This is a genomic window from Cupriavidus sp. OTU4054 (genome assembly GCF_038440175.1).
Taxonomy (GTDB): Bacteria; Pseudomonadota; Gammaproteobacteria; order Burkholderiales; family Burkholderiaceae; genus Cupriavidus; species Cupriavidus pauculus_D.
Genome location: NZ_JASATF010000017.1, coordinates 113,093 through 153,596 on the forward strand (window position 1 = coordinate 113,093; position 40,504 = coordinate 153,596).

Consider the following 40,504-nt stretch of genomic DNA (forward strand, 5'->3'; position numbering starts at 1 on the left):
ATGTGCTGCCGTTCGACGCCGCGCAGTACATGGTGAATGCCACTTACGTGCACGACGAGAATGCCATCCTGCTCCACGCCGCCATGCTGCAACCGCCGATGTTCGATCCGAACGACGATGCCGCGTTCAACTATGGCGGGCTCGGCGCGATCATCGGCCATGAGATATCGCATGGTTTCGATACCCAGGGCGCCGGGCGGGACGGTACGGGCACGATGGTCGATTGGTGGCAGGCGGACGACAGGCAGCGCTTCATGGCGCGGGCGAGCGCGATGGTGAAGCAGTTCGACGCTTACGAAGGGGCCCCGGGCGTGTTCGTCGATGGACGGCGCACGGTCAACGAGAATATCGGCGACCTTGGCGGCCTCAACGCGGCCTACGATGCATTGCAGGCCCGGATGGCCAGCTTTCCGGCGGAGAATCGGCCGGTCGACGGCCTCTCGCAGGCCCAGCGCTTCTTCATCAGCTGGGCCCAGCGCTTCCGCGTCAAGCAGACACCGGCCGCCGTCGCCGAATCGCTGGCTTTCGGCGAACATGCGCCCGCGCGCTTCCGCATCATCGGCCCGCTGTCCAACATGACATCGTTCGCGGCCGCTTTCGGTTGCGCGCCCGGGCAGCCGATGGCCCGCGGACCGGACGAACGTGTCGTGATCTGGTAACCGTACCGGTAATGGTGTGCGGCACCGTTACACATCGCTTTTTTTCCCATGTGCCTCTATCATGGCGCCGGGCCGGCAAAAAATAACACGTCTGAGTTAAAGACGCCGATACCGTCGTGACCCAGAATGGACGTTGCGCCACGCGCCATACCGCGCGTGTTGGCGACGCTCCGCACTCCTTTATCCGAGGTATCGACGATTTGCTGGCTGCGCGGACGCCGGCAAGGGAAGTCTTTATGCAGCAGCATGGCGGATCCCCGCCGGCCGGCGGACGCGTGCTGCGCGTCGCCTGGCCGTTCGTCCCCGTGGTTATCGCGCTGGCGTTTTTCTGCGTCGCCAGTGTCGATTTGCTATCCGCGTCGCGCGCGTTCATTTCGGCGGAGAGCCTCTGGACCAAGGGCCAGAAGGCCGCCGTTCTCCATCTGCTGAGGTTTGCCGAAACGCGGCAGGACGTCGATTTCGAGGCGTACCGCATGGCCATCGCATTGCCGCTCGGCGATGCCGAGGCGCGCGTCGCGCTCGAGAACGAGGACGATTTCGATCGCGACAAGGCATTCCAGGGCCTGATCGCGGGCGGCAATCATCCCGACGATATCCCGGCGATGATCCGGCTGTATCGCTACTTCCGTAACGTTACCGAGATCGACCGCGCGATTGCGCTGTGGGCCGAGGCCGACCGCGATATCCACAAGCTCGATACGGTGGCGAGCACGCTGCGCGAACGCGCGGCGGACCCCGCCTGCGACGACATCTGCCTGAAGCCGCTGGTCTCGGAAATCACCGAGATCGACGCCCGCCTCACGCCGCTCGAAATCGCGTTCTCGTACAGCATCGGCACGGCCTCGCGGCGCGTGCGCGACACGCTGCTATGGGGCGCGGTCGGCCTGGCCGTGCTGCTGTTGCTGAGCGCCGTCTGGCTGTCCTATCGCATCCTCCGTCAGGAGCGGCAGCTGCGCGAGGCGCTGACCGGTAGCGAAGAGCGGCTCAAGCTCGCCGTGGCTGGCAGCAGCGACGGCCTGTGGGACTGGCATCCGCACCGCGGGGAGCTCTACTTCTCGCCGCGCTGCGCGGAGATGCTCGGCTACGAACCCGATGAACTGCCGCATGCGCGCGAGACCCTGCTTGCACTGATGCATCCGTCCGACGTGCCCGGATTCGAGCGGCAGCTGTCGCGGCATCTGCGCGAGGGTACGCAATACGACGTCGAGTTCCGCTTGCGCCGGAAGGGCGGCGGCTTCCAGTGGGTCCGTTCGCGTGGGCGCATGGTGCGCGGCACGACGGGCAAGCCCGCGCGCATGGCCGGATCGCTGACCGATATCTCCGATCGCAAGGAGTTCGAATCGCAGCTGTTCGCGGAAAAGGAGCGTGCGCAGGTCACGCTGCAGGCCATCGGCGAAGCGGTGGTGACGACGGACGTGTGGGGCCGCATCGAATCGCTGAACCCGGTGGCGGAGCTGCTCACGGGCTGGTCGAATCAGGAGGCGCTGGGCACGTTCCTGGCGCAGACATGTCCGCTGCAGGACGAGGGCACGGGTGCGCCGATCACCGACCTCATCTCGCGCGCGTTGCAGGAGCGCTGGCCCACGCAGGCCATCATGCTGCTGGCGCGGCGAGGCGGCGGTCTGGTCGCGGTCAAGCCGTCGGTCGCGCTGATCCGCGACCGCGCGGGACTTGCCATCGGCGTGGTGCTCGTGATGCATGACGTGAGCATGGAGCGCGCGCACGCCGCGCGGCTCGCGCACGAGGCCACCCACGATGCGCTGACGGGCCTCGTCAATCGCGCGGAGTTCGAGCGACGGCTCGCGGCGGCCACGGGCAGTACACGGCAGACCGACTGCACGCACACGCTGATGTACCTCGACCTCGACCAGTTCAAGGTGGTCAACGATACGTGCGGCCACGCGGCCGGCGACGAACTCATCCGGCAGGTAGCGGAAGTCATGCGGCAGGCGCTGCGCAAGGGCGACACGCTCGCGCGGCTCGGCGGCGACGAATTCGGCGTCCTGCTCGAACACTGTTCGGGCGAGGAAGGCGCGCGCGTGGCCGAGGCCCTGCGCCGCGCGATCTCGTCGTTCCGCTTCGCGCACCGGCAGCGCACGTTCGCGCTGGGCGTGAGCATCGGCGTGGTCAGCCTCGATGGCAGCATCGTCAAGGTGGAGGAAGCGCTCAGCGCGGCCGACGCCGCGTGCTACATGGCGAAGGAGGGCGGGCGCAACCGCGTGCAGATCTATCGCATGGACGACAACGCGATGCAGTCGCGCCGCGGCGAGATGGAGTGGGTCAGCCGCGTGCATGCGGCGCTGGCCGCCGGCCGGTTCTGCCTGTATGCGCAGGAGATCGTGGCGTTGCAGCCGGGCATCGATGGCCGGTCCGGCCGCCATATCGAACTGCTGCTGCGCCTGATCGACGAGCGCGGCGAACTCGTCCCGCCGATGGCATTCGTGCCCGCGTGCGAGCGGTTCAACCTGATGCCGATGATCGACCGATGGGTCGTCGAGACCGGCTTCGCCGCGCTGGCGCGCCTGCAGGCCGAGCAGCCCGGCTGCATCGCGATGTGTTCGATCAATCTATCCGGCGCGTCGCTCGCCGACGATCACTTCCCCGCGTTTGTCCAGCAGCAGGCCGAACTGCAGGGCCTGGCGCTCGATAGCGTCTGCTTCGAGATTACCGAGACCGCGGCCATCGCGAACCTGACGCAGGCGGCCGCGTTCATTCAGCAGCTGCAGGCGATGGGCTGCGCGTTCGCGCTCGACGATTTCGGCGCGGGCATGTCGTCGTTCGCATATCTCAAGCACCTGCCCACCGCGTATCTGAAGATCGACGGCAGCTTCGTGCGCGAGATGCTCGACGATCCCGTCAACCTCGTGATGATCGAGGCGATCCAGCGAATCGGGCAGGCCATGGGCAAGCGCACGATCGCCGAGTTCGTCGAGAGCGAAGCCATGCTGGAGCGTCTGCGCGGACTCGGCATCGACTACGCGCAGGGCCACTACATCGCACGGCCGATGCCGTTCGCGCGCGGCACCAGCGTGCATGTGGAGACCACCGAACGCTTCGCGGTGACGCTATAAGCCGCGGTCAGACCGGCGGCGGTACGATCGGCGACGTGGCGTCCGTGGTTCCCGCAGGCCCCGCGGGTGTCATGGGCGCGGGCGGCGAGTGGACGAGCGGATCGCGAAACCCGGTATCGCCGGGTTTGCGCACGGGCCGCTGCGCGGCCTGCCACGATCGGTAGGCAAAGTAGCCGGCCGCACCGAGCGCGCCGAATTTCGAAAGCTTCCACGCCACGCGTCCGACCGGCGTCTTGCGCAAGAGTGGCAGCGCCAGCGTGATGGCGGTACTCACCATCGGATACTCGCGCGTGATGCCCAGCAGCTTGAGCCAGCCGCCAGGGCGCGTGAGGCCGGCCACCTTGGGCAGCCACGCACTCACGTTGGTCATGCGGCGCGCACCGCCACGCACCTGCTGCAGCGCCTGCAGCGCATCGTAGCGTTCGAGCGCGGCCCGCGTGAGCAGCAGCTCCTTGCGTACCGCGAGCGGCAGCCGGACTTCATGCGAGAAGCGTGCGGGCCGCGGATGATCGCGGCGCGGACGGTCGCCCGCGCGTTGGTCGGCGTACGGGTCCTGATCGTCGTTTGGAGTAGTCATCGGCGCAGCATCTCCCGGTCCTTGTCGAGCTCAGCGAGCGTGGCTTCGAACAGCGGCGGCGCATGGCGCAGCTTGTTGCGCGCGACCAGCAAACAGGCTGCGGCCGCGACGAAGTAGAAGAGCATGATGGCAAGGATGGCCTGCCACCGGTAACTTTCCCAGAACAGGATGACGATCAGCAGCGTGAACGTCATCAGCGCCATGCTGAAAAATGCCAGCGCGAAAAAGGCAAGGAGCGCCACCTTCATCAGTCGGGCGCGCTCCTCGGCCAGTTCCACGCTCGCAAGTTCCAGTCGCGTCTGCAGCATCGATACGATCGAGCTGGCCAGGTTGCGAAGGGCGTCCAGGAACTTCGGGGAAGAGGGTTCGCTCATGCGGCGGTCTTGCGAATGTGCGAGGCGTGACGCGGAAAGACTCGCGACGCGGCCGGCGGGGTTGGAGCCTCCACCTGTGGCAGGGGAGGCCCTGGGCATGGAGACCCGAGCAGGTGGCCCCCGGCAACTACCCGGCGCGGGTCGCCCCGGCCGGGTCAGGTAAAACGTTATGCAGCAACGGGTGGCACGCTCGCACCGCCCGTGCTGGATCTGGATCTTACTTGCGGTTGAGCAGCAGGCCGATCAGCAGGCCCACGCCGGCCGCCACGCCCACGGCGCGCCACGGGTGGTCATGCACGTAATCGTCGGTCGCGCGTGCGGCGGCCTTGCTCTTCGTGACCACGGCGTCCTGCAGATCCTGGGCCTTCTCCTTGGCTTGCTTCAGCAGGCCCATGCCACGCTCGCGCAGTTCGGCAGCTTTCTCGCCGGTAGTCGAGGCCGCTTGCTTAAGCAGTTCTTCGGCGTCGGACAGAACGGTCTTGACATCGCTCATCAGTTTCTCCTGTTTGCGGGCGGTTGGTTGTGTTGGTGACATTTTGCCTTGCTCGCTCCCACTTGTGGCGTTTCGTGTCTCCACGCGGGACATGAAACTAGGATATGTGGCGGCGAGCCATCGTTTCAAGTCTTGACGCACGGTTTCGGGCATTCGATCCGATGTCGATGGCATATCGATATCGGCATCGAGTGCGTTCGGCTATAGTCCGATCCGCTGGAAACCGAAGCGTTACAAGACTCTCGACGGCGTAGGACAGCATTGGTCTTATGACTTCGAGTGATTTTATAGTGACTTTATATTCGTTTGAGTTGGATCGCAATCTCACTAAGCTGGTTCAATTCGATTCTTTCCCCCAGATCAACAGGAGATTAGGCATGTCATTGCGTCTCGGCGATATCGCTCCCGATTTCGAACAGGAGTCGAGCGAAGGCACCATCCGTTTTCACGAGTGGCTCGGCGATGGCTGGGGTGTCCTGTTTTCGCACCCAGCGGACTACACGCCCGTGTGCACGACGGAACTCGGTCTGACCGCGAAGCTCAAGGACGAGTTCGCCAGGCGCGGCGTGAAGGCCATCGCGCTGTCTGTGGATAACGTGGAATCGCACAAGGGCTGGATCGGCGATATCAATGAAACGCAGGGAACGTCGGTCAATTTCCCGATTCTTGCCGACAGCGACCGCAAGGTGTCCAACCTGTACGACATGATTCATCCGAACGCCAACGACACGCTGACGGTGCGTTCGCTGTTCATCATCGATCCGAAGAAAAAAGTGCGCCTGATCATTACGTATCCGGCCAGCACGGGTAGAAATTTCAACGAGATCCTGCGCGTCATCGATTCGCTGCAACTGACCGACAACCACAGCGTCGCCACGCCGGGCAACTGGCAGGACGGTGACGATGTGGTGATCGTGCCGTCGCTGAAGGACGAAGAGGTGATCCGCCAGAAATTCCCGAAGGGCTACAAGGCGGTGCGTCCGTACCTGCGTCTGACGCCGCAGCCGAACAAGTAATCCTGGTGGTGTGATTTTCGCCCGGCGCGACCGATGTCCCGCCGGGCGTTTTGTTTTTACCGGATCAGAAAAACGCTTGCAGGCCGGTCTGGGCGCGGCCCAGGATCAGCGCGTGGATGTCGTGCGTGCCTTCGTAGGTGTTGACCACCTCGAGGTTGACCACGTGACGGATCACGCCGAACTCGTCGGAAATGCCGTTGCCGCCGAGCATGTCACGGGCAACGCGGGCGATGTCCAGCGACTTGCCGCACGAATTGCGCTTCATGATCGAAGTGATTTCCACCGCCGCCGTGCCTTCGTCCTTCATGCGGCCCAGGCGCAGGCAGCCCTGCAGCGCGAGCGTGATCTCGGTCTGCATGTCGGCCAGCTTCTTCTGCACGAGCTGCGTGGCGGCCAGCGGGCGGCCGAACTGCTTGCGGTCCAGCGTGTACTGGCGCGCGGTATGCCAGCAGAATTCGGCGGCGCCGATCGCGCCCCAGGCGATGCCGTAGCGTGCCGAGTTCAGGCACGTGAACGGGCCCTTGAGGCCGCTGACGCCCGGCATGATGTTCTCTTCGGGCACGAACACCTGGTCCATCACGATCTCGCCCGTGATCGACGTGCGCAGGCCCACCTTGCCGTGGATCGCCGGGGCCGACAGGCCCTTCCAGCCCTTCTCGAGGATAAAGCCGCGGATCGCGTCCTTGCCGTCCTCGCCCTGGAGCTTGGCCCACACGACGAACACGTCGGCGATCGGGGAGTTGGTGATCCACATCTTGGCGCCGCTGAGCTCGTAGCCGCCATCCACCTTCTTCGCGCGGGTGACCATCGAGCCCGGGTCCGAACCGTGGTTCGGCTCGGTCAGGCCGAAGCAGCCGATCCATTCGCCGGTGGCGAGCTTCGGCAGATACTTTTCCTTCTGGGCATCGCTGCCGAATTCGTAGATCGGCACCATCACGAGCGACGACTGCACGCTCATCATCGAGCGATAGCCCGAGTCCACGCGCTCCACTTCGCGCGCGATCAGGCCGTAGCTCACGTAGTTGAGGCCCGGGCCGCCGTATTGCTCCGGAATGGTGGGGCCCAGCAGGCCCAGTTCGCCCATCTCGCGGAAGATCTCGACATCGGTCTTCTCGTTACGGAAGGACTGCAGCACGCGCGGCATGAGCTTGTCCTGGCAGTAGGACGCCGCCGCGTCACGCACCATGCGCTCTTCGTCGGTGAGTTGCTGGTCCAGCAGCAGAGGATCGGTCCAATGGAATTCGGCGTTCGCGGCCATCGAGGTCTCCTGAAGATTTAAAGTTCCGCATTGCGGAACCATGTTCCGATGCGGTAGTATAGCCGAACCTCGTGGCGGTGCAATACCGTTGCGCAATCAGGAGACCGCCGTGGCCGATGTGCCGATTCCCCAGACATCCGATGTCGTTGCCGACACCGTCCCGGATAGCGCCCCAGACAGCGCCCCAGATAGCGCGGCGGGCGAGCGGGCCAGCGACCCGAATTTCGTCACCGCGCTCGCGCGCGGCCTCGAACTGCTGCGCTGCTTCCGCACGGGCGAGGCGATGCTGGGCAACCAGGACTTCGTGCGCCGTACCGGTTTTCCGAAGGCGACCGTGAGCCGGCTGGCCGGCACGCTGGTCCAGCTGGGCTATCTTCGCTATGACGCCTCGCTCGGCAAGTACGCGCTCGACGCCGGCGTGCTCGCGCTAGGGTTCTCGTATCTGTCGGCGTCGAATGTCGTGGCGCTGGCGCGCCCGCATATGCTCGCGTTCGCGCAGTCGCATGGGGTGTCGGTGTCGCTGGGCAAGCGCGACCGGCTCGAGGTCATCTACCTCGAGTCGATTCGTAACGACGCGGGCGTGATGCTCGGTCTCGGGGTGGGGTCGCGGCTGTCGCTGGTTTCGAGCTCGATGGGGCGCGCGTACCTGGCGGCGTTGCCCTCGGCGCGGCGCGAGCGCGTGATCGCGGAATTCGCGCAGGCCTATCCCGAGCAATGGCGTCAGCAGGAGGCGCCGATGCGTGTGGCACTCGAAGCGGCCGAGCGCCTCGGGTACTCGGCGTCGTTCCGGGACTGGCATCCGGCGATCCACGCCTGTGCGGTCGCGTTCCGGCCGATTGGTGAACGCGAGATCCATATGCTCAGCTGCAGCGCATCGTATGGCGCGGTGCCTGAACAGGACTTCCATGACAAGCTCGCGCCGGCGCTGCGCGCGCTGGCGGCGCGGCTGTCGGAGGCCACGGGCTGAGCCGGGGGCTCAGAGATCGGTGCGCAGCTTCCACAGTTCCGGAAACAGGACCACGTCGAGCATCTTGCGCAGATAGCCGACGCCTTCGGTGCCGCCGGTGCCGCGCTTGAAGCCGATCACGCGTTCGACCGTCGTCACATGGCGGAAGCGCCATTGGCGGAACGCATCCTCGAGATCCACGAATTTTTCGCCGAGCTCGTAGAGATCCCAGTGCGCGGACGGGTCGCGATAGACCTGCAGCCACGCCGCCTCCACCGACGCGTTGTCGCCCGCCGGTTGCGACCAGTCGCGCTCGAGGCATGCCGCGTCGATCGCAAAGCCGCGCCGTGCCATCAGGCGAATGGCCTCGTCGTACAGCGAGGGCGTGCGCAGCGCGGTCTCGACCAGCGCGAGGTGCTCCGCCCGATGCGCATGCGGCCGCAGCATGGCCGCGTTCTTGTTGCCGAGGATGAATTCGATCTCGCGATACTGATACGACTGGAACCCGGACGATGCGCCGAGGTACGGCCGCATGGCCGAGTATTCAGGCGGCGTCATCGTGGCCAGCACGTTCCACGCCTGGACGAGCTGGTCCATGATGCGCGACACGCGCGTCAGCATCTTGAACGCGGGCGGCAGGCGGTCTTCGCGCACGCTCTCGCGTGCCGCGCGCAGTTCATGCAGCATCAGCTTCATCCACAGCTCGGTGGTCTGGTGCTGGACGATGAACAGCATCTCGTTGTGGTCGGGCGAGCGCGGATGCTGGGCATCGAGGATCTGATCGAGGCCGAGGTAGTCGCCGTAGCTCATGTCGCGCGCGAAGTCCATCTGCGCGCCGTGCCAGTCGCCCTCGCCGGTGGTGGTCTTGCCCGAGAACGGGCATCCCGAGGTGGTGCTCATAGGTTTCTGCCTTGAAAATCGGATCGAATCAGGTCACTTGCCCGCGCACCGCGAAGCGGTCTTCGCGATAGACGCCCGTATCGAGCACGTCGCGCAGCACCTCGACGGCATCCCATACCTCTGTAAAGCTCGTGTACAGCGGCGTAAAGCCGAACCGCGCGATCGACGGCTCGCGATAGTCGCCGATGACGCCGCGCTCGATCAGCGCCGCCACGACCGCATACCCGTCGGGATGCGCAAAGCTGACGTGGCTGCCGCGGCGGGCATGGTCGCGCGGCGTGACGAGCTTCAGCGGATGATCGCCGCAGCGATGCTCCGCGAGGCGGATAAACAGGTCCGTGAGCCGCAGCGACTTCTCGCGCAGCGCGGCCATGCTCGTCTGCGCGAACACGTCCAGGCCGCATTCGACGAGCGCGAGCGACGTCATCGGCTGCGTACCGCAGAGGAAGCGCCCGATCCCCTCGGTGGGCCGATAGCGCGGCGACATCGCGAACGGCGCGGCATGGCCCCACCATCCCGACAGCGGCTGCCAGAATGCATCGCGCAGCGCGGGCGCGACCCACACGAACGCGGGCGAGCCGGGGCCGCCGTTGAGGTATTTGTAGGTGCAGCCGATCGCGTAATCGGCATGCGCGCCATGCAGATCGACGGGCACCGCGCCGGCCGAGTGGGCGAGGTCCCATACCGTGAGCGCGCCGCGCGCATGAGCGAGTTCGGTCAGGCCCGTCATGTCGAGCATCTCGCCTGACTTGTAGTTGACGTGCGTGAGCATGAGCACCGCGCAATCGGCATCGATCGCGGCATCGAGTTCGGAGGGATCGTCGACGAGGCGCAGCGAATAGCCGCGCTGGAGCAGGTCCGCAAGGCCCTGCGCGATATAGAGGTCGGTCGGGAAGTTGCTCGACTCGGACACGATCACGCGGCGCGCGGGGTCGCGCTGCTGCTGCACGCGCAGCGCGGCGGCCAGCACCTTGAACAGGTTGATCGACGTGGTGTCGGTGACCACCACTTCATCGTCGCGTGCGCCGATCAGCGGCGCGAGCTTGTTGCCGAGCCGGCGGGGCAGATCGAACCAGCCCGCGTCGTTCCAGCTGCGGATGAGTCCGTTGCCCCATTCGGCGGCGACGACTTCGGCGGCGCGCGCGGTCGCGGCGTGCGGCCGCGCGCCGAGCGAGTTGCCGTCGAGGTAGATCACGCCCGAAGGCAGCGCGAATTGCTCCCGCAGCGGCGCAAGCGGATCTTCGCGGTCGAGCGCGAGGCAGTGTTCCCGGGTGAAGGCTGTCATGGGCAGAGGGCGGTGGAAATCAGGGAAGGGTTCGCAGTACCGCGCGCACGGGGCTGGCATCGAGGCCCGCCAGCCGGAGCGGCAGCGCAATCAGTTCGTAGTCGCCGGCAGGCACGTCGTCGAGCACGATGCCCTCGAGAATCGCGAGGCCGTGGGCATGCACGGCGCGATGGGCGTCCATGGTCCTGGAGTCCTGCGGGTCTAGCGAGGGCGTGTCGATGCCGATCAGCCGCACGCCATGCGCGGCCAGCAGCGCGATGGTCTCCGCGGCCACGGCGCAGAACTGGCTGTCCCACGCGTCGAGCGGCGCGCGCGCGTAGGTGCGCAGCAGCACACGCGGCGGCGTGCCATCGAGCGCATCGGCAATCTGGTCGGGCGTGACGGCGGGCCTGGCGCCGAGGCAGTGGATCACGCGGCATGGGCCCAGATACGCATCGAGCGCGACATCGCCGATCGCGGCGCCATCCGCCGCGTAATGGAGCGGGGCGTCGGTGTGGGCGCCCGTATGGGGCGACATCGTGATGCGGCCCACATTGACGGGGCAGTGGGCATCCATCTGCCACGACGGCTGATGCTGGAACGGCGTATCGCCGGGCCAGACGGGCGTGGCGGGGGACACCGGCGGCGTGATATCCCAGAGCGTGCGGGGCGCGTTTGTCATGGCAAACCTTTCTCGATGCATGCCCGCATGGTAGTCAAAACATCGCGAAAGAGGCTTGCCATTTCACCGCGAAAATCGATACGATTTCGCAGAATCTTGCGTAGAACAACTATTTCACGGTGGAATCTGCAATGACCCTCGACCCCATCGATCTCCGTATCCTGACCTGCCTGCAGGAGAACGGCCGCATCAGCAATCAGGATCTGGCGGACCGCGTGGCGCTGTCGCCATCGGCGTGCCTGCGGCGCGTGCGGCTACTCGAGGAAGGCGGGGTGATCGGGGGCTACCGCGCGTGGTTCGACGCGGAACAGCTGGGGCTGGAGATCGAGGCGATCGTGCAGGTATCGATGCGCCACGACGTGGAAGGGTGGCACGAGACGTTCAACGAGGCCGTGCAGGCGTGGCCCGAAGTGCTGTCTGCCTACGTGATCACCGGCGACAGCAGCTACATCCTGCGCGTGCAGGCGCGCAACCTCAAGCACTACTCGGATTTCATCGTCAACCGGCTCTACCGCACGCCGGGCGTGATGGATATCCGGTCGAACATCGTGCTGCAGCGGATCAAGACCGAAGGGTCGCCGCTGGCGATCCTCAAGGCAGGGGCTTGAGCGTCGAGAACCCGCCGCGCTGGAACACGAGTGGCTGGCCGGCGTCGTCGAGAATGCCGCAGCGTTCCACTTCGCCGACGAAGATCACATGATCGCCCTCGTCGTAGCGACTGCGGTTGTGGCATTCGAACCAGGCCAGCGCGTTGGCGAGAATCGGCAGCCCGGTCTCGGACAGGCGATAGTCCACGCCGGCGAACCGGTCTCCCTTGAGCGTGGCAAAGCGTTGGCAGAGATCCAGCTGCGAGGCGGCCAGCACGTTGATGATGTAGTGCGATCCCGCGCGGAACATCGGCAGGCTGCTGGCGCGCATGGCCAGGCTCCAGAGCACGAGCGGCGGGTCGAGCGAGACGGAGTTGAAGGAACTGGCGGTAATTCCGACAAACGGTGCGCCGCCGTGGTGATGATGGCCGGCCGAGCGCGTGGTCATGACGGTCACGCCCGTGGCGAACTGCGACAGCGCACGGCGGAAATGCTGGGTATCGAAGTCGGGCGCGGCCGCGCCGCTTGCGGCGGGGTCCGCATCCGGGCCCTCCAGGCGGCTTCCGGTTTCAGGCATGCCCATGTCTTGGGCTCCACACAATTCCATGACGGGTTCCACAGTGTAATCGCGCTCGCGGATGCGCGCGCGCAACCACAACCTAATCTCCAGGCGCGGGCCGCTCGGTTGGGCTCCGCACGAATCGCGCCACCCGGGCCCACCCGGGCATACCCGTGATTGTAGCGGACGGGGTGCGCCCGCCGCCCCTTCATATTTGCAAGCGCGTCTCCATTTGCTTGAATATCCTAGTGAATGGGGAAGACGACATGACGGCGAAGGGAGCCAAAGACATGGAACAGCAACAGTTGGAGATCGCCACGCTTGGCGGCGGATGCTTCTGGTGTCTGGAAGCGGTCTATCAGCACGTGGAGGGTGTGCGTGCCCTGGAGTCCGGTTATACGGGCGGCCATGTCAGTCATCCCACGTACCGGCAGGTCTGCGAGGGCGACACGGGACACGCCGAGGTGGTGCGCGTGACATTCGACCCGTCCGTGATCACCTACCGCGAGATCATCGAGATCTTCTTCGCGATCCATGACCCAACCACGCTGAACCGGCAGGGCAACGATGTGGGGACGCAGTACCGGTCCGTGATCTTCACGCATTCGGAGGCGCAGCGCGCGACCGCCGAGTACGTGATGCGCGAGATCGCGGCCAACAAGGTCTATGACGATCCGATCGTGACGCAGATCGAGCCGGAGCAGCCGTACTGGCGCGCCGAAGAAAGCCACCAGAACTACTACGTCGATCATCCGGGGCAGGGCTACTGCGCGTTCGTCATCACGCCGAAGGTGGCCAAGTTCCGCAGGCAGTTCGCGCACCGCCTGCGTCAGTAAGGGCTCGCCGTACGCAGGTCAGAGCCGCTCGGCAATGGCCTGCGCCAGCTTCAGGCAAGTCAGCGGGGCCGAGCCCTCGGCCTTGTTGCTGACGATCACGTAGGCGGGCTGGTCCGCCGCGAGCGTGCGCACGACGAGGTCGGCAATGGCCTCGCGCGTCGGCGCATCCTCGTCCACGAGCTTGTCGAACGGCGCGTACGCGGCCTCGGCGATCTCGTACGAGCGGCCCTGATACAGCATCCATCGCAGCACGAGCGGTCCCGGCGCTTCGGCGTCCATGAGCGCCTGCGCGCCCGCCTGGCGGCTGACCGGCGGCAGGCGATCGCGCGCGGACAGGCAGAAGCGCACGCCATGCGCGCGCAGCAGCTTGATATAGCGCGGCGTCAGCAGCGACGGGTCGCGCATCTCCACCGCATAGCATGCGAACGGCGTCAGCGACGGGTCCAGCGGCGGCAGCGCCTGCAGGAACGCGCCCAGCCGCGCGTGAAAGGCCTCGGCGTCGCTGGCCATGCTGCCGAGCGGCGAGAGCTGGAACAGCAGCGGGCCGCAACGGCGTCCGAGTCCGCCCGTCGCGGGCACGATAAAGTCGCGCACGGCGATATCGGGGTCGAGGAACGCCGCGTTGGGCAGGCGCCCCGCGCCGTCCGATCCGCGCACCCAGCCGTCGCAGACGCTGGCGGGCCCCTTGATCAGGAAACGGAAATCTTCGGGGACCTGGGAGGCGTAGGACAGGTAGTCGGCGAGCGGAATCGGACCGTAGAAGCCGCGGTCGATGCCGGCGGCGCGCAGCAGCGGATGCCGGCCGTATGCGGTCAGTCCCTTGCGCGCGAGCAGGCTCTCGCTGTACTGACCATCGTAGACGAGGCCGTGCCAGCCCGGATAGGACCACGACGACGTGCCGAGGTAGAGATGGCGCGGCAGGCGCGCGGCCAGCGCGGCGAGCTCGGCCGAGACCTCGGCGGGCTGGATCGCCTTGCCCCGCGCGGCCCTGGCCGAGGGTGCCGCGCGGTCGTCGGCCGGCGTATCGTCAGCCGAGTCGGCCGGCATGCCAAACAGGTCTAGATTCGTCGTCAACTGGCCAGCGTGGTGTCGTAGATATACCGTCGCGACGAAGGCAGCGTCTCAGCCTGTCGTCCCGCCTTGTGGCAGACGATCTGGTAGATCGACATCTGGTCCGTCGTGAACGCGTGCGCGCATCCGGCCAGGTACACGCGCCAGATGCGGAACTTGGTTTCGCCGACCATCTCGCGAATGGCATCGCCATGGGCCTCGAAATTCTCGGCCCAGTGGCGCAGCGTCTGCGCATAGTGCCGCCGCAGCAGTTCCACGTCAAATGCCTCGAGCCCACCCTGCTGCAGGGTCTGCAGCACGAGGCCGATATGCGGGAGCTCGCCCTGCGGAAACACGTAGCGGTCCATGAAGGCCGCGCCGTCCATCGGCACCTCGCCGCTGTCCGGATCGGTCGCGGTGATCCCATGGTTCATCGCCACGCCGTCGTCGGCCAGCAGCTCGCGGATGCGCCCGAAGTAGCCGGGCAGGTTGTCCTTGCCCACATGCTCGAACATGCCGACGCTCGTGACGCGGTCGAACTGCCCCGTGACGTCGCGGTAATCCTGCAGCCGGATCTCGATCCGGTCCGCCAGCCCGGCTTCCTTCACGCGTGCCGTGGCGAGGTCGAACTGGTTCTGCGAGAGCGTAATGCCCACGCAGCGCGCGCCGAACTTCTGCGCGGCGCGGATCACGAGCGCGCCCCATCCGCAGCCGATATCGAGCAGCGTCTGCCCGGGCTGCAGCCGGATCTTCGTCAGGATATGGTCGATCTTCTTCAGCTGCGCGGTCGCGAGGTCCTCGTCGCCATGTTCGAAGTAGGCGCAGGAATACACCATGCGCGGGTCGAGCCACAGTTGATAGAAGTCGTTGGAGACGTCGTAGTGGTACTGGATCGCGGACTTGTCTTCCTGCTTCGAATGCGTGAAGTGCTGCGCCACCCTGGCCAGCATGCCGCCCGCGACGGACTTTGCGGCCGCCGAGAAGCCGTATCCCACATTGATGATGTCGGCCAGCTTGCCGTCGAGATCGATCTTCTGCTGCACGTAGGCCTCGCCGAGGTTGTCGAGGCTCGGCACGAGCAGCAGCGGCAGCGCCGCGGCCTCGCGCACGGTCAGCGTGACATCGGGCGTCTCGAACCGGCCCAGCGCGAACTCGCTGCCATTCCACAAACGCAATCGGACCGGAAGGTTGGCGTGCTCGCGCACGTCGGCGATCCAGCGTTCGAGTTGGGTATCCAAAGCTTGTTTGAACAACATGCCGTGCTCTCCCGTAATGGCAACGATCCATTGACTCTACTGCCGAACGGGAGCGCGCGTGTGACGGGCCCTTTGCTTGTCTAGGCGAGCAAACATGGATTCCCGGCCTCGCGGAAACGCAAGCTGGGCGTGGCTTTCAGGGATATAGGGAGCGCGTGGCGCGGCGCGGCGCGGGACTGTCCAGACCGTTCGACAGATCGTCCAACGGTCGGGACAAAAATCAGGGCGACAATCGCACAATGCGCCAGCTGCCGTCGTCCTGACGGCGGAAGCCGATGCGGTCGTGCAGGCGCGATGCGCGGCCCTGCCAGAACTCGATCCAGTTCGGCATCAGGCGGTAGCCGCCCCAGTGCGGCGGGCGGGGCGGATCGTCGCCGAAGCGCGCGCGGAAATCCGCCTCGCGGGCTTCGAGCACACCACGGTCGGCCACCTCGCGGCTTTGCTCCGACGCCCAGGCGCCGAGCCGGGAGCCGAGCGGACGCGACACGAAATATGCATCGCTTTCGGCTTCATCGACCTTGCGGACTTCGCCCTCGATGCGCACCTGGCGCTCGAGTTGCACCCAGTGGAAGAGCAGCGCCGCGCGCGGGTTGGAGAGCAGGTCGTTGCCCTTGCGGCTCTCGTAGTTGGTGAAGAACGTGAACCCCGATGCGTCCACGCCCTTGAGCAGCACGATGCGCGCCGAGGGCTGGCCGTTCGCGCCAACGGTCGCGAGGGTCATGGCGTTGGGGTCGGGCATTTTCGCGACCACGGCCTCGTCGAACCATCGCTGGAACTGCACGATCGGGTCGTTGGCCACGTCGGTTTCGGAGAGCGCGCCGAGCACGAATTGGCGGCGCAGGTCGGCTAGTTCAGTCATGTCACATCTGCACGAAAACATCACGAAGGATGCTTCGAGTATAGCGAATGCGCCGCATGGCGCGACCTGCGCTGCATCAAACGGGAGGCAATGCCTTGTTGCGCGTCTGCGTGCGCGAGTAGTAGCCGGCCATGCCCATCGCGCCCGCCATCGAGAGGAAGATCGGCAGCATGCCCAGCGCCGTGCCCACCACGCCGAACGTGAGCGGCCAGACGACCTGGCTCGTGTTCAGCACGGCCGAGCGCAGGCCGAGGGCCTCGCCGGCGCGGCCCGAGGGCGAGGCGATATGCAGGATGTTCATGACATTGGGCTGCGCGCTGCCGAGCGCGAGACCCAGCAGGAACGCGAGCGCGCACATCAGCCAGAACTGCGAGACGAACGGATAGATCAGGTAGGCGAGCGCGCCCACCGTCAGCGCGATGCGAATGATCTTCCATTCCGAGAAATGGCGCGTGATCAGCGGCATGGCGATACGGATGGCCAGCGTGGCGAGCGAGAAGGCGCCGAGCACCCAGCCGATCGACGATGGGGTGAGGCCGATGTTCGAGCCGCGAATCGGGATCAGGAACGCGTGCAGGTCCCACGCGGCCGAGAGCACCGCGCTCGCGACGAACACCGCGCGCAGCTCGGGGTACTGAAGCAGGCTCAGCGTCGATTGCCGCGAGCCGTCCTCGATGGCGATGCGGCCCGCGTTGCCGCCCGTGGCGGGCAGGCGCGGCCGCACGTACTGGAGGCCGATCTGGCCCGCGATGGCCACCCCGACGAGCACGATGAAGGCCCAGCGGAACCCTGCATGTTCGATCACGTAACCCATCGTCACCGGGCCGAGCGTGCCGGAGACGGACAGCCCCAGCGCATGCAGCGAATAGTTGCGCAGCCGCGTCTCGTTGGTCGAGACCTGTCCGATCAGCAGCTGCATGGCCACCTGCACCAGCATGAAGCCGACGCCGATCAGCGCGCAGGCGCCATACAGCGATGCGATGTCGTGCCACACCGCGGGCATCAGCGTGCCGGCCACGACCATGATCGAGCCCGCGGTCATCGGCAGTCGCGGCCCGATGGCATCGATCCGGCGGCCCGCGGGAATCGCGAGGAACATCGGCAGCAGCGCATAGAGCGCCATCAGCACGCCGAGCGTGATCGTCGAGGCCTTGAGGGAGATGGCGAACAGCGAGACGACAACGCGGCTCGCGTTGAAGGCGACGTGATTGCACACCGTGAGGGCGATCAGCCAGCTGATCGGCGGCACCGTGGCAGGGGGCAACGTCATTTGGGGGGCGGGGGCTTGTAAATGGCCGTTTAAGTATGCGCCTCAATGTGGCACATGCACAACAACGGGGACTGTGTCGTGCAAAAACGCAACGGTCTTGGTGCGGTCAGTCGTGCGGTCAGTCGTGCGGCCGGTCGCGGGGCGGTCGAGGGGTGGTCGGAGGCGTCGGAAAAAAGCAACGCCCCCGGATCGCGCTATCGGGCCCCGGGCGCGCCTCAGCTGCCTTCGTGCATGGGGTCCGGCTGCTGGATGGCCGTGGGGGCCGTCGGCTTCTTTGCGGAGGCGGCGTCCGCCGGGGTGTTTCCGGAAGGCGCGGCGGCGGCCGGCGCACTGGCCGCCTGCGCCTTGGGATCCTTGTAGGTCTTGCCCGGCGGCGGCGCCGTGGGGCGCTTCTTGAGTTCCGTCAGCAGGCGTCCGCACTGGCTCTCGTCGCCCGGCGACAGGTCGATGAGCGGCAGCACCGCGGCCACGGGCGCCACGAGCGCGAGCGCGACGGCCCCGCCCGCGCGCAGCGCGAGTACCGCGATATTCGGACTCACGGACGGCTTCTTGAACGTGCCGCCGATATAAAGCGGCGACCGCAGCGAGATGATCCGCACGCCCTTCGAATCGGGATGGATCGTCAGCGCCGTGCGCTCGTTGGCAAGATCGACCGCGCCATCGACATTGATGACCGCGTCCTGCGTATCGAGCACGAACGTGCGCGCGCGCCCCACGCCGTTGGTAAAGCCGAAGTCCGCGACGCCGCAGTTGATCTGCACGGGTTTGTCGCCGAAGAGCTTGGAGATCACGACGCTCCCGACATTGAGCCCCATGGCTTCGAGGATGAATTTGCTGACGGTGCCGTTCTCGACGAGCAGCCGTGCCTCGCCATTGGACGTGCCCAGCAGGGCGGCCACGGAGTTGCCGGTGGCGGACAGCTTCGCGGCGCCGTTGATCTCGCCGATGCTCGCGCGCATGGACTCGACCTTCGGGAACATTTGCTTGATCTTGAGGCGCCGCGCGTTCATGTCGATCATCGCGGCCATCGGTTCGCGCTTGCCGTCGAGCCGGATCGTCGAGACGAGGTTGCCGCCCGCCACGCCGAAATTGAGCGGATCGAGCAACAGCACGCCATCGGTCAGCTTCAGGTGCGTGGTCAGGTTCGTGATCGGCAGGTCTTCGGTCCGCACGATGCGCCGGCCCGTGAATTGCACGTCGGCGTCGATCTGGTCCCAGCGCTCCGTGTGGAATGGTGCGACCGGCAGCGCCTTGTCGGCGGGCTGCTTGACGCTGCTGTCGGACGCCGCTTCGCCGGGCTTGGCATCGGCACCGATCAGCGGCGCGAGATCGGAGAACAGCAACTGCTTCGATTCGAGCTCGCCCGAGAGCAGCGGGCGCGGCGAGCGTTGCTGGAAGTTCAGCGTACCCCCCAGGTCGCTGCCGCCCACCTTGCCGGTGAAGTTGCGATAGCTGTAGCTCGATGCGTCCTTCCTGAGCGTGGCCACGAGCCGGCCGCGCGTTTCATACGGGGGTGTGGACGGGAGCACGATGCCGGTAAGCGCGTAGAGCTTGGCCATGTTGTCGCCGGACAGGGCCAGGTGCACGTCCAGCGCGCCCAGGTGCGCGGGATTCGTCAGCGTGCCCTCGATGACCGCGCGCGTGCCGCCGACGCGCACGTCGGCCTGCACGGGAAACGGCGTGTCGGTATCGCGCAGGCTCAGCACCGTGCCGGCCTTGCCGCTGGCGTTGATGGTGGCCTGGTTGTAGTGGCCCACCGCTTTCCAGCGCAGGCCGTAACGGCGCTCGTCGGAGGGGTTGCCCTGTACGGCCGAGGCTTCCGACGCGGCATTGATCAATGCGCCATCGCGCGCCTTGTTGTACAGCGCGTTGTCGCCGATGGTGCCGATCTCGGCCTGCATGTCGATCTTGGACGCGGCGTCGTTGAGCGCGATATTGCCCTGCGCGAGCACGATCTCGCCGATGTCGAGATGCCAGTTCGAGTTGCCGGTCTTGGGGCCGGTATCGAAGGTCCAGTTGTTGCGCTTGTCGGCAAGGCGCTCGAGCCAGACGGCGGGGCTGTCGATCACGATGCTCGGCACGTTGATCTCGTGCGCGAGCAGCGGCAGCGGCCGCAGCACGAAGATGACCTCGCGCACGGTCGCCATCTGCGGGGCCTTGGCCCAGTCGGTATTGCCGATCGTGATATCGCTTGCCGAGAGTCTCGGCCACGGCACCAGCGTGCGCCAGCCGGTTTCGCCCTGCGCGCGCTTCCAGGTCACGACGAGGTCGCCGTTGATCGCGAACGGACGGCCGATGGCCTGCGACACCTTGTCGTTGAGCCAGGGCTTGAGCCGATTCCAGTCGAACGTGAGAATCACGATCACGATGATGGCGATCAGCGCGAGCGGCGTAAAAATGCTCCAGAGGGCAACCTTCTGGCGGCGGGTGACGGGCATGGAGTTGGCCTTGTAATCGTGTGCGGCGCCCGGGCGGGCCGAAGCGGCGCATCAACCACTGCAAGTCATTGTAGGAATCGCGGCGCGCGCGTGTTGTCGGTCATCCGCTGACATTGCGGTCGCCGGTGCGCCGATTTTCGTCCAATGACATAAAATGCCGGCCTGAAGTTGCCCCCAGAGTCGCCCCTGTTTCCCCAAGCATGACCATTGCCCCTACGCCCCTGGCCGACCTGTCGGATCTGCCCGCGCCCCTCGCCCATGAATCGCCCGAGGACGACGACTACCATCGCCGCTTCGGCGGTGTCGCGCGCCTCTACGGCGCGGACGGCCTTGCGCGGCTCGAGGCGGCGAACGTGTGCGTGGTCGGTGTCGGCGGCGTGGGCAGCTGGGCCGCGGAGGCGCTGGCGCGCAATGCCGTGGGCCGCATCACGCTCATCGACCTCGACCATATCGCGGTGTCCAACACCAACCGGCAGATCCATGCGCTCGGCGATGCCTATGGCCGCGCGAAGGTGGAGGCGATGGCCGAGCGTATCGTCGCGATCAATCCGCGCTGCCGCGTGACCACCGTCGATGATTTCGTGACCACCGACAACGTGGCCGAGCTGCTGTCGGGCTTCGACTACGTGATCGATGCGATCGATTCGGTCAAGGTGAAGATCGCGATGATCGCCTGGGCGCGCCGTGAAGGGCGCGCGTTCATCACGTGCGGCGGCGCGGGCGGACAGCTCGACCCGACGCGCGTGCGCATCGAGGATCTGTCGCGCACGGTCCAGGATCCGCTGCTCGCCAAAGTGCGGCAGTCGCTGCGGCAGAAGTGGAACTTCCCGCGCAATCCGAAGCGCAAGTTCGATATCCAGGCCGTGTACTCGGACGAGCCGCTCCGTTATCCGGAGCCCGAACAACAGGCGTGCGAGATCGACGAGGCGCCGCCCGTGCAGCCGGTGGCCCCGAGCGGCCCGCAGGGGCTCGCGTGCGCGGGCTTCGGCTCGTCGGTGGCGGTGACGGCGGTGTTCGGGTTCGTTGCCGCGTCGGCCGTGATCGGGAAGCTCGCCGCCGCGGCGCCTGCCACCAGCCAGACCACCAGCCAGACCACCAGCCAGACCACCAGCCAGGCCACCAGCTAGGCCGCCAGCGTTTTCAGCAGCGCGTCCACCTGCGCCGCGTCGGGTGCGGAGTTGTCGAAGAAGATCAGTTCCGGATAGTCGGCGGGCGCCGGCTGGAACCGGCGCGTGCGGTACGTATCCCAGTGCGCAAGCTTGTACGCATCGTTGGGATTGCCGCGGCGGATGATGCGCGCATGCGCCTCGTCCTCGGGCAGATGCACCCACAGAATACTGACGGTCGTGCCCGCCGGCACGTGGAGCCATTGTGGATCGCTGAGCTGGTGCGCGCGAATCTCGCGAGAGAGCGGGCCGATGACGATCACGCTGATGCCGAGCGCGAGATTCTCGCGCGCGGTATCGAGCAGCCCTTCGTATTCGGGATCGCGCAGGTTGTCGAGGTAGGCCGGACTGTCGCGGTCGTTCGGGTCGCCCGTGATCGCGCGCATCGCGGCCGCGCTGTAGCGGCCGTAGAGCGTGTCCTTGTCCAGCAGGCAGAACGGTTCGCCGGTGGCGGCCATCAGCGGGCCGATCAGCCGGTGCGCGAGGGTGGTCTTGCCGGTGCCGGCGTGACCGCAGAAGAAAATCAGTCTGGGCATGGGGCACAGCATAACGCGGTATCCTTGCGGCTTGCATCTCGAGTGCCAGCCATGACCGAAACCGCAATGCCCGTATCGCCCTACGACGGTCTCTCCTCCGAGGGACTGCCGGCGGACCTCCATCTCGACGAGCCGGTGACCGATTCCACGCACGCCGAATTCGTGCAGCTGCTGGCGGCCGCCGTGGCCGCCGACGATGCCGGATTCCTCGCCGCGTTCGACGCGTGGATCGACCACACGCGTTATCACTTCCAGCAGGAAGAACAGTGGATGGAGGCCATGTCATTCGGCCCGCGCGGCTGCCACGCGGGCGAGCATCAGCAGGTGCTCGCGATTGCCGACGCGATCCGGCAGTCCGTCGCCGACGACGGCCGGCTCGATCTCGGCCGTCGCCTCGTCGGCGAGTTATCGGGCTGGTTCGACCATCACGTCAAGTCGATGGACGCGATGATGGTCAGCCATATGAAGGCCAACGGCTTCTCGCTGGTCGAGGGGCCGCCGGCCTGAGCCTTCCGGAGCGAACAGGCGCGATCAGTTGAGCGCGGTGGCCAGCTGGCGGCGCCAGCGCGACACGATCTCGGGCTGCTCCGTCAGCATGTCGAACACCGACAGCATCGTCTTGCGGCCCGCGTCGTCCTCGAACGTCCGGTCGCGCCGCACGATTTCCAGCAACTGCGCGAGCGCGCCTTCGTACTCGCGTCGCGCGATCAGCACGCGCGCCAGGTCGAGCCGCGCGGGCAGGTCGGCCGGATTGGCTTCCACACGCGCGTTCAGCGTGCCGGCATCGGGCATGTCCGACACGTTCTGCATGGCGTCGATGCGCGTGCGCAGGGCCGCGAACCCATCGAGCTGGGTGGCCTGCGGCGAGAGCCGCGCGAACTCGGCTTCCGCCTCCGCGATCGCATTGCCGTCGAGCAGGAACGAGATATAGGCGAGGCGAACGTCGTCGGCGGTCGGGTCGTAATCCAGCGCGGCCAGGAACGCTTCCTGCGCGCCATCGCGATCGCCGGCTTCGAGCCGATGCCGTGCCTCGACCAGCGCGAGGTCCGCGGGATTCGGCGACAGGCGTTCGAGGAATTCGCGCAGGCCGGACTCGGGCAGCACGCCAGTGAACTGATCGACGGCTTCCCCATCGACGAACGCGACCACATGCGGAATGCTGCGAACGCCGAAGTGCGCGGCCAGTTGCTGGTTCTCGTCGACGTTCACCTTTGCCAGGCGCCACGTACCGCCCGCTTCGGCTTCCAGTTTTTCCAGCATCGGCCCGAGCGTGCGGCACGGCCCGCACCACGGCGCCCAGAAATCGACCAGCACGGGCACCTGACGCGATAACTCGATGACTTCGGCTTCGAAGTTCTGCAGGGTGACGTCGCTCATCGTATTGGCCTCGTTTCGATTGACTGATGTTGATGGCTATTGTGGGGGCGAATGACGGAAAAACAACCTCCGTCGCCGGGGAAGGGGGCAAACCGAGGGATTGTCTCGGGTTGAAAATAGCACGGTCGTTCAGTTATATTGCCCGTCGATGCGCATATAGAACAGGCCGAGCCAACCGGAGACACCCATGACCACCGCTGTTCCCGCTGCTTCCCGCGTTGTTTCTCCCGTCGTTTCACCCGTGGTGTCACCTTTTGCCGCACCGCCGGACCGCCCGCACTTCCGCTCCTGGCCGCGCCGCCTGCCCACGCAGGTCGTGCTGCCCGAAACCTCGCTCTGGTACAACCTCGAAGTCGCCGCGCGCCGTTATCCGGACAAGGCGGCCATCCGGTATTTCGGAGGCGCCGTTACGTTTCGCGAGATGGAGACGCAGGCCACCGCGCTGGCCGGCTGGCTGCAGCAGCGCGCGGGGGTGAAGAAAGGCGACCGGGTCCTGCTCTATATGCAGAACTGCCCGCAGTTCCTGCTTGCGTACTATGCGATCCTGCGTGCCGATGCCGTGGTCGTGCCCGTCAATCCGATGAACCGGACCGAGGAGTTCCGGCACTACATCACCGACGCGCAGGCGAAGGTCGCGATCTGCAGTGCGGATCTCGCGGGTGGCGTCGCGGAGGCCAACGCGGGCGTGGACGAAGCCGCGCGCCTCGCGCACGTGCTGGTGACCGAGTATGCCGACGCCTTGCCGCCTTCGCACGAGCATCCCGAAGATGCACCGCCCGCGTGGCTGACGGCCACGCACGCGCTGCCCGCGGGCTATGCGCGGTGGACCGACGCCATGGACGCGCAGCTGACGCCCGGTCCGCACACGGCCGGTCCCGACGATATGGCCGTGATGCCGTACACGTCCGGGACCACGGGCTTTCCGAAGGGCTGCATCCACACGCATCGCACGGTCATGCACAACGTGATCGGCGGCGCCACCTGGTCGGGCAACGGTTCGGAGTCGGTGCAGCTGTCGGTGCTGCCGCTGTTCCACGTGACCGGCATGCAGTACGGCATGAACGTGCCCATCTATACCGGTGCGACCGTGGTGATGCTGCCGCGCTGGGACCGCGAGGTCGCGGGCCGCCTGATTTCCCGGTATCAGGTCACGCACTGGACCAATATCCCGACGATGGTGATCGATTTCCTCGGCAGCCCGAACCTGTCGGATTTCGACCTGCGCAGCCTGCGCTATATCGGCGGCGGCGGCGCGGCGATGCCGCAGGCGGTGGCGGAACGGCTGCGCGAGCAGTTCGGGCTCTCCTACATCGAGGGCTATGGACTGTCCGAGACGATCGCTCCCACGCACAGCAATCCGCTCGAACGGCCGAAGCAGCAGTGCCTGGGCATTCCGACGTTCAATACCGATGCGCGCGTGATCGACCCCGTCACGCTCCAGGAACTACCCGTGGGCGAGGTCGGCGAGATCATCGTGCGCGGCCCGCAGGTATTCAAGGGCTACTGGGGCAAGCCGGACGCCACGCGCGAGGCATTCATCGAGTTCGAGGGCGCCACGTTCTTCCGCACCGGCGATCTGGGCCGCATGGACGAGGAGGGCTACTTCTTCCTGACGGACCGCCTCAAGCGCATGATCAACGCATCGGGCTTCAAGGTGTGGCCGGCCGAAGTGGAGAACCTGCTGTACAAGCATCCGGCGGTGCAGGAGGCCTGCATCATCGGCACGCGCGACGCCTATCGCGGCGAGACCGTGAAGGCCGTGGTCGTGTTGCGGGCGGCCGCGCGCGGCAACACCACGGCCGAAGACATCATTGCATGGGCGCGCGACAATATGGCCGCGTACAAGTACCCGCGCGTGGTCGAGTTCGTCGATGCGCTGCCGAAGTCCGGCACGGGCAAGGTGATGTGGCGGCAGTTGCAGGAAAGCGAGAACGCGAAGTCCGGCGGCTAGCGGGATACGTGCGGGATACGCGCGGGAGATGCGCGCGGACGTCAGTGCCCGCGCGCGCGCACCAGCATCTTGACCATCGTCTTGTAGCCACGGTCGCGCGCATGCCGCGTGGGCGAGATGCCCTCGCGATCGGGCAGGTTGGCGTCGGCACCGGCATCGAGCAGCAACTGCACGATGTCTTCGTACCGCGAGCTCCCGTCGCCGAGAATCACGGCCTCGAGCAACGCGGTCCAGCCGAGCTGGTTGACGTGGTCCACGGCGATGCCCGATTTCAGCAGCATGCGCACCACCTCGGTATTGCCGTGCTGCGCGGCCGCGATCAGCGCGGTGCCGTCATAGCGGTCCGTGCTGTTGAGATCGGCACCGTGCGAAAGCGACAGCCGGACGATATCCACCTGTCCCGTAGCCGAGGCCAGCAGAAATGCGCTGTTGGCATCGGCATCCTTGCGGTTGACGTCTGCGCCGGCAAGGATCAGCGCGCGTGCGACGTCGCCCCGGCGGTTATAGAGCGCGCTCAGCAGCGCGGTGCGGCCACGTTCGTCGGCAACCAGCGGCGATGCCCCCGCCGACAGCAGCCGGTTGACGAGCTCGAGGTCGCCGAGCGATGCCGCGGTAATCAGGTTGCGGTCGAGCGCGGTCACGCCCTCGGGGTGCGCATAGGGGGGCGCGGGCTCCTGCGGCGCGAGCGGGCGCGGCCGCGCCGGTAACGGCACCGGTCCCGCGGCGACGATCGAACGCGCAAGCGACTGCCCGCCCTGGCCCGCAAGCAGCGCCCCGCCCATCAGTACCCCCATGAGCCCGAGCATCTCGGCAAGGGCCTGGCGTCGGGTGCGTGAGTGGAAGCGACTCATGGCCGGTTCGGTTCGGTTCAGACGGTCTCGTGCGGGGCCATGGTGGAAGCCACGGCGGTGCCGGCGTCGGCCGCTGCCTGCTGGGGCGCATGGTGGACGCCCGGCGCGGCGCTGCTGCCTTCGCGCGCATCGCGCTCCTGCAGCTGGCGCCACAGGCGCTCCAGATACGGATCGCCCACGCCATGGGTGGCGAGTCCGAGCAGCGTCTGCTGAAGGTAGTCGCGCGCGGGGCCGTAGACGCCACAGGCGTGCCGCAGGCAGCCCACGACCTCGTCGTCGGGCAGGCGCCCGGCGTAGCCGTTATGGGCGCGGTTCATGACGAAGGCGAGCGCGCGGCGCGGGCCGGTTTGCTGCCCGTCCCCGAACTTGAGGCGCAGCCAGCGCGGGTGATAGGCGCCCGTCATCATTTCGCGGCGCCAGAGCACCCGAAATTCCTGTTCGATCACATTTTTCGGAATGCGAAATGCCATGCCCGTGCAGCTGCCGCCACGGTCGAGGCCGAGCACAAGGCCCGGATGGTCCCAGGTGCCGCGATTGATACGGGAGTACAGGTAGAAGCCGCGGTGATAGCCGTGCACCGACGCGACGCGGCGGTCGGTGTGGACGACCATCGGATTCCAGATCAGCGAGCCGTAACCGAAAATCCAGACGTCGCCGCTGTCGCCGTCGGGGCCGTCCGCATCGGCGCGTTCCGCCAGCGCACAGTGCAGGGAACGTTCGATGGCATCTTCGGTCAACAGCGAGGACGCGACTGGCGTGCTGCACAGCGATGCGCGCAGCCGATCCGATTCGAGGTCCTGTCTGGTGATGGCCATGCGTGCAAGCATAATCCAAAGCCGGCCATGGTGTGTCCGCGTTACCACGGTCTTCCCACATTTCCATAGGTCGTGGTGTTTGCGCCACGCTGGCGTGTGCAGGTTCGTACAATGAAGCCGCACGTTCGGCAACCGTTCAATGACAGGAGAAAGCGCCATGGCGCGTACGCTTACCGTGGTCTTCGGTAACGGCAGGGAATTCGAATTCACGCTGACCGAGGCCGAGCTGGCCGGCATCGGCGAGGACGCCGCCTGGCGCTGGTTCGATCGCGAATACGCCGAGCTCGACTGCCAGGCGTCGAGCCCCGTGGGCAAGGTGCTCGTGATCGACAAGATCCTGAACGTCGCGCGCTTCTCGGGCGAACGGCGCTTTGCCGGGGACGCCGCGTGGGCGCAGGACTACGCGCGCCACGCGGGCCGCCTGCTCGATCGCGACAAGGTGCGCGTGGACGTGGGCAACGCCTCCATCGGTTTCTGACCGCGGTCTCCCCTTTCAGCAGCCCGAGGGGCCCGGGTCCCAGCGGCGAAACGGGACATCCCTTGCCGCGCGATGCTCGAGCGCGGTCAGCGCGACCATGACGATGCCGCTGACGCCGCGCGCCCGCACGCGCTGGATAAACATTCGCAGCGCGAAATCGCTCGCGCCGACCACGAGGTCCGTGCCCGGCTGCGGCACCACGTTCGCGGGGTTCAGCACGAGGTGTTCGATCAGCGCGTACCGGTCGCCCCGTTCGTCGCGCACGATGCTGCCCTCCAGAATCGCCATGGCGACCTCGGCGCGCATCACCAGCAGCGTCACCGTGTCGGCGCGGGCCACGCGCGTCTCCATGTCCTGCCCGAGCAATGCCAGCGACGACCGGGCGGCATCGATCACGGTACCGATCGGTGGCGGGTAGTGTGCGCGACGGTCCCCCAGGTCGGCGTAGCGGCGCGACCACGCATCGATGACGAGCCCGAGTCGTGTCAGCAGGGGATGCGTATTGTCGTGATTGCCGACGATGGTTAACGGGGCGGTCAGGTCGCATTGGGCCCAGTGCCCATGGCTGTCGCAAATCAGAACCTTGGCACGTCGCAGGCGTTGCCTGCTGGCCGGATAGACATAGATGTCCAGCGTGGCATCGCAGGTGCCCGCGGCGGACGCGATCGAACCGTCATCGGCGACTGGCGGCCGCCGTTCGATGGGCCACAACCGTCGCGGAAGCACCGTATTGGCGTGGTGAAGCGCCAGTATCGCGATCGTCTCCTGCGTCAGCGCCCCGACCGCGCCGTCGATCGCCGCGATCAGTGCCTGCTCGGACCGCCGGTCGCGGTTCCACGTCGCCGCGGCGCCATCGCGCGCAATGCGGCGGAGCACCCGGCGGAAATGGGCTTCCGACGCGTTGAGCGGAAACAGCCGGCGGTATAGCGCGACGATGCGCTCGACGCGGCGGGAACACTGGATCAGCGCATCGTCGGGATGCCGGGCATGCCGATGCGTCGCGGGTGCCGCCGCGTAGGCGAGCGCGGACAGCGCGGGGACGCCGCATGCGCGCGCCGCGCCGTAGCGCAGGGCGCCGTCATCGTCCGCCGGGGGGGCTGCCGGGGAGCCAGAGGGGCCCGCGACGCCGCCCGCGTCGAGGAAGTGCCATGCCGCGAGATCGAAACGCGTGGCATGCGGGCTGGCGCCAAGCAACGTGGCGATATCGGTGACCGTGACCGTGGGAAGGCCGGAGGGGAGGGTGTCGGCGGCAACACCGGCGGAGAGCGGCGCAAGCAGCGCGGCACCGGCGAGCAGGACGCGGGAGGGGCGGGGCGGGTAGAACGGGTGGGAGTCTGGCATCGCGACAGCCTAGACGGCCCGTCGCGATCCAGATACCGCCAATCGCTTAAAGCGAAGCGATCGGCGACACGAACAGCGTAGCGATCAGACCTTGAGCAGTTCCACTTCGAACAGCAGCGTGGCGTTCGGCGGAATCACGCCACCGGCGCCGCGCGCGCCATAGCCGAGGTCGGCGGGGATGACCAGGCGGCGCGTACCGCCTACCTTCATGCCCTGCACGCCTTCGTCCCAGCCGCGGATCACGTGGCCCGCGCCCAGCGGGAACACGAACGGATCGTTGCGGTCCTTGCTCGAGTCGAACTTGCGGCCAGCCTGGCCGTTCTCGTACAGCCAGCCCGTGTAATGCACGGTCACGTGCTTGCCGGCGGTGGCTTCCGTGCCGTCGCCGACGACGGTGTCTTCAAATTGCAGGCCAGAGGGAGTGGTTTGCATCGTGCGGTTCCTTGTAGGGGCGCGTGAGTCGGCAGCGCGTCAGTCGGCGCGCTGGAGGACGTCCAGCGTGAGCTGGACGTTGTGATCGTCGTCGCTGACCCAGATCTCGCCATCCTGGATCGTGACGGACAGGCGCATCGCGCGCTGGGCCAGGCCGGCCAGCGCGTCGACGGCGTCCTGCGGGACATTGTAGATGGTGACGTTGCGCAGCTTGCCAGCCTTGCCCGCGATGCCTTTCCACCATTCGCGCGCGCTGGCGCTCTGGTAGGTGAACACGGTCACGCGCTGCGCGCGCGATGCGGCCCGCTTGAGCCGCGTTTCGTCGGGCTGGCCGAGGTCGATCCAGTGGAGGATGTCGCCCGTGAGCGCCTTGTCCCAGAGATCGGGCTCGTCGGGTTCGTCGAGGCCGCGCGTGAAGGTCAGCGTTTCGGTGGCCTCGCAGGCGAACGCAAGCACGCGGATCATCATGCGCGCGTCGTTTTCCGACGGGTGCTGGGCGATGGTCAGCGCGTGGCTGCCGTAATAGGGCCGATCCATGTCGGATACCGACAGCTCGGCCTTGTAGATGGTGGATTTGAGCGCCATGGGCCTGATTGGTGACGCGGATGGAGACGCGCGAAAGGCCGCATCATACGTGATCCGCGCGAAACCACGCGAAAACGCCCATATCGCACCCGGGCGATGGCTCAGGACTTCCGGTAGTCGCTCAGGTAGAAGCGCAGCAGCGCCGAGGCGAACACGAGGCCGAGGAACGCGGCCGCGGCCACCATCGCGAGGCCCGCGTCGCTGTCGATCTGGCCGTTCGTGGCCATACGCACGATCGCGGTCAGGATCAGCAGGCCCAGCATCGGCAGCAGCAGCGCGCCGCGTCCGTAGGTGCGGAACGCCCACAGCGGAAACCGGCGCAGGAAATCGAGGGGAACGCTGCAGACCAGGCAGGCGCCGGCCGCGGCAAGGGACGCCGCAACGACGTCTCCGGCAGAAATGGCAATCATCTTGACTCGCGTCGCCGGGACACGCGGGACTGCGGGACGCGGCAGGAATTTATGCAAGGCGCTGATTCTACAGAAGAATTCCTGCGCAAAGGTGACGCCGGGGCGTCTCGGCGACGGTCATTGGGGATTGTCCGGGGATGCTTCCACGCTGATCTGCAGCCTCACGTCGTCGCTCACCTCCGGCAGGAAACGCGTGAGGCCGAATGCGCTGCGTTTGAGCGTCGCATGGAAGTCCCCGCCGCACACGTCGCGGCGCACGCCAAAGAGCACGGTCTGGCCGCAGCTGAAGCGGTCGGATTCGAGCCGCAGCGGCTGCGTGACGCCGCGCAGCGTGAAGTCGCCCTCCACGGCCACGAGCCTGCCGCCCTCGACGACAAAGCGGTTGGCGCGGAACCGGGCGAACGGGTTGCCCTGCGCGTCCAGGAACTGATCGGACCGCAGCACGCCGTCGAGTGTGCGGTTGCCGGTATCCACGGAGTCCGTGCCCACCGTGAAGTCGAGCGAGCCGGCGCCCGTGGCCGGATCGTAGACGATGCGGCCGTCGATCTTGCCGAAACGGCCGCGCACGGTGGTGCGGTCGAAATGGCTCGCGCCGAAGTAGACCGCGGTGTGGAGCGGGTCGATCGTGTAGTTCGTCGCCGCGGCCAGGGCCGGCAGCGGCAGGGCCGCCGCGAATGGGATGGCGAGGAGGGCGTTGACGATGAGGTTGCGCATGATTCAGTGGACAAACACCGGCAGCAGAAAGATCCCGATCACGGTCAGGTAGCCGATGGTCCAGCATAGCGTGCGCAGCGTGGCCCGGTCGGTCAGGTAGCAGACCGTGTACAGCACGCGCACGAGGACGAACACGACCGCGAGTTCGTCGATGCGCGCGGCCGGCGCGCCGAGGTGGCTCGCCGAGAGCACGGCCGCCGCGAAAAAGGGAAACGCCTCGAAGTGATTGCGGTGCGCGAGGTCCGCGCGCCGCGCGCGGCCGCTCTGCTTCTCGAGCCAGCCGCGCGGGTCGTGATTGTCGAAGCCGCCGCGGCCGCCGGCCTTGGCGACGGCGACGGTCAGCACCGGCAGCAGGCCGGCGATCAGAACACACCAGAACGCTATGGGCACGCCGATTCCTTTGTCTGGTCCTGCGCGGGTAGCAGGGGGCCGAGGCGGATGCCTCAGCCCGCCACTACCCGGATCCTGACCCCTGCCACGTCCACGACCTGTCCCGCGCGGATCTTTGCCGTCTTGCGGGATTCGGTGGCGCCATCGACGGCCACCTCGCCTGCCGCGACGAGCGCCTTGCCGGCGCCGCCGCTGTCACAGACGCCCGCGAGCTTGAGCAGGTCGTTCAATGCAATAAACTCCCGGTCCAGCGGGAAGTTGACGTACTGTCGATCGTCCTTCGCCATTACTTGCCGCCCCAGCTGTCCTTGAGGCCGACGATGCGGTTGAACACGGGCTGGCCCGGCTTCGAGTCCACGCGGTCCGCCACGAAGTAGCCGTGGCGCTCGAACTGGTAGCGGTCCTCGGCCTTCGCGTCCTTCAGGCCCGGCTCCAGGTACGCGCGGATGACCTTGCACGAGTCCGGGTTCAGCGCCTCGAGGAAGTCCTTGCCGCCCGAGTCCGGATGCGGGTCGTTGAACAGGCGGTCGTACAGGCGTACTTCGGCCTCGTACGCATGGGCCGCGCTGACCCAGTGGATATTGCCCTTGACCTTGACGCTGTCCGCGCCCGGCGTGCCGCTCTTCGTTTCCGGCAGGTAGTTCGCGTGCACGGCGACGATGTTGCCGTCGGCGTCCTTGTCCACGCCCGTGCATTCGATCACGTAGCCGTAGCGCAGGCGCACCTTGTTGCCTGGGAACAGGCGGAAGTAGCCCTTGGGCGGGGTCTCGTTGAAGTCCTCGCGCTCGATCCAGAGTTCGCGCGACAACGGGAACACGCGGCGGCCCAGGTCGGGCTGCTTCGGATGTACCGGTGCCGAGCATTCCTCGCTCTGGCCCTCGGGGTAGTTGTCGAGGATCAGCTTGATCGGGTCCAGCACGCCCACGCTGCGCGGCGCGCGCGCATCGAGGTCGTCGCGCACGGCGCCCTCGAGGGTGCTCATGTCGATCCAGCTATCGGCCTTGGACACGCCCACGCGGTCGCAGAACAGCTGGATCGATTCGGGCGTGAAGCCGCGGCGGCGGATACCGACGATGGTCGGCATGCGCGGATCGTCCCAGCCGTTCACGCGCTTCTCGTTGACGAGCTGCAGCAGCTTGCGCTTGCTGGTGATCGCGTACGTGAGGTTCAGGCGCGCGAATTCGTACTGGTGCGGCAGCGGATCCTTGAACACGCCGGCATCGCGCAGGTGGCCGAGCACCCAGTCGTACAGCGGGCGATTGTTCTCGAACTCGAGCGTGCAGAGCGAATGCGTGATGTTCTCCAGCGCATCGGAGATGCAATGCGTGAAGTCGTACATCGGGTAGATGCACCACTTGTCGCCCGTGCGGTGATGATGGGCATGGCGAATGCGGTAGAGCACCGGATCGCGCATCACGATGTTCGGCGCGGCCATGTCGATTTTCGCGCGCAGCACGTGCTCGCCGTCGGCGTACTTGCCCGCGCGCATGTCGCGGAACAGTTGCAGGTTCTCTTCGACGGTGCGGTCGCGGAACGGCGACGGCTTGCCGGGCTCCGAGAAATTGCCGCGCGCGGCGGCCATCTGCTCGGCGCTCTGGCTGTCCACGTAGGCCACGCCGCGCTCGATCAGCGTCTCGGCGAACGCGTAGAGCTGGTCGAAATAGTCGCTGGCATAGTACAGGTGCGCGCGCGGGGCCGCGCCAGCCGCGTCGCTGTCCCACGAGAAACCGAGCCAGTGCACGGCGTCGATGATCGAATCGACGTATTCCGTGTCTTCCTTGACCGGGTTGGTGTCGTCGAAGCGCAGATGGCAGCGGCCCGCGTAGTCGCGCGCGAGGCCGAAGTTCAGGCAGATGCTCTTGGCATGGCCGATATGGAGGTAGCCGTTGGGCTCCGGCGGAAAGCGCGTGATGACCGCGGGCAGGGGCTCGCCGGCCTTGTCGGCGCGGGCGGTGTAGGTGCCGGCGGCCAGGTCCTGGTCGATGATGCTCCGCAGGAAATTGGAAGCGGCGGGCGTGTCGTTGGGCTTGTTGTCGTGGCTCATGGTGGCGCCGCGCTCTGGGCGGCAGCAAAAAACGGGGCGGCAGCAAAAAACGCTGTCTGGGACTGAGATCGGGGATTTTACCGTGCCTCGGGACTGTGGCACGATCCGATGACTTTCGTCGCGGGAACATATGCCATGAACAGCCCCTTCTCGTCACATTCATCACCGTCTTCGGTAGCCGCCGAGTCTCCGCTCGCGCGGGATGCGCTGGCCACGCTGTGGCGCGACGCGGCCATGCCGATGGACGCGCTGGCGCACCTGACGCTCACCGGCGCGGATCCGGTCCTGCCGTCCAGCTTTCCGATCGGCGCGGCGGCGCAGGCGAGCCTCGGGGCTTCCGCGCTGGCCGCCGCCGCCATCTGGGCCCAACGCACGGGACGCGCGCAGCAGGTGTCGGTGGACATGCGCCATGCGCTGGCCGAGTTTCGCAGCGAGCGCTATCTGCGCGTCGATGGCGGCGAGGCGCCCGAGCTCTGGGACAAGATTGCCGGGCTGTATCGGTGCGGCGATGGCCGCTGGGTCCGGCTCCATACGAATTTTCCCCATCATCGCGACGGTGTCCTGCGGATTCTCGGCTGCGCGCACGATCGCGCGGCCGTCCAGGCGGCGCTCGGCAAATGGGAGGCGCTGGCCTTCGAGCAGGCGGCGTCGGACGCCGGGCTCGTGGTGGCGGCCATGCGCAGCTTCGACGAATGGGACGCGCATCCTCAGGCGGCGGCACTGCGCGGGTTGCCGCCGATGACCATCGAACGCATCGGCGACGCGCCGCCACGGCCGTTTGCGCCGCTGCCCGCGCACGGCGAGATCAATGTCGATGCCCGGCCGCTGTCGGGGGTGCGCGTGCTCGATTTCACCCGGATCATCGCGGGGCCCGTGGCCGGGCGCACGCTGGCCGCGCATGGCGCCGATGTGCTGCTGGTGACGGCCGGCCATCTGCCCGCGATCGCGCCGCTCGTGATCGACACGGGGCGGGGCAAGCGCTCGTGCCAGCTCGATCTGCGCGATCCCGACGACAAGCGCGCGCTGCACAAGCTGCTGCACGGCGCGGACGTGGCGTTGCAGGGGTATCGGCCCAACGGCCTGGCGGACCTGGGGATCGGCCCGGAGGCCGCGGCGCGCGCGCGGCCAGGCATCGTGTATGTGTCCCTGACCGCCTATGGGCATGTGGGGCCATGGGCCGGCAAGCGCGGCTTCGACTCGCTCGTGCAGACGGCCACGGGTCTCAACTTCGCCGAGGCGCAGGCGGCGGGCAGCGCCGATCCGAAGCCGCTGCCGGCACAGGTGCTCGACCACGCGGCCGGCTATCTGCTGGCATTCGGCGCGATGGCGGCGCTGCATCGCCGGGCGGTGGAAGGCGGCAGCTGGCACGTGCGGGTGTCGCTCGCGCAGGTCGGTCAGTGGCTGCGGGGACTGGGGCGCGTCGAGCACGGGTTTGGCGTGCCGGACCTGAAGATCGACGACGTGGTGGACCTGCTCGAGGTGTTGCCATCGGGCTTCGGCGATCTGACCGTGGTGCGGCACGCGGCGCAGTTGTCGGAGACGCCCGCGCATTGGGAATTGCCGTCGGTGCCGCTGGGGACGCACGCGCCCGAGTGGGTCTGAGGGGGTCTGAGGGGGTCTGAATGGGCCCCCGCGGTATCAGTAAAGCGTCTTGCGCATCCGCTCCGGCAGTTCCCGGTCATAGGTGGCGCCGTCGAACGCGCCGCCGCTGATATCGGTGAGGATCGTGCCCGTGCTGGGCAGCGCCGTGCGCGGAATCTGCACCTCGGGCGACCACAGGTGCGACCGCACGAGTGCCCGCGCGCACTGGAAGAACACCGACAGCACCGACACCACGAGCACCGTCGTCGGCGCCTTGCCGTCGACGATGAAGCGCGAGATCAGCGCGGGGTCGGTCGAGATGCGCGCGGTCCCGCTCACGCGCAGGGTCTCGTTGACGCCGGGCACGAGGAACAGCAGCCCCACGCGTGGATCGGCCATGATGTTGCGCAGGCTGTCGAGCCGGTTGTTGCCGCGCCGGTCGGGCAGCAGCAGCGTGCGGTCGTCGAGCAGCTGCACGAAGCCCGGCGCATCGCCGCGCGGCGAGCAGTCGCCGCCCTGGTCGTTGATCGTCGACAGCAGGCAGAACGGCGACTTCTCGACGAAGGCGCGATAGTGCGGATGCAGGTAATCGACTTCCTTCGACAGCGACGCCGCGCTCGGCTGCGCGTACAGCGCTTCCAGCGCGGCGATGTCGGTCAGCACATGGGGGACGGCAACATGGGGGGCGGATTGCGGATCGTTTTCGGACATGGTGCTTCGGGATGGGTGGGCGATGCGGGAAAGCGCAGGCCCACAGTATGACGGACTACAGTGTCACCGTGCCTCGGCCGAGTTCGATCACCCGGCCGCCGACACGAATCGCGCCTTCGGCCGTCACGGCCAGATCGAGCCGGCAGCGCCGATCGACGGCTTCGCCCTGATCGAGCTCGTAGACCGCCGGCAGTGGATGTCCCGTGGCCAGCAGCCAGCCTCCGAGGTTCGCACAGGCCGACCCGGTGCCCGGGTCTTCGGCAAACGATCCCGCGTTCTTGGTGAAGAAGAACCGCACGAGCATCTTGCCCGGCACCTGCGCATCCGGCGCGAACACATACGCGCACCGGCGGCCGGAGGCCGGGCTCTGCGGCCATTGCTCGAAGCGCCCGCCATCGGGCCGCGCGCGGCGCACGGCCTCGGCGGAGCGCAACGGCACCAGCAGCTGCTCGCTGCCGGTATTGACCCAGACCGGCGATCCCGCGAGATCCGAAACCTCGAGCCCCAGCAGCGATGCGATCGTGGCATCGGGCACGCCGGCCGGCGTGGTACGTGGCGCCCCGTCATGCGGCGCGGTCAGCGTCCAGCGGTCGCTGCCGCTGGCGCCATCCGGGCCATTTCCGGCCGTCACGGGAACGATGCCCGCCTTGACCTCGAGCGAGAGCGTATCGCCGCAACCGGCGAGGTCGCGCACGACGTGCGCGCTGCCGAGCGTCGGGTGGCCGGCAAACGGCATCTCGAAGTTGGGCGTGAAAATGCGCATGCGGCGCGTGGCGCGTTCCGACGGCAGCAGGAACGTGGTTTCGGAGAGGTTGAACTGCAGGGCCAGCGCCTGCATGGTCGCGTCGTCCATGCCGCGCGCATCCTCGAAGACGCAGAGCGGATTGCCGGCAAGGGTGGACTCGGCGAAGACGTTGACGATGCGGTACGCGTACGTGGCCATGATGGCAAACCTCGTGGAAGCAGGGCCTCCCAGTGTAGTGATGCGCACGCCGTTCGCCATGCACAGTTGCCCCCCTCGCGAACGGAACAGTTGGCGAAAAAAAAGCGCCACGGTTGCCCGTGGCGCTTTCAGTGCCGCATGAGCGCTGTCAGAAGCCGACAGCCTGGCCATCGCGACGGCTGTCGCTGGCGATTACGTAGCCTTGCTCGCGATCGTCGGACAGGCGCCAGATGAACTGGCCCGAACCGAAGTCCATGTACGGATCCTCGACCGACTTGAGCTGGTGACCGCGCGCCTTCAGGGCGGCAACGGTATCGGGGTTCATCGTGCCTTCCACGTCGAGCGTGAAGTCGCGGTTGACCTTCCAGCGCGGCGCGTCGCACGCGGCCTGCGGCTGCTGCTTGTAGTCGAGCATGCGCACGACGGTCTGCACATGGCCTTGCGGCTGCATGTCGCCGCCCATCACGCCGAAGCTCATCACGGGCTGGCCGTCGCGGGTCAGGAACGCGGGGATGATGGTGTGGAACGGACGCTTGCCGCCGGCCACCACGTTGGCGGACTTCGGATCCATCGAGAAGCCCACGCCGCGGTTCTGCAGGCTGATGCCGGTGCCCGGCACGACCACGCCCGAACCGAAGCCCATGTAGTTCGACTGGATGAACGAGATCATCATGCCGTTCTCGTCGGCGGCCGTCAGATAGATGGTGCCGCCCGCCTTCGGCATGCCGAAACCGGGGTTCGAGGCGCGGTCCATATCGATCAGCTTCGCGCGGGACTTCAGGTACGCGTCGTCGAGCATCTGCTCGGGCGTGACTTCCATGCTGCGCGGGTCGGCGACGTAGCGGTACAGGTCGGCGAACGCGAGCTTCATCGCCTCGATCTGCAGATGCTGCGACTGCACCGAGTCAACGGGCAGCGCGCCCACGTCGAACTGGTCGAGCATGCCCAGCGCCATCAGCGCGGCGATACCCTGGCCGTTCGGCGGAATTTCGTGCACGTCGTAGCCGCGGTAGGACTTCGAGATCGGCTTCACCCATTCCGGGCGATAGTTGCGCAGATCGTCGAGCGTCATCGCACCGCCGATTTCCTTGCTGAACGCGGCGATCTTCTCGGCGATCTCGCCCTCGTAGTACGCGCGGCCACGCGTCGCGCCGATCTTGCGCAGCGTGTCGGCAGCCGCCTTGAACACGAACTTCTCGCCGACTTCGGGCGCGCGTCCGTTCGGCATGAACGTCTCGGCAAAGCCGGGCTGGTTGCGCAGCTCGGGCACGGCGGCGGCCCACTTGTGGGCGACCACGGGCGGCATGGCATAGCCCCGCTCGGCGATCTCGATCGCCGGCTCCATCAGGTCTTCGAACGGCAGCTTGCCGAAGCGCTCGTGCAGCGCGGCCCAGCCCGCGATCACGCCGGGAATGGTCACGGAGTCGATGCCGCGGACGGGGCGGTTGGCGATGCCGTTGCCGGCTTCGCCGTACTTGCCCTTGAAGTAGTCCGGATTCCACGCGGCGGGCGCCACGCCCGACGAGTTCAGGCCATGCAGTTCCTTGCCGTCCCACAGGATCGCGAACGCGTCGCTGCCCAGGCCGCACGATACGGGCTCCACGAGCGTGATCGCGGCCGCCGCGGCAATCGCGGCGTCCACGGCGTTGCCGCCCTTGAGCAGCATGCGCAGGCCGGCCTGCGCGGCCAGCGGATGCGAGGTGGACACCGTGTTGCGCGCGAACAGCGGAATGCGCACGGTGGGGTAGGGGTTGGTCCAGTTGAAGTTCTGCATGGTTGTCTCGTTGATGTGTCAGTCCACCGTGATCTTGCGATCCTTGATCAGCTTGCCCCAGCGCGCGCTGTCCTGCTTCACCATCGCGGCGAACTGGGCCGGCGTGCCGCCGACGGGCTCGGCGCCGAGCTTGGCCAGGCGGTCCTTGACGTCCTGCGACTGGATGGCCTTGTTGAACTCGGTGTTCAGGCGCGTGACGATGTCGGCGGGCAGGCCCTTGGGACCGTAGATGCCGAACCACGTGTTCGACTCGAAGCCCGGGAGGCCCGATTCGGCCACGGTCGGCACTTCCGGCGCCAGCGGCGAGCGCTTGAGGCTCGTCACGGCCAGGGCCTTGAGCTTGCCGTCCTTCACGTGCGGCATGCCGGACACCACGCTGTCGAACAGCACCTGCACCTTGTTGGAGATCAGGTCCGGCACGGCGAGCGCGGTGCCGCGGTACGGGATGTGCGTGATGAATGTGCCCGTCTGCGCCTTGAAGGCCTCGGCGGTCAGCTGGCCGATGGTGCCGTTGCCGCTCGACGCGTAATTGAGCTCGCCCGGATGCTTCTTGGCGTAGTCGATCAGTTCCTTGACGTTCTTCGCCGGGAGCGCGTTCGGCACCACGAGGATGTTCGTGGCAATGGCGACCTGGCCGATCGGCGTGAAGTCCGTTTCGGTGTTGTACGGCAGCCGTGCGTTGATATACGGGCCGATCGAGTGCGTGCTCGTGGTCGCGATCAGCAGCGTGTAACCGTCCGCCGGGGCCTTGGCGGCCATGTCGGAGCCGATGGCGCCGCCGGCGCCGGGGCGGTTATCGACGACGATCTGCTGGCCCATGTCGGCGCCCACCTTCTGCGCGATGGCCCGCGCGAGCAGATCGGTCGCGCCGCTGGCCGGGAACGGCACGATCAGACGGATGGGTTTGCTGGGATACGTGTCCGCGAAGGACGGGGCGGCGGCGAGCATCAGGCTCGAGGCCAGGCCGAGGCCGAGATGGAGGCCCAGGTGTCGCAGCGGTTGGGTCAGGCGCCTTGTGGTCATGCAAGTTGCTCCGGGCAGGGCGGATTCGATAGGAATATCCATTATTCCGCGCGCCCGGTCACAATGAAAGCTAATATTCCTTTTGCGATCCACAAGAAATCCTTGTGAATCGCGTTCGTCATCGACCCGTCACACCCCCTGTCACGCCCCTGTTACGCCCCTGTCGCGCCCTCCATGAGCACCATCCGCTTCCTCCGCACCTTCGTCGCCGTGGCCGAACACGGCTCGTTTGCCGCCGCCGCCGGACAGGTGGCGCTTACGCAGGCCGCCGTCAGCCTGCAGATGCGGTCGCTGGAGGAGGAACTGCGGCGCGAGCTGTTCGACCGCAGCGGACGCGTGGCCGTGCTCAATGCCGACGGCCGCGAGCTGTTGCCGCAGGCACGCCGGATGTTGTCGCTATACGACGAAATGCGGCTGCCGCTGGTGGCGTCGGAGGCGATGGCGGGGGCGGTGGCGGTGGGCGCCGTGGTGTCGGTCATGGGCGGGCTGTCCCACGCCGTGGCGCGGATGAAGCGCGCCTATCCGGCGCTGGACGTGCGGCTGGTCGGCGCGAAGTCGATCGAGCTGGCGGCGGAGGTCGAGCAGGGCACGCTCGACGCGGCCTTCCTCGTGGAAGGCTCGGCCCGGCCGGCCGGGACCCTGCGCTGGACACCGCTGTATCAGGAACCGCTGGTCGCGATCGCGGCGCGCGGCGCGCCGGGCGAGACCGCGCGGCAGGCGTTGGCCGGCAATCCGTTCTTGCGGTTCGACCGCACGCAGCGGACCGGCATGCTCGTGGAGCGGGCGCTGCGGCGCGCGCATCTGCGCGTGAACGAGTTTCTCGAGCTCAATTCGATCGAGGCGCTCGTCGAACTGGTCCGGCAGGAGGTGGGCGTGACCGTGGTGCCGCTGCTCAAGCGCGCGCGCTGGCGCGACGACGAGGCGCTGCGGATCCTGCCGCTGCAGTCCGGCGGGGAACCGCTGGTGCGCACCGTCGGCATGCTCGAACGGCGCGACCATGGGCGCGATCACGTGACCGGGGCCATCCGGCAGGCCTGCGTGTCGCTGTTCGGCACGTAGGCCGGGCAAAAAAACGGGTGCCTTGCGGCACCCGGAGCTTTGCGTTGTGTGGCCGGCTGTGCCGGCCTCGTTCCTGCTTATTCTTCCTGGAACGCTTCCTCGCGCTTCGCCTTGATCGACGGCATCGCGACGATGGCCACCAGAATCGCCGCGGCGATCAGCAGGCCGAGCGACAGCGGGCGCGTCACGAACACCGCGAAGTCACCGCGCGACAGCAGCAGCGAACGG

The 40,504-nt window shown here is 67.0% G+C and carries 42 protein-coding genes and 1 pseudogene (1 of these 43 only partly in view); 12 read left to right on the forward strand and 31 right to left on the reverse strand.

The genetic code is table 11. The features are described from left to right. Positions 1-659, forward strand: partial view of a M13 family metallopeptidase gene (locus AAHB16_RS20115; RefSeq protein ID WP_191002132.1) — the final stretch only. 1,432 nt of this gene lie to the left of the window's left edge; 659 of the gene's 2,091 nt are visible here — the last part of the coding sequence; its start codon lies beyond the left edge, outside the window; its stop codon occupies positions 657-659. Between the two features lie 59 nt (positions 660-718). On the opposite strand, the gene AAHB16_RS20120 is transcribed toward AAHB16_RS20115, so the two are convergent. After that, positions 719-907, reverse strand: a complete 189-nt coding sequence (locus AAHB16_RS20120; protein WP_150372544.1) for a hypothetical protein — start codon at positions 905-907, stop codon at positions 719-721. Here AAHB16_RS20120 and AAHB16_RS20125 point away from each other — a divergent pair. Beyond that, positions 896-3,730, forward strand: a complete 2,835-nt coding sequence (locus tag AAHB16_RS20125) for an EAL domain-containing protein (protein ID WP_150372543.1) — start codon at positions 896-898, stop codon at positions 3,728-3,730. The genes AAHB16_RS20120 and AAHB16_RS20125 overlap by 12 nt on opposite strands. Positions 3,731-3,737: 7 nt before the next feature. Here AAHB16_RS20125 and AAHB16_RS20130 read toward each other — a convergent pair whose 3' ends face one another. The 3 genes from AAHB16_RS20130 to AAHB16_RS20140 all read right to left on the reverse strand — a co-directional run bounded on the left by AAHB16_RS20130 (position 3,738) and on the right by AAHB16_RS20140 (position 5,216). Then, complete coding sequence (locus AAHB16_RS20130) at positions 3,738-4,307, reverse strand: DUF3318 domain-containing protein (protein ID WP_150372542.1); 570 nt, start codon at positions 4,305-4,307, stop codon at positions 3,738-3,740. Continuing rightward, positions 4,304-4,681, reverse strand: a complete 378-nt coding sequence (locus AAHB16_RS20135) for a phage holin family protein (protein WP_150372541.1) — start codon at positions 4,679-4,681, stop codon at positions 4,304-4,306. The genes AAHB16_RS20130 and AAHB16_RS20135 overlap by 4 nt, the downstream gene beginning before the upstream one ends. A gap of 217 nt (positions 4,682-4,898) precedes the next feature. Further along, positions 4,899-5,216, reverse strand: coding sequence for a DUF883 family protein (locus AAHB16_RS20140; protein WP_317889529.1), 318 nt, complete (start codon positions 5,214-5,216; stop codon positions 4,899-4,901). A 335-nt stretch (positions 5,217-5,551) separates the two neighbouring features. Between AAHB16_RS20140 and AAHB16_RS20145 the strand changes: the two genes are divergently transcribed. Continuing rightward, complete coding sequence (locus tag AAHB16_RS20145; RefSeq protein ID WP_150372540.1) at positions 5,552-6,190, forward strand: peroxiredoxin; 639 nt, start codon at positions 5,552-5,554, stop codon at positions 6,188-6,190. Positions 6,191-6,254: 64 nt separating this feature from the next. On the opposite strand, the gene AAHB16_RS20150 is transcribed toward AAHB16_RS20145, so the two are convergent. Further along, positions 6,255-7,448: an acyl-CoA dehydrogenase gene (locus AAHB16_RS20150; RefSeq protein ID WP_342051827.1), complete on the reverse strand. Its 1,194-nt coding sequence runs from the start codon at positions 7,446-7,448 to the stop codon at positions 6,255-6,257. Positions 7,449-7,557: 109 nt separating this feature from the next. Between AAHB16_RS20150 and AAHB16_RS20155 the strand changes: the two genes are divergently transcribed. After that, positions 7,558-8,415: an IclR family transcriptional regulator gene (locus AAHB16_RS20155; RefSeq protein ID WP_223851304.1), complete on the forward strand. Its 858-nt coding sequence runs from the start codon at positions 7,558-7,560 to the stop codon at positions 8,413-8,415. Positions 8,416-8,424: 9 nt separating this feature from the next. On the opposite strand, the gene kynA is transcribed toward AAHB16_RS20155, so the two are convergent. Genes kynA through kynB form a run of 3 tightly spaced genes read right to left on the reverse strand, consistent with a single transcriptional unit; the run spans position 8,425 to position 11,240 of the window. Beyond that, positions 8,425-9,294: a tryptophan 2,3-dioxygenase gene (gene kynA, locus AAHB16_RS20160; protein WP_150372537.1), complete on the reverse strand. Its 870-nt coding sequence runs from the start codon at positions 9,292-9,294 to the stop codon at positions 8,425-8,427. A gap of 28 nt (positions 9,295-9,322) precedes the next feature. Continuing rightward, the gene (kynU, locus tag AAHB16_RS20165; RefSeq protein ID WP_342051828.1) at positions 9,323-10,579 is read right to left on the reverse strand and encodes a kynureninase; all 1,257 of its coding nucleotides are present in this window, start codon (positions 10,577-10,579) and stop codon (positions 9,323-9,325) included. 19 nt (positions 10,580-10,598) lie between these two features. After that, positions 10,599-11,240, reverse strand: a complete 642-nt coding sequence (gene kynB, locus AAHB16_RS20170; RefSeq protein ID WP_150372535.1) for an arylformamidase — start codon at positions 11,238-11,240, stop codon at positions 10,599-10,601. Between the two features lie 131 nt (positions 11,241-11,371). On the opposite strand from kynB, the gene AAHB16_RS20175 reads away from it, so the two are divergent. Then, positions 11,372-11,848 (forward strand): Lrp/AsnC family transcriptional regulator, encoded by a 477-nt coding sequence (locus AAHB16_RS20175; RefSeq protein WP_150372534.1) that lies wholly within the window; start codon positions 11,372-11,374, stop codon positions 11,846-11,848. On the opposite strand, the gene AAHB16_RS20180 is transcribed toward AAHB16_RS20175, so the two are convergent. Beyond that, the gene (locus AAHB16_RS20180) at positions 11,832-12,410 is read right to left on the reverse strand and encodes a flavin reductase family protein (RefSeq protein ID WP_411859790.1); all 579 of its coding nucleotides are present in this window, start codon (positions 12,408-12,410) and stop codon (positions 11,832-11,834) included. The genes AAHB16_RS20175 and AAHB16_RS20180 overlap by 17 nt on opposite strands. 266 nt (positions 12,411-12,676) lie before the next feature. On the opposite strand from AAHB16_RS20180, the gene msrA reads away from it, so the two are divergent. After that, on the forward strand, positions 12,677-13,222 hold the full coding sequence (msrA, locus tag AAHB16_RS20185; protein ID WP_150372532.1) for a peptide-methionine (S)-S-oxide reductase MsrA: 546 nt from the start codon (positions 12,677-12,679) through the stop codon (positions 13,220-13,222). Between the two features lie 18 nt (positions 13,223-13,240). Here the strand turns inward: msrA and AAHB16_RS20190 are convergent, their stop codons facing one another. The 5 genes from AAHB16_RS20190 to AAHB16_RS20210 form a co-directional block, all read right to left on the reverse strand. Continuing rightward, positions 13,241-14,269, reverse strand: coding sequence for a DUF72 domain-containing protein (locus AAHB16_RS20190; protein ID WP_150373861.1), 1,029 nt, complete (start codon positions 14,267-14,269; stop codon positions 13,241-13,243). Between the two features lie 23 nt (positions 14,270-14,292). Then, positions 14,293-15,528, reverse strand: coding sequence for a cyclopropane-fatty-acyl-phospholipid synthase family protein (locus tag AAHB16_RS20195; RefSeq protein WP_342051829.1), 1,236 nt, complete (start codon positions 15,526-15,528; stop codon positions 14,293-14,295). Positions 15,529-15,748: 220 nt separating this feature from the next. Further along, complete coding sequence (gene pdxH, locus AAHB16_RS20200) at positions 15,749-16,387, reverse strand: pyridoxamine 5'-phosphate oxidase (protein WP_150372530.1); 639 nt, start codon at positions 16,385-16,387, stop codon at positions 15,749-15,751. Positions 16,388-16,463: 76 nt separating this feature from the next. Next, positions 16,464-17,657 (reverse strand): MFS transporter, encoded by a 1,194-nt coding sequence (locus AAHB16_RS20205; protein ID WP_342051830.1) that lies wholly within the window; start codon positions 17,655-17,657, stop codon positions 16,464-16,466. Positions 17,658-17,872: 215 nt separating this feature from the next. After that, positions 17,873-20,095 carry an AsmA family protein gene (locus AAHB16_RS20210; protein ID WP_342051831.1) on the reverse strand — a complete coding sequence of 741 codons (2,223 nt, stop codon included), beginning with the start codon at positions 20,093-20,095 and terminating at the stop codon, positions 17,873-17,875. A 200-nt stretch (positions 20,096-20,295) separates the two neighbouring features. On the opposite strand from AAHB16_RS20210, the gene tcdA reads away from it, so the two are divergent. Beyond that, complete coding sequence (gene tcdA, locus AAHB16_RS20215) at positions 20,296-21,222, forward strand: tRNA cyclic N6-threonylcarbamoyladenosine(37) synthase TcdA (protein WP_342051832.1); 927 nt, start codon at positions 20,296-20,298, stop codon at positions 21,220-21,222. Here the strand turns inward: tcdA and AAHB16_RS20220 are convergent. Further along, complete coding sequence (locus tag AAHB16_RS20220) at positions 21,219-21,797, reverse strand: AAA family ATPase (protein ID WP_150372526.1); 579 nt, start codon at positions 21,795-21,797, stop codon at positions 21,219-21,221. The genes tcdA and AAHB16_RS20220 overlap by 4 nt on opposite strands. Positions 21,798-21,848: 51 nt before the next feature. Between AAHB16_RS20220 and AAHB16_RS20225 the strand changes: the two genes are divergently transcribed. Beyond that, entirely contained in the window at positions 21,849-22,304 is a 456-nt protein-coding gene (locus tag AAHB16_RS20225) for a bacteriohemerythrin (RefSeq protein ID WP_223851303.1), read from the forward strand. Positions 22,305-22,328: 24 nt separating this feature from the next. Here the strand turns inward: AAHB16_RS20225 and trxA are convergent, their stop codons facing one another. Further along, a complete protein-coding gene (trxA, locus tag AAHB16_RS20230) occupies positions 22,329-23,174 on the reverse strand; it encodes a thioredoxin (protein WP_150372525.1) in 846 nt (281 codons plus the stop codon). 187 nt (positions 23,175-23,361) lie between these two features. On the opposite strand from trxA, the gene AAHB16_RS20235 reads away from it, so the two are divergent. After that, a complete protein-coding gene (locus tag AAHB16_RS20235; protein WP_342051833.1) occupies positions 23,362-25,125 on the forward strand; it encodes a long-chain fatty acid--CoA ligase in 1,764 nt (587 codons plus the stop codon). A 41-nt stretch (positions 25,126-25,166) separates the two neighbouring features. Here the strand turns inward: AAHB16_RS20235 and AAHB16_RS20240 are convergent, their stop codons facing one another. Both AAHB16_RS20240 and AAHB16_RS20245 read right to left on the reverse strand, forming a co-directional pair. After that, entirely contained in the window at positions 25,167-25,976 is an 810-nt protein-coding gene (locus AAHB16_RS20240) for an ankyrin repeat domain-containing protein (protein WP_150372523.1), read from the reverse strand. A 17-nt stretch (positions 25,977-25,993) separates the two neighbouring features. Continuing rightward, positions 25,994-26,791, reverse strand: coding sequence for a gamma-glutamylcyclotransferase (locus tag AAHB16_RS20245; RefSeq protein ID WP_150372522.1), 798 nt, complete (start codon positions 26,789-26,791; stop codon positions 25,994-25,996). A 157-nt stretch (positions 26,792-26,948) separates the two neighbouring features. Between AAHB16_RS20245 and AAHB16_RS20250 the strand changes: the two genes are divergently transcribed. Next, complete coding sequence (locus AAHB16_RS20250) at positions 26,949-27,269, forward strand: hypothetical protein (protein WP_150372521.1); 321 nt, start codon at positions 26,949-26,951, stop codon at positions 27,267-27,269. 15 nt (positions 27,270-27,284) lie between these two features. Here the strand turns inward: AAHB16_RS20250 and AAHB16_RS20255 are convergent, their stop codons facing one another. The 8 genes from AAHB16_RS20255 to AAHB16_RS20290 all read right to left on the reverse strand — a co-directional run bounded on the left by AAHB16_RS20255 (position 27,285) and on the right by AAHB16_RS20290 (position 33,185). Then, on the reverse strand, positions 27,285-28,610 hold the full coding sequence (locus AAHB16_RS20255) for a hypothetical protein (protein ID WP_342051834.1): 1,326 nt from the start codon (positions 28,608-28,610) through the stop codon (positions 27,285-27,287). A gap of 84 nt (positions 28,611-28,694) precedes the next feature. Next, on the reverse strand, positions 28,695-29,042 hold the full coding sequence (locus AAHB16_RS20260) for an FKBP-type peptidyl-prolyl cis-trans isomerase (protein ID WP_150372519.1): 348 nt from the start codon (positions 29,040-29,042) through the stop codon (positions 28,695-28,697). A 39-nt stretch (positions 29,043-29,081) separates the two neighbouring features. Beyond that, entirely contained in the window at positions 29,082-29,627 is a 546-nt protein-coding gene (locus AAHB16_RS20265; RefSeq protein ID WP_150372518.1) for a YaeQ family protein, read from the reverse strand. 101 nt (positions 29,628-29,728) lie between these two features. Next, entirely contained in the window at positions 29,729-30,037 is a 309-nt protein-coding gene (locus tag AAHB16_RS20270; protein WP_150372517.1) for a hypothetical protein, read from the reverse strand. A gap of 117 nt (positions 30,038-30,154) precedes the next feature. Continuing rightward, positions 30,155-30,751, reverse strand: a complete 597-nt coding sequence (locus tag AAHB16_RS20275; protein ID WP_342051835.1) for a YceI family protein — start codon at positions 30,749-30,751, stop codon at positions 30,155-30,157. 3 nt (positions 30,752-30,754) lie between these two features. Further along, positions 30,755-31,141 (reverse strand): MAPEG family protein, encoded by a 387-nt coding sequence (locus AAHB16_RS20280; protein ID WP_150372515.1) that lies wholly within the window; start codon positions 31,139-31,141, stop codon positions 30,755-30,757. 53 nt (positions 31,142-31,194) lie between these two features. After that, a complete protein-coding gene (locus tag AAHB16_RS20285) occupies positions 31,195-31,428 on the reverse strand; it encodes an RNA-binding S4 domain-containing protein (RefSeq protein WP_150372514.1) in 234 nt (77 codons plus the stop codon). After that, positions 31,428-33,185, reverse strand: a complete 1,758-nt coding sequence (locus tag AAHB16_RS20290; RefSeq protein ID WP_150372513.1) for a glutamine--tRNA ligase/YqeY domain fusion protein — start codon at positions 33,183-33,185, stop codon at positions 31,428-31,430. Before AAHB16_RS20290 ends, AAHB16_RS20285 begins: the two co-directional genes overlap by 1 nt. 135 nt (positions 33,186-33,320) lie before the next feature. Between AAHB16_RS20290 and AAHB16_RS20295 the strand changes: the two genes are divergently transcribed. Next, the gene (locus tag AAHB16_RS20295; RefSeq protein ID WP_342051836.1) at positions 33,321-34,787 is read left to right on the forward strand and encodes a CoA transferase; all 1,467 of its coding nucleotides are present in this window, start codon (positions 33,321-33,323) and stop codon (positions 34,785-34,787) included. A gap of 36 nt (positions 34,788-34,823) precedes the next feature. On the opposite strand, the gene AAHB16_RS20300 is transcribed toward AAHB16_RS20295, so the two are convergent. The 4 genes from AAHB16_RS20300 to AAHB16_RS20315 form a co-directional block, all read right to left on the reverse strand. After that, positions 34,824-35,477, reverse strand: coding sequence for a pyridoxamine 5'-phosphate oxidase family protein (locus AAHB16_RS20300; protein WP_342051837.1), 654 nt, complete (start codon positions 35,475-35,477; stop codon positions 34,824-34,826). A 55-nt stretch (positions 35,478-35,532) separates the two neighbouring features. Further along, the gene (locus AAHB16_RS20305) at positions 35,533-36,420 is read right to left on the reverse strand and encodes a PhzF family phenazine biosynthesis protein (protein ID WP_342051838.1); all 888 of its coding nucleotides are present in this window, start codon (positions 36,418-36,420) and stop codon (positions 35,533-35,535) included. Between the two features lie 148 nt (positions 36,421-36,568). Beyond that, entirely contained in the window at positions 36,569-38,194 is a 1,626-nt protein-coding gene (ggt, locus tag AAHB16_RS20310; RefSeq protein WP_150372509.1) for a gamma-glutamyltransferase, read from the reverse strand. Between the two features lie 18 nt (positions 38,195-38,212). Next, entirely contained in the window at positions 38,213-39,217 is a 1,005-nt protein-coding gene (locus tag AAHB16_RS20315) for a Bug family tripartite tricarboxylate transporter substrate binding protein (protein WP_150372508.1), read from the reverse strand. A 174-nt stretch (positions 39,218-39,391) separates the two neighbouring features. Between AAHB16_RS20315 and AAHB16_RS20320 the strand changes: the two genes are divergently transcribed. Beyond that, positions 39,392-40,276: a LysR substrate-binding domain-containing protein gene (locus tag AAHB16_RS20320; RefSeq protein WP_150372507.1), complete on the forward strand. Its 885-nt coding sequence runs from the start codon at positions 39,392-39,394 to the stop codon at positions 40,274-40,276. A 77-nt stretch (positions 40,277-40,353) separates the two neighbouring features. Here the strand turns inward: AAHB16_RS20320 and AAHB16_RS32795 are convergent. Continuing rightward, positions 40,354-40,504 (reverse strand): annotated as a pseudogene (locus AAHB16_RS32795) (tripartite tricarboxylate transporter permease); the annotation flags it as partial.

Bases quoted from the DNA above. Each gene is read 5' to 3' on its own strand.
- AAHB16_RS20125 (WP_150372543.1), top strand. From the start codon at position 896: ATGCAGCAGCATGGCGGATCCCCGCCGGCCGGCGGACGCGTGCTGCGC.
- AAHB16_RS20120 (WP_150372544.1), bottom strand. From the start codon at position 907: ATGCTGCTGCATAAAGACTTCCCTTGCCGGCGTCCGCGCAGCCAGCAA.
- AAHB16_RS20130 (WP_150372542.1), bottom strand. From the start codon at position 4,307: ATGACTACTCCAAACGACGATCAGGACCCGTACGCCGACCAACGCGCG.
- AAHB16_RS20135 (WP_150372541.1), bottom strand. From the start codon at position 4,681: ATGAGCGAACCCTCTTCCCCGAAGTTCCTGGACGCCCTTCGCAACCTG.
- AAHB16_RS20140 (WP_317889529.1), bottom strand. From the start codon at position 5,216: ATGTCACCAACACAACCAACCGCCCGCAAACAGGAGAAACTGATGAGC.
- AAHB16_RS20145 (WP_150372540.1), top strand. From the start codon at position 5,552: ATGTCATTGCGTCTCGGCGATATCGCTCCCGATTTCGAACAGGAGTCG.
- AAHB16_RS20150 (WP_342051827.1), bottom strand. From the start codon at position 7,448: ATGGCCGCGAACGCCGAATTCCATTGGACCGATCCTCTGCTGCTGGAC.
- kynA (WP_150372537.1), bottom strand. From the start codon at position 9,294: ATGAGCACCACCTCGGGATGCCCGTTCTCGGGCAAGACCACCACCGGC.
- kynU (WP_342051828.1), bottom strand. From the start codon at position 10,579: ATGACAGCCTTCACCCGGGAACACTGCCTCGCGCTCGACCGCGAAGAT.
- kynB (WP_150372535.1), bottom strand. From the start codon at position 11,240: ATGACAAACGCGCCCCGCACGCTCTGGGATATCACGCCGCCGGTGTCC.
- AAHB16_RS20175 (WP_150372534.1), top strand. From the start codon at position 11,372: ATGACCCTCGACCCCATCGATCTCCGTATCCTGACCTGCCTGCAGGAG.
- AAHB16_RS20180 (WP_411859790.1), bottom strand. From the start codon at position 12,410: ATGGGCATGCCTGAAACCGGAAGCCGCCTGGAGGGCCCGGATGCGGAC.
- msrA (WP_150372532.1), top strand. From the start codon at position 12,677: ATGGAACAGCAACAGTTGGAGATCGCCACGCTTGGCGGCGGATGCTTC.
- AAHB16_RS20190 (WP_150373861.1), bottom strand. From the start codon at position 14,269: ATGCCGGCCGACTCGGCTGACGATACGCCGGCCGACGACCGCGCGGCA.
- AAHB16_RS20195 (WP_342051829.1), bottom strand. From the start codon at position 15,528: ATGTTGTTCAAACAAGCTTTGGATACCCAACTCGAACGCTGGATCGCC.
- pdxH (WP_150372530.1), bottom strand. From the start codon at position 16,387: ATGACTGAACTAGCCGACCTGCGCCGCCAATTCGTGCTCGGCGCGCTC.
- AAHB16_RS20205 (WP_342051830.1), bottom strand. From the start codon at position 17,657: ATGACGTTGCCCCCTGCCACGGTGCCGCCGATCAGCTGGCTGATCGCC.
- AAHB16_RS20210 (WP_342051831.1), bottom strand. From the start codon at position 20,095: ATGCCCGTCACCCGCCGCCAGAAGGTTGCCCTCTGGAGCATTTTTACG.
- tcdA (WP_342051832.1), top strand. From the start codon at position 20,296: ATGACCATTGCCCCTACGCCCCTGGCCGACCTGTCGGATCTGCCCGCG.
- AAHB16_RS20220 (WP_150372526.1), bottom strand. From the start codon at position 21,797: ATGCCCAGACTGATTTTCTTCTGCGGTCACGCCGGCACCGGCAAGACC.
- AAHB16_RS20225 (WP_223851303.1), top strand. From the start codon at position 21,849: ATGACCGAAACCGCAATGCCCGTATCGCCCTACGACGGTCTCTCCTCC.
- trxA (WP_150372525.1), bottom strand. From the start codon at position 23,174: ATGAGCGACGTCACCCTGCAGAACTTCGAAGCCGAAGTCATCGAGTTA.
- AAHB16_RS20235 (WP_342051833.1), top strand. From the start codon at position 23,362: ATGACCACCGCTGTTCCCGCTGCTTCCCGCGTTGTTTCTCCCGTCGTT.
- AAHB16_RS20240 (WP_150372523.1), bottom strand. From the start codon at position 25,976: ATGAGTCGCTTCCACTCACGCACCCGACGCCAGGCCCTTGCCGAGATG.
- AAHB16_RS20245 (WP_150372522.1), bottom strand. From the start codon at position 26,791: ATGGCCATCACCAGACAGGACCTCGAATCGGATCGGCTGCGCGCATCG.
- AAHB16_RS20250 (WP_150372521.1), top strand. From the start codon at position 26,949: ATGGCGCGTACGCTTACCGTGGTCTTCGGTAACGGCAGGGAATTCGAA.
- AAHB16_RS20255 (WP_342051834.1), bottom strand. From the start codon at position 28,610: ATGCCAGACTCCCACCCGTTCTACCCGCCCCGCCCCTCCCGCGTCCTG.
- AAHB16_RS20260 (WP_150372519.1), bottom strand. From the start codon at position 29,042: ATGCAAACCACTCCCTCTGGCCTGCAATTTGAAGACACCGTCGTCGGC.
- AAHB16_RS20265 (WP_150372518.1), bottom strand. From the start codon at position 29,627: ATGGCGCTCAAATCCACCATCTACAAGGCCGAGCTGTCGGTATCCGAC.
- AAHB16_RS20270 (WP_150372517.1), bottom strand. From the start codon at position 30,037: ATGATTGCCATTTCTGCCGGAGACGTCGTTGCGGCGTCCCTTGCCGCG.
- AAHB16_RS20275 (WP_342051835.1), bottom strand. From the start codon at position 30,751: ATGCGCAACCTCATCGTCAACGCCCTCCTCGCCATCCCATTCGCGGCG.
- AAHB16_RS20285 (WP_150372514.1), bottom strand. From the start codon at position 31,428: ATGGCGAAGGACGATCGACAGTACGTCAACTTCCCGCTGGACCGGGAG.
- AAHB16_RS20290 (WP_150372513.1), bottom strand. From the start codon at position 33,185: ATGAGCCACGACAACAAGCCCAACGACACGCCCGCCGCTTCCAATTTC.
- AAHB16_RS20295 (WP_342051836.1), top strand. From the start codon at position 33,321: ATGAACAGCCCCTTCTCGTCACATTCATCACCGTCTTCGGTAGCCGCC.
- AAHB16_RS20300 (WP_342051837.1), bottom strand. From the start codon at position 35,477: ATGTCCGAAAACGATCCGCAATCCGCCCCCCATGTTGCCGTCCCCCAT.
- AAHB16_RS20305 (WP_342051838.1), bottom strand. From the start codon at position 36,420: ATGGCCACGTACGCGTACCGCATCGTCAACGTCTTCGCCGAGTCCACC.
- ggt (WP_150372509.1), bottom strand. From the start codon at position 38,194: ATGCAGAACTTCAACTGGACCAACCCCTACCCCACCGTGCGCATTCCG.
- AAHB16_RS20315 (WP_150372508.1), bottom strand. From the start codon at position 39,217: ATGACCACAAGGCGCCTGACCCAACCGCTGCGACACCTGGGCCTCCAT.
- AAHB16_RS20320 (WP_150372507.1), top strand. From the start codon at position 39,392: ATGAGCACCATCCGCTTCCTCCGCACCTTCGTCGCCGTGGCCGAACAC.